Source organism: Paenibacillus sp. Negev47 (assembly GCF_058313655.1).
The window spans coordinates 1-57,671 of the sequence record NZ_CM177754.1; the positions used below are offsets into that span (position 1 = coordinate 1).

53 protein-coding genes, 3 rRNA genes and 1 riboswitch (1 of these 57 running past the window's edge) are annotated in these 57,671 nt (G+C 47.2%); of the genes, 52 read left to right on the forward strand and 4 right to left on the reverse strand.

Annotation, left to right across the window (positions count from 1 at the left end; all coding sequences use genetic code 11):
• The 6 genes from dnaA (at nucleotide 1) to gyrB (ending at nucleotide 6,429) form a co-directional block, all read left to right on the forward strand.
• Entirely contained in the window at nucleotides 1-1,347 is a 1,347-nt protein-coding gene (dnaA, locus tag AC4G47_RS00005; RefSeq protein WP_100526825.1) for a chromosomal replication initiator protein DnaA, read from the forward strand.
• Nucleotides 1,348-1,567: 220 nt separating this feature from the next.
• Complete coding sequence (gene dnaN, locus AC4G47_RS00010) at nucleotides 1,568-2,710, forward strand: DNA polymerase III subunit beta (protein ID WP_017691408.1); 1,143 nt, start codon at nucleotides 1,568-1,570, stop codon at nucleotides 2,708-2,710.
• Nucleotides 2,711-2,726: 16 nt separating this feature from the next.
• Nucleotides 2,727-2,942: a S4 domain-containing protein YaaA gene (yaaA, locus tag AC4G47_RS00015; protein ID WP_036611994.1), complete on the forward strand. Its 216-nt coding sequence runs from the start codon at nucleotides 2,727-2,729 to the stop codon at nucleotides 2,940-2,942.
• Nucleotides 2,943-2,999: 57 nt separating this feature from the next.
• Nucleotides 3,000-4,112, forward strand: a complete 1,113-nt coding sequence (gene recF, locus AC4G47_RS00020) for a DNA replication/repair protein RecF (protein ID WP_017691406.1) — start codon at nucleotides 3,000-3,002, stop codon at nucleotides 4,110-4,112.
• Between the two features lie 13 nt (nucleotides 4,113-4,125).
• Nucleotides 4,126-4,374 carry an extracellular matrix regulator RemB gene (gene remB / locus AC4G47_RS00025; RefSeq protein WP_017691405.1) on the forward strand — a complete coding sequence of 83 codons (249 nt, stop codon included), beginning with the start codon at nucleotides 4,126-4,128 and terminating at the stop codon, nucleotides 4,372-4,374.
• Nucleotides 4,375-4,518: 144 nt separating this feature from the next.
• Nucleotides 4,519-6,429 (forward strand): DNA topoisomerase (ATP-hydrolyzing) subunit B, encoded by a 1,911-nt coding sequence (gene gyrB, locus AC4G47_RS00030; RefSeq protein WP_458124787.1) that lies wholly within the window; start codon nucleotides 4,519-4,521, stop codon nucleotides 6,427-6,429.
• 88 nt (nucleotides 6,430-6,517) lie between these two features.
• Here the strand turns inward: gyrB and AC4G47_RS00035 are convergent, their stop codons facing one another.
• The gene (locus tag AC4G47_RS00035) at nucleotides 6,518-7,465 is read right to left on the reverse strand and encodes a YheC/YheD family protein (RefSeq protein ID WP_491104257.1); all 948 of its coding nucleotides are present in this window, start codon (nucleotides 7,463-7,465) and stop codon (nucleotides 6,518-6,520) included.
• 425 nt (nucleotides 7,466-7,890) lie between these two features.
• Here AC4G47_RS00035 and gyrA point away from each other — a divergent pair, with 425 nt between their 5' ends.
• From gyrA to AC4G47_RS00065, 6 genes are all read left to right on the forward strand, one after another.
• A complete protein-coding gene (gene gyrA / locus AC4G47_RS00040; RefSeq protein ID WP_491104258.1) occupies nucleotides 7,891-10,443 on the forward strand; it encodes a DNA gyrase subunit A in 2,553 nt (850 codons plus the stop codon).
• A 225-nt stretch (nucleotides 10,444-10,668) separates the two neighbouring features.
• The gene (locus AC4G47_RS00045) at nucleotides 10,669-11,778 is read left to right on the forward strand and encodes an HD-GYP domain-containing protein (protein WP_491104259.1); all 1,110 of its coding nucleotides are present in this window, start codon (nucleotides 10,669-10,671) and stop codon (nucleotides 11,776-11,778) included.
• Nucleotides 11,779-12,292: 514 nt separating this feature from the next.
• Nucleotides 12,293-13,845: ribosomal RNA gene (locus tag AC4G47_RS00050) — 16S ribosomal RNA — on the forward strand.
• 366 nt (nucleotides 13,846-14,211) lie between these two features.
• A 23S ribosomal RNA gene (locus AC4G47_RS00055) occupies nucleotides 14,212-17,139 on the forward strand.
• Nucleotides 17,140-17,218: 79 nt separating this feature from the next.
• A 5S ribosomal RNA gene (gene rrf, locus AC4G47_RS00060) occupies nucleotides 17,219-17,335 on the forward strand.
• The 16S, 23S and 5S rRNA genes sit together here, the layout of an rRNA operon.
• Before the next feature lie 219 nt (nucleotides 17,336-17,554).
• Nucleotides 17,555-17,995: a hypothetical protein gene (locus AC4G47_RS00065; protein WP_458124791.1), complete on the forward strand. Its 441-nt coding sequence runs from the start codon at nucleotides 17,555-17,557 to the stop codon at nucleotides 17,993-17,995.
• A gap of 657 nt (nucleotides 17,996-18,652) precedes the next feature.
• Here AC4G47_RS00065 and AC4G47_RS00070 read toward each other — a convergent pair.
• Nucleotides 18,653-19,177, reverse strand: coding sequence for a hypothetical protein (locus AC4G47_RS00070; RefSeq protein ID WP_076216777.1), 525 nt, complete (start codon nucleotides 19,175-19,177; stop codon nucleotides 18,653-18,655).
• A gap of 497 nt (nucleotides 19,178-19,674) precedes the next feature.
• Here AC4G47_RS00070 and AC4G47_RS00075 point away from each other — a divergent pair, with 497 nt between their 5' ends.
• From AC4G47_RS00075 to rsmI, 12 genes are all read left to right on the forward strand, one after another.
• The gene (locus AC4G47_RS00075) at nucleotides 19,675-19,860 is read left to right on the forward strand and encodes a sigma factor G inhibitor Gin (RefSeq protein ID WP_145326511.1); all 186 of its coding nucleotides are present in this window, start codon (nucleotides 19,675-19,677) and stop codon (nucleotides 19,858-19,860) included.
• Nucleotides 19,861-20,114: 254 nt separating this feature from the next.
• The gene (locus tag AC4G47_RS00080; RefSeq protein WP_491104260.1) at nucleotides 20,115-21,947 is read left to right on the forward strand and encodes an aminotransferase class I/II-fold pyridoxal phosphate-dependent enzyme; all 1,833 of its coding nucleotides are present in this window, start codon (nucleotides 20,115-20,117) and stop codon (nucleotides 21,945-21,947) included.
• Nucleotides 21,948-22,226: 279 nt separating this feature from the next.
• The gene (locus tag AC4G47_RS00085; RefSeq protein WP_491104261.1) at nucleotides 22,227-22,577 is read left to right on the forward strand and encodes a CidA/LrgA family protein; all 351 of its coding nucleotides are present in this window, start codon (nucleotides 22,227-22,229) and stop codon (nucleotides 22,575-22,577) included.
• Nucleotides 22,547-23,239, forward strand: a complete 693-nt coding sequence (locus AC4G47_RS00090; RefSeq protein ID WP_491104262.1) for an LrgB family protein — start codon at nucleotides 22,547-22,549, stop codon at nucleotides 23,237-23,239. The genes AC4G47_RS00085 and AC4G47_RS00090 overlap by 31 nt, the downstream gene beginning before the upstream one ends.
• 218 nt (nucleotides 23,240-23,457) lie before the next feature.
• Nucleotides 23,458-24,105, forward strand: coding sequence for a dTMP kinase (gene tmk, locus AC4G47_RS00095; RefSeq protein WP_458124796.1), 648 nt, complete (start codon nucleotides 23,458-23,460; stop codon nucleotides 24,103-24,105).
• Between the two features lie 61 nt (nucleotides 24,106-24,166).
• The gene (darA, locus tag AC4G47_RS00100) at nucleotides 24,167-24,496 is read left to right on the forward strand and encodes a cyclic di-AMP receptor DarA (protein ID WP_017691391.1); all 330 of its coding nucleotides are present in this window, start codon (nucleotides 24,167-24,169) and stop codon (nucleotides 24,494-24,496) included.
• Between the two features lie 342 nt (nucleotides 24,497-24,838).
• Complete coding sequence (locus AC4G47_RS00105; protein WP_017691389.1) at nucleotides 24,839-25,282, forward strand: YaaR family protein; 444 nt, start codon at nucleotides 24,839-24,841, stop codon at nucleotides 25,280-25,282.
• A 9-nt stretch (nucleotides 25,283-25,291) separates the two neighbouring features.
• Complete coding sequence (gene holB, locus AC4G47_RS00110; RefSeq protein ID WP_253428866.1) at nucleotides 25,292-26,263, forward strand: DNA polymerase III subunit delta'; 972 nt, start codon at nucleotides 25,292-25,294, stop codon at nucleotides 26,261-26,263.
• 117 nt (nucleotides 26,264-26,380) lie between these two features.
• On the forward strand, nucleotides 26,381-27,181 hold the full coding sequence (locus AC4G47_RS00115) for a PSP1 domain-containing protein (RefSeq protein ID WP_053778939.1): 801 nt from the start codon (nucleotides 26,381-26,383) through the stop codon (nucleotides 27,179-27,181).
• Between the two features lie 28 nt (nucleotides 27,182-27,209).
• Nucleotides 27,210-27,578, forward strand: coding sequence for a DNA replication initiation control protein YabA (gene yabA / locus AC4G47_RS00120; protein WP_491104265.1), 369 nt, complete (start codon nucleotides 27,210-27,212; stop codon nucleotides 27,576-27,578).
• A 94-nt stretch (nucleotides 27,579-27,672) separates the two neighbouring features.
• On the forward strand, nucleotides 27,673-28,452 hold the full coding sequence (locus AC4G47_RS00125; protein WP_458124797.1) for a tRNA1(Val) (adenine(37)-N6)-methyltransferase: 780 nt from the start codon (nucleotides 27,673-27,675) through the stop codon (nucleotides 28,450-28,452).
• Nucleotides 28,453-29,337, forward strand: a complete 885-nt coding sequence (rsmI, locus tag AC4G47_RS00130; RefSeq protein WP_491104266.1) for a 16S rRNA (cytidine(1402)-2'-O)-methyltransferase — start codon at nucleotides 28,453-28,455, stop codon at nucleotides 29,335-29,337.
• Between the two features lie 236 nt (nucleotides 29,338-29,573).
• Here the strand turns inward: rsmI and AC4G47_RS00135 are convergent, their stop codons facing one another.
• Nucleotides 29,574-29,828 (reverse strand): AbrB/MazE/SpoVT family DNA-binding domain-containing protein, encoded by a 255-nt coding sequence (locus AC4G47_RS00135; protein ID WP_017691383.1) that lies wholly within the window; start codon nucleotides 29,826-29,828, stop codon nucleotides 29,574-29,576.
• Between the two features lie 317 nt (nucleotides 29,829-30,145).
• Between AC4G47_RS00135 and AC4G47_RS00140 the strand changes: the two genes are divergently transcribed.
• The 14 genes from AC4G47_RS00140 (at nucleotide 30,146) to AC4G47_RS00205 (ending at nucleotide 43,106) form a co-directional block, all read left to right on the forward strand.
• The gene (locus tag AC4G47_RS00140) at nucleotides 30,146-31,423 is read left to right on the forward strand and encodes an HD domain-containing protein (protein ID WP_491104267.1); all 1,278 of its coding nucleotides are present in this window, start codon (nucleotides 30,146-30,148) and stop codon (nucleotides 31,421-31,423) included.
• Between the two features lie 335 nt (nucleotides 31,424-31,758).
• On the forward strand, nucleotides 31,759-32,529 hold the full coding sequence (locus AC4G47_RS00145) for a TatD family hydrolase (protein ID WP_491104268.1): 771 nt from the start codon (nucleotides 31,759-31,761) through the stop codon (nucleotides 32,527-32,529).
• Nucleotides 32,530-32,770: 241 nt separating this feature from the next.
• Nucleotides 32,771-33,024: riboswitch (cyclic di-AMP (ydaO/yuaA leader) on the forward strand.
• 271 nt (nucleotides 33,025-33,295) lie between these two features.
• Complete coding sequence (locus tag AC4G47_RS00150) at nucleotides 33,296-34,480, forward strand: resuscitation-promoting factor (protein WP_491104269.1); 1,185 nt, start codon at nucleotides 33,296-33,298, stop codon at nucleotides 34,478-34,480.
• Nucleotides 34,481-34,635: 155 nt separating this feature from the next.
• Nucleotides 34,636-35,181: a ribonuclease M5 gene (rnmV, locus tag AC4G47_RS00155; RefSeq protein ID WP_458124801.1), complete on the forward strand. Its 546-nt coding sequence runs from the start codon at nucleotides 34,636-34,638 to the stop codon at nucleotides 35,179-35,181.
• A gap of 4 nt (nucleotides 35,182-35,185) precedes the next feature.
• The gene (gene rsmA / locus AC4G47_RS00160) at nucleotides 35,186-36,088 is read left to right on the forward strand and encodes a 16S rRNA (adenine(1518)-N(6)/adenine(1519)-N(6))-dimethyltransferase RsmA (protein WP_458124802.1); all 903 of its coding nucleotides are present in this window, start codon (nucleotides 35,186-35,188) and stop codon (nucleotides 36,086-36,088) included.
• 59 nt (nucleotides 36,089-36,147) lie between these two features.
• Nucleotides 36,148-37,044 (forward strand): sporulation peptidase YabG, encoded by an 897-nt coding sequence (gene yabG, locus AC4G47_RS00165; protein WP_458124803.1) that lies wholly within the window; start codon nucleotides 36,148-36,150, stop codon nucleotides 37,042-37,044.
• Nucleotides 37,045-37,197: 153 nt separating this feature from the next.
• The gene (gene veg, locus AC4G47_RS00170; protein ID WP_017691376.1) at nucleotides 37,198-37,473 is read left to right on the forward strand and encodes a biofilm formation stimulator Veg; all 276 of its coding nucleotides are present in this window, start codon (nucleotides 37,198-37,200) and stop codon (nucleotides 37,471-37,473) included.
• 252 nt (nucleotides 37,474-37,725) lie between these two features.
• A complete protein-coding gene (locus tag AC4G47_RS00175; protein WP_017691375.1) occupies nucleotides 37,726-37,902 on the forward strand; it encodes a small, acid-soluble spore protein, alpha/beta type in 177 nt (58 codons plus the stop codon).
• A 149-nt stretch (nucleotides 37,903-38,051) separates the two neighbouring features.
• Nucleotides 38,052-38,906 (forward strand): 4-(cytidine 5'-diphospho)-2-C-methyl-D-erythritol kinase, encoded by an 855-nt coding sequence (gene ispE, locus AC4G47_RS00180; protein ID WP_458124804.1) that lies wholly within the window; start codon nucleotides 38,052-38,054, stop codon nucleotides 38,904-38,906.
• Between the two features lie 97 nt (nucleotides 38,907-39,003).
• On the forward strand, nucleotides 39,004-39,831 hold the full coding sequence (gene purR / locus AC4G47_RS00185) for a pur operon repressor (protein WP_145326525.1): 828 nt from the start codon (nucleotides 39,004-39,006) through the stop codon (nucleotides 39,829-39,831).
• 188 nt (nucleotides 39,832-40,019) lie between these two features.
• Nucleotides 40,020-40,304, forward strand: coding sequence for a septation regulator SpoVG (gene spoVG / locus AC4G47_RS00190; protein WP_017691372.1), 285 nt, complete (start codon nucleotides 40,020-40,022; stop codon nucleotides 40,302-40,304).
• An 83-nt stretch (nucleotides 40,305-40,387) separates the two neighbouring features.
• Nucleotides 40,388-40,582, forward strand: a complete 195-nt coding sequence (locus AC4G47_RS00195) for a hypothetical protein (RefSeq protein ID WP_124118801.1) — start codon at nucleotides 40,388-40,390, stop codon at nucleotides 40,580-40,582.
• Between the two features lie 78 nt (nucleotides 40,583-40,660).
• Nucleotides 40,661-42,052 (forward strand): bifunctional UDP-N-acetylglucosamine diphosphorylase/glucosamine-1-phosphate N-acetyltransferase GlmU, encoded by a 1,392-nt coding sequence (gene glmU, locus AC4G47_RS00200; protein ID WP_491106611.1) that lies wholly within the window; start codon nucleotides 40,661-40,663, stop codon nucleotides 42,050-42,052.
• A 100-nt stretch (nucleotides 42,053-42,152) separates the two neighbouring features.
• A complete protein-coding gene (locus AC4G47_RS00205) occupies nucleotides 42,153-43,106 on the forward strand; it encodes a ribose-phosphate diphosphokinase (RefSeq protein WP_017691370.1) in 954 nt (317 codons plus the stop codon).
• Between the two features lie 109 nt (nucleotides 43,107-43,215).
• On the opposite strand, the gene AC4G47_RS00210 is transcribed toward AC4G47_RS00205, so the two are convergent.
• Complete coding sequence (locus AC4G47_RS00210; RefSeq protein ID WP_076216763.1) at nucleotides 43,216-43,416, reverse strand: hypothetical protein; 201 nt, start codon at nucleotides 43,414-43,416, stop codon at nucleotides 43,216-43,218.
• A gap of 141 nt (nucleotides 43,417-43,557) precedes the next feature.
• Between AC4G47_RS00210 and pth the strand changes: the two genes are divergently transcribed.
• From pth to spoIIE, 14 genes are all read left to right on the forward strand, one after another.
• On the forward strand, nucleotides 43,558-44,118 hold the full coding sequence (gene pth / locus AC4G47_RS00215; RefSeq protein ID WP_491104271.1) for an aminoacyl-tRNA hydrolase: 561 nt from the start codon (nucleotides 43,558-43,560) through the stop codon (nucleotides 44,116-44,118).
• A gap of 98 nt (nucleotides 44,119-44,216) precedes the next feature.
• Nucleotides 44,217-44,447: an anti-sigma-F factor Fin gene (gene fin, locus AC4G47_RS00220; protein WP_017691368.1), complete on the forward strand. Its 231-nt coding sequence runs from the start codon at nucleotides 44,217-44,219 to the stop codon at nucleotides 44,445-44,447.
• A 273-nt stretch (nucleotides 44,448-44,720) separates the two neighbouring features.
• Nucleotides 44,721-48,248, forward strand: coding sequence for a transcription-repair coupling factor (mfd, locus tag AC4G47_RS00225; protein ID WP_491104272.1), 3,528 nt, complete (start codon nucleotides 44,721-44,723; stop codon nucleotides 48,246-48,248).
• Nucleotides 48,232-49,392 (forward strand): peptidylprolyl isomerase, encoded by a 1,161-nt coding sequence (locus AC4G47_RS00230; RefSeq protein ID WP_491104273.1) that lies wholly within the window; start codon nucleotides 48,232-48,234, stop codon nucleotides 49,390-49,392. Before mfd ends, AC4G47_RS00230 begins: the two co-directional genes overlap by 17 nt.
• Nucleotides 49,393-49,714: 322 nt before the next feature.
• Entirely contained in the window at nucleotides 49,715-50,257 is a 543-nt protein-coding gene (gene spoVT / locus AC4G47_RS00235; RefSeq protein WP_036606123.1) for a stage V sporulation protein T, read from the forward strand.
• Between the two features lie 254 nt (nucleotides 50,258-50,511).
• Nucleotides 50,512-52,269, forward strand: coding sequence for a putative polysaccharide biosynthesis protein (locus tag AC4G47_RS00240; RefSeq protein ID WP_491104274.1), 1,758 nt, complete (start codon nucleotides 50,512-50,514; stop codon nucleotides 52,267-52,269).
• 149 nt (nucleotides 52,270-52,418) lie between these two features.
• A complete protein-coding gene (yabN, locus tag AC4G47_RS00245; RefSeq protein WP_145326529.1) occupies nucleotides 52,419-53,912 on the forward strand; it encodes a bifunctional methyltransferase/pyrophosphohydrolase YabN in 1,494 nt (497 codons plus the stop codon).
• Nucleotides 53,913-54,221: 309 nt separating this feature from the next.
• Complete coding sequence (locus AC4G47_RS00250) at nucleotides 54,222-54,494, forward strand: HU family DNA-binding protein (RefSeq protein ID WP_017691362.1); 273 nt, start codon at nucleotides 54,222-54,224, stop codon at nucleotides 54,492-54,494.
• Nucleotides 54,494-54,772 carry an RNA-binding S4 domain-containing protein gene (locus AC4G47_RS00255; RefSeq protein WP_036606120.1) on the forward strand — a complete coding sequence of 93 codons (279 nt, stop codon included), beginning with the start codon at nucleotides 54,494-54,496 and terminating at the stop codon, nucleotides 54,770-54,772. Before AC4G47_RS00250 ends, AC4G47_RS00255 begins: the two co-directional genes overlap by 1 nt.
• Nucleotides 54,773-54,947: 175 nt before the next feature.
• Entirely contained in the window at nucleotides 54,948-55,232 is a 285-nt protein-coding gene (yabP, locus tag AC4G47_RS00260; protein WP_036606119.1) for a sporulation protein YabP, read from the forward strand.
• Nucleotides 55,229-55,798 carry a spore cortex biosynthesis protein YabQ gene (yabQ, locus tag AC4G47_RS00265; RefSeq protein WP_491104277.1) on the forward strand — a complete coding sequence of 190 codons (570 nt, stop codon included), beginning with the start codon at nucleotides 55,229-55,231 and terminating at the stop codon, nucleotides 55,796-55,798. The genes yabP and yabQ overlap by 4 nt, the downstream gene beginning before the upstream one ends.
• A 12-nt stretch (nucleotides 55,799-55,810) precedes the next feature.
• Nucleotides 55,811-56,146, forward strand: coding sequence for an FtsB family cell division protein (locus AC4G47_RS00270; protein WP_458124811.1), 336 nt, complete (start codon nucleotides 55,811-55,813; stop codon nucleotides 56,144-56,146).
• A 198-nt stretch (nucleotides 56,147-56,344) separates the two neighbouring features.
• Nucleotides 56,345-56,872, forward strand: coding sequence for a S1 domain-containing RNA-binding protein (locus tag AC4G47_RS00275; RefSeq protein WP_076292124.1), 528 nt, complete (start codon nucleotides 56,345-56,347; stop codon nucleotides 56,870-56,872).
• Nucleotides 56,873-57,345: 473 nt separating this feature from the next.
• A protein-coding gene (spoIIE, locus tag AC4G47_RS00280; RefSeq protein WP_491104279.1) for a stage II sporulation protein E crosses the window boundary here: on the forward strand, nucleotides 57,346-57,671 show its beginning. Its footprint extends 2,182 nt past the window's final position; the window shows 326 of its 2,508 coding nt (coding positions 1-326); it begins with the start codon at nucleotides 57,346-57,348; the stop codon falls past the right edge of the window.

Below are 57,671 nucleotides of genomic sequence, written 5' to 3' on the forward strand. Positions count from 1 at the left end.
GTGGACAGCCATACTTCTGATTTATGGCAGCAAATCTTATCAATCATACAAAACAAACTCAGCAAACCCAGCTTTGACACCTGGTTCAAGGCAACCAAAGCAACGAAGCTGAATGACCGTTCAATCGTCATTTCCGCACCAACTACGTTTGCCGTCGAATGGCTGGAGAGCCGTTACACCAAATTGGTTGGCTCGACGGTATACGAGCTGCTTGGCAAACAAGTCGATGTGAAATTTGTCATCGAAGAGAACAAACCTGCTGAACCGGACCCGCAACTGCCGGCACCAACGCCTACAGTTGTACAGGAAGAAGCGGTACTCAGCATGCTGAATCCGAAATATACGTTCGATACATTTGTCATCGGGCCGGGCAACCGTTTTGCCCATGCCGCATCGCTGGCGGTCGCTGAAGCGCCCGCCAAAGCTTACAATCCTCTCTTTCTGTATGGAGGAGTAGGTCTCGGTAAAACTCACTTGATGCATGCGATCGGACATTACGTTCTGGAGCATGATCCGGGCAGCAAAGTCGTTTATTTGTCGTCTGAGAAATTCACGAACGAATTCATTAACTCGATCCGTGACAACCGCGGGGAGAGCTTCCGTAACAAATACCGGAGCGTTGATATTCTGCTCATTGATGATATTCAGTTCTTGGCGGGAAAAGAATCGACACAAGAGGAATTTTTCCATACGTTTAATGCGCTGCATGAGGAACGGAAGCAGATCATCATCTCCAGCGACAGACCCCCGAAGGAAATTCCGACACTGGAAGAACGACTTCGTTCTCGCTTTGAATGGGGGTTAATTACGGATATCCAGCCTCCAGATTTGGAGACAAGAATCGCTATTTTGCGTAAGAAGGCACGTGCGGAAAACCTGGATATTCCGAATGAAGCGATGATGTATATCGCCAACCAGATTGACACCAACATACGTGAACTGGAAGGTGCACTGATTCGGGTCGTTGCTTATTCTTCGCTGACTAATCAAGATGTAACCACTCATCTGGCAGCTGAAGCACTGAAGGATATCATTCCTTCGAGTCGTCCCAAAATGATCACTATTCATGACATCCAACAAAAGGTCGGCGAGTACTATAGCCTTAAGCTTGAAGATTTCAAAGCACGGAAACGGACCAAGGCAGTTGCTTTCCCAAGACAGATTGCCATGTATCTCTCTCGTGAACTGACAGACTTTTCTCTGCCCAAAATTGGGGAAGCATTCGGAGGACGAGATCACACCACTGTCATACACGCTCACGAAAAAATCTCCCAAGCTATAAAAATCGATCAGGATCTCTATAAAGTTATCAACAACTTAACCGAAAAAATTAAGAATCCAACCTGAACAAGTCCCAAGCCTATGCACAACGTATACACATGTGGATAGGCTTGGGTGTACGGGTTTATACCCACTTATCCACATATTCAGTGCCCCTATTACTATTATTACTATAAAGATCTTAAAGATATCATCTCCAAAATAGCCATTTCGGAGCTTAGCCTTCGGCCTTTGAAAAACACCTTTTAACACCCCGTCACCCAAAAAATCAGCTAGGAGTGAAACCATGAAAATCAGCATAATGAAAAACTATTTAAACGATTCCATACAGCAAGTATCCAAAGCGATCTCAAGCCGTACAACGATTCCGATCCTGAGCGGTATCAAATTCGACGTTAATCATCAAGGTGTAACGTTGACAGCAAGTGACACCGATATATCCATTCAATCCTTCATCCCGCTTGAAGATGGAGATAAAAGCGTGGTTCAGGTAGATCAACCGGGCAGTGTAGTCTTGCCTGCCAAGTTCTTCGTAGAGATCATTAAGAAGTTGCCTTCGCAGGAAGTGCACATGGAAGTCAAAGAGAACTTCAACACCTTCATCTCCGCAGGTGCTACCGAGATTCAACTGGTAGGTCTTGATCCGGAAGAATTCCCGGTACTGCCAAGCATCGAAGAAAACCAAACGGTCTCCATTCCGGGAGATTTGTTGAAAAATATGATCAAACAAACCGTCTTCTCCATTTCCACACATGAGACAACTCCAATCCTTACAGGCGTACTCTGGAGTTTGGGTGACAATGAGTTGAAATTTGTGGCAACAGACCGTCACCGTCTTGCTACTCGATCAGCAATGCTGGATAATGCAGAAGGTATCCGCTTTAACAACGTGGTCATCTCCGGTAAAACGCTGAACGAACTCAGCAAAATTGTTCCGGATCAAAATACCCTTGTGGATATCGTTGTTGCAGATAACCAGGTCCTGTTTAAAATTGACCGTGTATTGTTCTACTCCCGTATTCTGGATGGAACATATCCGGATACTTCTAGAATTATTCCGACGTCATACAAAACAGAACTCGTTTTAGATACAAAAAAATTAAGTGAATCCATCGACCGGGCTTATTTGCTGTCGCGTGAAGAGAAAACAAACATCGTGCGTATGCAAACCATGGATTCGGGATCAGTCGAAATTTCCTCAAGCTCTTCCGAGTTAGGTAAAGTAAGAGAAGAAATCGAACCTGCCGAGTTTACAGGAGATCCGTTAAAAATCTCGTTCAACTCCAAATACATGCTGGATGTTTTGAAAGTGGTTGAAAGTGAGCAACTGATGATCGCTTTTACCGGTGTCATGAGTCCAATCATCTTGAAACCGCTGGATGACAGTCACAGCCTTTACGTCATACTGCCATACCGGACGACCAACTAACGAAAGGAAGATCACAGTGAACCAAGTTACGATTCGAACGGAATATATTAAGCTTGACCAGTTTTTGAAATTGGCTGATTGCATCCCAACCGGAGGTATGGCCAAAGCTTTGCTTCAGGAGGGACTTGTACGTGTGAATAAAGAGCCTGAGGAACGCCGGGGACGTAAGTTATACCCTGGGGATATCGTTGAAGTGGACGGAGAAGGCACATTCGAAGTTGCTGCAGAGTAAGAAGACCAGTTCGATCCTGCTGCCTCCTGTCGGACGGGATAAAAGGGAGGTTACCACGTGTTTGTGAACAGCATTGATCTGCAGAATTTCCGCAATTATGAACATCTGAGACTGGACTCTTTTGGTCCCGTAAACTTGTTGATCGGGCAAAATGCCCAAGGAAAGACCAATCTTGCAGAGGCTATTTTTGTACTTGCACTCACCAAGAGCCACCGTACATCCCGTGACAAGGAGCTAATCCGTTTCGGTGAAGAACGGGCCAGGCTTGCAGCAGAGGTCGACAAAAAGTACGGATCGGTCAAGCTTGAACTATCTTTGTCGCAACAAGGCAAAAAAGCAAAGATTAACGGCCTGGAGCAGCGCAAGTTAAGTGATTTTGTCGGAGCACTCAATGTCGTGATGTTTGCACCGGAAGATCTGGAGATTGTAAAAGGCACGCCGGGGGTCCGCCGCCGGTTTCTTGACATGGAGATTGGGCAGGTAGCACCAGGTTACCTGTATCATCTGCAGCAATATCAAAAAGTGCTGGTCCAGCGAAACAATCTGCTCAAGCAACTATGGGGAAAAGGGGCATCAGCCCAGACCATGCTTGAGGTGTGGAACGAACAACTGGTCGAGCATGGTGTTAAAATCGTCAAAAAAAGGAAACAATTCATAAAGAAACTGCAAAAGTGGGCAGAAACGATTCATCAAGGGATCACCGGAGGCGGAGAAGTCTTGCGGCTGGCCTACCTTCCGTCCTTCAGCGAAGCGGCTGAAGAAGATGAAGCTGTCTTAATGGACCAATTTATGATAAAATTATCACAAATGAAAGAGCAGGAGATTCGCCGAGGCACAACCCTTAGTGGGCCGCATCGGGATGACCTGTCCTTTTTCATTAACGATCGGGAAGTACAAACATATGGCTCGCAGGGGCAGCAGCGCACAACGGCGTTGTCCCTTAAACTTGCGGAAATTGAACTGATTCACGAAGAAATCGGAGAATATCCGGTCCTGCTATTGGACGATGTCCTGTCCGAGCTGGACCCTTTTCGTCAGACGCAGCTGATCGAAACGTTCCAGAGCAAGGTGCAAACCTTTATTACGGCTACGGGGATCGAGAGCCTGAACGTTGACAAGCTCAAAGATGCCAGTATTTATCACGTTCATGCCGGACAGGTTGAACGCTAAGGAGTGAGGGCTTATGTACATTCATCTGGGCGGTGAGAAGATCATCCGTTCTTCCGAATTGGTCGCTATTTTTGATATATCGATTGAAAAATCCTCAAAGATCTCCAAGCAGTATGTCACGCATGCCGAGCAGGAAAAAACAGTGGAACACATCGGCGAAGAGGAAGCCAAGTCCATTGTGGTGACCAAAAACATTGTGTACTACTCGCCTATTTCCTCAGCCACGCTGAAGAAACGGGCTCACATTTTTCCTGATCTCTAGCGTTGGTGTGGCATAAAGGTGTGTCTTTTGTTGCTTGTCTTTAATTTGGACAGCTGGCTGAAATGAAGGACGTTGCCTGTTTCAGCAAACATTCTTAGTTAACGCATATTTACGATATTGAATCTATAGAAGTAGGTGAAAGGCATGTCTATGAATCAACCGTCATATGATGCGAATGAAATTCAGGTCCTTGAAGGATTGGAAGCCGTACGGAAGCGTCCGGGGATGTATATCGGTTCCACCAGTTCCAAGGGCCTGCATCATCTGGTCTGGGAAGTAGTGGACAACAGTATCGACGAAGCGCTTGCAGGTTACTGTGACCACATTGAGGTCAGTATCCATGAAGACAATAGCGTGACTGTAGTCGATAACGGTCGGGGTATTCCTGTCGGCGAACATGCCAAAATGAAACGTCCTGCACTTGAGGTAGTCATGACTGTCCTCCATGCAGGAGGAAAATTTGGCGGCGGCGGATATAAAGTATCCGGTGGTTTGCATGGTGTCGGTGTATCCGTTGTGAATGCTCTCTCTGAAAAAGTGGTTGTAACGGTTAAACGTGAGGGACATATCTACCAACAGGAATATCGCCGTGGGGCTCCACAGTATGACCTGAAAGTAATCGGTACAACTGACGAAACGGGAACAACGGTTAGGTTCCATCCAGACCCTGAAATTTTCACGGAAACGAGAGTTTATGAATATGACATCTTGCTTGCCCGTATTCGTGAGCTGGCGTTCCTGAACAAAGGCATTGGTCTTACATTGACGGATGAGCGTACGGGTGCAACCAACTCGTTCCTGTACGAAGGCGGTATTATCGAATATGTCTCCTTCCTCAACCAGAAGCGCGAAGTACTGCATGAAAATCCAATTTACGTCGAAGGTTCCAGAGACAATATCCAGGTGGAAGTTGCGTTGCAATACAATGACAACTACACCGAGAATATCTATTCCTTCGCGAACAATATCAACACACATGAGGGCGGAACCCATGAATCAGGCTTTAAAAGTGCCCTTACACGGATCATCAATGACTACGCCCGTAAAGCAGGGGTAATCAAAGACAGTACAGGGAACCTTTCCGGGGACGATGTGCGTGAAGGTTTGACGGCTATTATTTCGGTCAAGATTCCAGAACCGCAATTTGAGGGACAGACGAAGACCAAGCTGGGAAACAGTGAAGTACGTGGTATTGTCGAATCCTTGTTTGCCGAGAAGCTGCAGGAGTTCCTGGAAGAGAACCCTTCCGTATCTCGTCGCATTTTGGAAAAAGGACTACAAGCAGCACGTGCTCGTGAAGCGGCCCGTAAAGCTCGGGAACTGACACGTCGTAAAGGTGCACTGGAAGTGAGCTCACTCCCAGGTAAACTGGCGGACTGTTCATCCAAGGATGCTTCAATCAGCGAATTGTACATCGTCGAAGGTGACTCTGCTGGCGGATCAGCGAAGCAAGGTCGGGATCGACATTTCCAAGCGATTTTGCCGCTCCGTGGTAAGATTCTGAACGTGGAAAAAGCTCGTCTGGACCGGATTTTGGGTAATGCGGAAATTAGAGCGATTATTACGGCGATGGGTACAGGTATTGGTGATGACTTCGATATTGCCAAAGCTCGCTATCACAAAATCATTTTGATGACAGATGCCGACGTCGATGGTGCTCATATCCGAACACTGCTTCTGACATTCCTGTATCGGTACATGCGCAAAATCATTGAGGCAGGCTATGTATACATTGCGCAGCCACCATTGTTCAAGATTGAACGTAACAAAGTGATTCGCTACGCTGGTTCCGAGAAAGAGCGTGATGAAATTATTGCAACGCTCGGCGAAAATGCGAAGTTCAACGTTCAGCGTTACAAAGGTCTCGGTGAGATGAATGCCGGACAATTGTGGGAAACAACGATGGATCCGGAGAGCCGGAGCATGATGCAAGTATCAATCAACGATGCCATCCTTGCCGATGCCATGTTCGACACCCTCATGGGGGATAACGTTGAACCGCGTCGTGACTTTATTCAGGAAAATGCTAAATACGTGAAAAACCTCGACATTTAACGATATTCGAAGAGGCGCCTGCGAGGGCGCCTTTTTATATTATTGGAATCATTGAAGAGGAAAGTTAATAGACTTCCGTATTTTTTTGTTACCGACGTACACGTTTTTTAGCAGACGAGGCCTGTGCTTTAGGGGATGGACGAGAGGTTTTACCCTTTTTGGAGGGTAAACGACCGTAGGCAATGGCATATCGTTTAATCTTCCGGTACGCCTCCTTGTCCGGCAGTAAGCCAAAAGCATAAATGCCTGGCAGTGTGTTAACTTCAAGAATCCAGGGGCGCCCTTCTTCGTCTAGTGCAATATCAATACCGATTTCTTTGAGCCTTGGAAATGATGTTTGCAATTGCACAGCAGTATGAATGCCTAGTCGGTACAGCTCATTACGAAGCTTCTTGAAGCGATCCTGGTGAAGATGGGGGAGTACGAGTTCTTCGAACGTGGCCAATCGTCCACCACCATGAATGTTGGTGATGATTTTGCCTGGCGCGGCGACCCGTCCGAGTATACCTGTTGTTTCCCAGTTATGTTGTAGATTTTTCTGGGTCAACACACGCAAGTCAAAAGGCAAACCCTTATGCTTCATCAGTGGGATTCCTTGTTGAATAATATAGTCACGTTTCTGTATACGATCATTCAGCGCCCGTTCAAGATCGTCCAGGGAATGAAATGACTTCTCCTCTGTTCCGTATTGGAGTTGATATGTTGTTGTGAGGTAGGTAGCTCTGGAGGTAACAGAGGTCGCCACGGTTTCGCCAGGTACGCTTCGATCATTGGTGTCTTCAGAAACCTCTGTATCTGTAGTGGAATCTTCGGAATACAACACAGGTTGGTACAGACGAGTGGTTTCCACCCGCATGACGCCATTACCGTAAGTGCCACGGTCCGGCTTGATATAGTTGGACTCAAATAATTCAGTCATTCGTTCCAGAGTTTGACGACTATATTTTCGGGTAACGGGAATATATTCATTCACACTGCGACTGCGTTGTAACACAGCTGTTTTGGCCCATTTGCTGGAGACACGCTGGATACCCAAGATTCATCAACCCTTTCATGTTTTGCTCAGTTCTCAAGAGGGGAAGACACGGAGAAATCGAAGGACAAGTTACGATTTCAGTGGTATAATAGAGAAATATGGCGTTTTGTGCGATGAGCTGCATAATTTGTAGTTTGATCGTAGAACGGGAACGGCTTTAGTCTCGGTGGGCACAGTATATATGCCGCTTTTCTAGCATTGTATGTGCAATTGGGGAGGAAGGCAGGGCGAATCCCCAGACACGTAGAAGTTCCCGGAAGAAAGGCTATTGCCCAGCGGACGTTTAATTGTGTAACTTTTGTGAAAGTAATATAATAAAGAATAGCGTTCTTGCGCGGTTTTAGCCTTGTTAGGCTTTTCACATATAATCAATTTATTGAATGACGGAATGGAACGTTTGTTGAAGGACAAGAAGGAGGTCCAGCATGGCGGAAGAAATGAACTCGCAGATTACAGATCGGGATATTGGCGTCGAGATGCGTGAATCGTTTATGGATTATGCGATGAGCATCATTGTTAGTCGTGCCTTACCTGACGTGCGTGATGGATTGAAGCCGGTTCACCGGCGTATTCTGTACGCAATGTCGGAGCTTGGTATGACACCCGATAAACCACATAAAAAATCAGCCAGAATCGTCGGCGAAGTTATCGGTAAGTATCACCCGCACGGTGACTCTGCTGTTTACGAGACGATGGTACGGATGGCACAGGATTTCTCCCTGCGTTATATGCACGTAGATGGACATGGTAACTTTGGATCAGTCGATGGCGATATGGCGGCAGCCATGCGTTATACGGAAGCTCGTTTGTCCAAGATTGCAATGGAAATGCTCAGAGATATCAACAAGGATACAATTGACTTCCAGCCAAACTATGACGGTGAAGAACATGAGCCTATCGTTTTACCTGCGCGTTTTCCTAACTTGCTTGTCAATGGGGTCGGCGGGATCGCGGTAGGTATGGCAACCAATATTCCTCCTCATAATCTGGGAGAGGTCATTGACGGCGTACAGGCCATGATTCAGAATCCGGACATTACATCCATGGAACTGATGGATTACATTCAAGGTCCAGACTTCCCTACGTCCGGTTACATTTTGGGACGCTCAGGTATTCGCCAGGCGTATCAGACTGGACGTGGTTCCGTAACGATGCGGGCTAAAACCAACATCGAAGAGAATAACAATAAGGCGAAAATTATTGTTACGGAGCTCCCTTATCAGGTGAACAAGGCAAGACTCGTTGAGAAAATTGCAGAGTTGGTACGTGATAAAAAGATTGATGGCATTACAGACCTGCGTGATGAGTCTGACCGTAACGGTATGCGTGTTGTAATTGAACTTCGCAGAGATGTGAATCCGGGGGTTGTTCTGAACAACTTGTACAAACATACATCGATGCAATCCACTTTCGGGATTAACATGCTTGCGATTGTAAATAAAGAGCCTAAAATTCTGAACCTGCGTGAAGTGTTGTATCACTATCTGCAGCATCAGATCGAGGTTATTCGCAGACGTACGCAGTTTGAACTGAAAAAGGCTGAAGCTCGTGCACATATTCTGGAAGGCTTGCGTATTGCACTGGATCATATCGATGAGATTATTACGTTGATTCGTTCATCCAGTAATGCAGATGCAGCCAGAGAAGGTTTGATTGAGCGTTTCTCACTCAGTCATGATCAGGCTCAAGCTATTCTCGATATGCGTCTGCAACGCCTTACAGGTTTGGAACGCGAACGTATTGAAAACGAATATAACGAACTGATGGTCAAAATCAGGGAGTACCGTGAAATTTTGGCCAATGAGCATCTCGTACTTGAGATTATCAGTACGGAGTTGCAAGAGATTCGCGACCGCTTTAGCGATGATCGCCGTACAGAGATTACTGTGGGTGAAGAAAGTATTCTGGATGAAGACCTGATTCCGCGTGAAGAGGTTATCATCACGATTACCCATACAGGCTACGTGAAACGTCTGCCGGTTTCCACATACCGCAGCCAGAAGCGTGGTGGGCGCGGGGTTGTGGGGATGGATACCAAAGATACCGACTTCGTTGAGCATCTTTTTGTAACCAACTCTCACAATTACCTCATGTTCTTCACGGACAAAGGTAAAGTGTATCGTCTGAAAGCTTACGAGATTCCAGAGCTTGGACGTACCGCACGTGGAACGCCTATCATCAACTTGATCCAGATCGAGCAGGGCGAATCGGTCAATGCCGTAATTCCGGTTCAGGAATTCGAAAGTGACCGATACTTGTTCTTTGCTACCCGCCAAGGGGTTGTGAAGAAGACGCCACTTGAGGATTACACGAATATTCGCAAAGGCGGCCTGATCGGTATTTCCTTGCGTGATGATGATATCCTGATTGATGTTAAGCTGACCGATGGACAGCAAGAGATCATTATGGGGACAGCTCACGGAATGTCCATCCGATTCTCGGAAGGTAACGTACGTTCCATGGGACGTAGTGCAACCGGAGTTAAAGGGATCACATTGGATGAACAGGATGCCGTCATTGGCATGGATGTAGTTGATAAAGAGCTTGATGTTCTGATCGTTACAGCCAAAGGTTACGGTAAACGTACACCTGTTAGTGATTATCGGATGCAGACTCGTGGCGGTAAAGGGATCAAGACCATTAATGTTACAGAGAAGAACGGCGCAGTAGTCAGCCTCAAAATGGTTAAAACGGAAGAGGATCTGATGATCATCACATCTAGCGGTACTTTGATCCGGATGAGCATGGAAGGCATATCCACTATGGGTCGATACACACAAGGTGTGAAGCTGATTCATATTCGTGATGACGATTCGGTAGCTACAGTCAGTCGAATTGACAAGAATGAAGAAGAACCAGACGACGAATTGCTTGAAGGCTCGGAAGGCGGGGATTCCCAAGCTCCTGCGGTAAGCCTCGAAGAAGGCATCGTTGTTGACGCTGAAGTTGAGGGCGACGATTCCGGTTCGGAAGCATAAGATAAAATTTTCTGAAGACCAATCTCTTGGTGATTGGAACAAGATCTTAAAGGGCTCCCATTGGGGGCCCTTTTGTTGTACAAAGGAATGTCCATTTTTCATTCCTCAGAATCTGGGATGTACAGCCTGATTTTTGAGTAATATAATGGGAAATATCAAGAAAAACCGGGACTATGGTCTTGTTTTAGTATTAACATAGAAGAACGATGAGCGAGGGGAATCAACATGGGATTAATCACCCTGTCAGAAGTCAAACCAGGACTCAAACTTGGGAGTGATGTGCACACGCTTCGCGGCAACGTCTTGCTTCAGAAGGGCAAAGTCATTTTACCCAAGGATATGGAAGTGCTCAGAGCCTTTATGATTCAACAGGTGGATATTGAACAAGAAAGAACGGTAGCGGGCAGTACAGGCACCAAGGGTGCAGCTGCGTCCGCAGGAAGTACAGCAAGTGAGAAGAATGGGGAATGGACAGGAAACGCCGTCACAGCTTCTGCAGCAACGTCTCTACAGGATGAGTATGAGAAGATGATTGGATTAACCAAAAATGCATTCCTGTCTTCTCTCGCAGCTGAATTGCCTGTATATGAGTTGCGTACACAGTTGGAGGCTTTATTTGTACATCTCAAACAATATAATGTGCTTACCTTTAGTCCACGAGTAATGCAAGAACATGATTATGTATATCACCATGCCGTACTGAGTGCGATCACATCGTATCAACTGGCTCAATGGATGGATCTCCCCTCCAAGGATTGGATGCAAGTTGCTTTTGCAGGCTTGTTCCATGATATTGGTAACAACAAGGTAGATCCGCAGATTCTCCATAAACCTTCCACGTTGTCGGCTACAGAGCAGGAAGAGATCCGTCAGCATACTAAATATGGTTATCAGATCCTTAAACAGGCGAAGGCCATTAATGAGGGAGCTAGACTTGCAGCTTTGCAGCATCATGAAAAAGTTGACGGATCAGGATACCCGTTGCAACTTAGCGGAACGCAAATTCATGTCTATGCCAAAATTGTAGCCATCGCTGATATATTCCACGCCATGACATTGGAGAAAATCTATCGCAAGGCACAGTCACCTTATTTGGTTCTGGAACAGATCCAGAGTGAGGCGTTTGGGAAATTGGACCCTGCAATTGTGAGTGTATTTGTTCAGCGGTCAACCCAAATCCATAATGGCATCCGAGTAAAACTCAGCAATAACCAAATTGGAGAGATCGTATTCTCTGATCGGGACCATCCTACACGTCCTATGGTGTCAGTAGAAGGAACTATCATTAATCTAATGCAGCAAAGGCAGCTTCACATTCAAGAGGTTATTGGTTAACTATAAATATTAGAGCAACTTGATCAGAGGGTCTTTCTTTTATAGAGAGGCCTTCTTATGTGAGATAAAAGTAGTAATGTAGATATACCACAAAGATTATAGAAATATTGATAAATACTTAAAAAAAGACTTGCATTGTAAATCTGTACATGGTATATTCTAATTCCGGCCAAGAAAACACGGTTTACACGGTGCGGCAAGCAAAACGGATAAGCTTCGAAAGAAACTTAAAAAAAGAGCTTGCTAAGTTGGTTCGGATATGATAAGATATAAAAGTTGCTGAAGAGAACGGCATTCGGTAACAGCACAAGTTTGATCTTTGAAAACTGAACAACGAGTGAGTAAACATTCTGCTTGCAGAATGAACGCGAAAGTTTGAGACAAGCCTTGGCTTGAATCGACTGGAGCACAAAATGAGATTTTTAATCTCGTCAGATTCAAAATGAGCTTATCGCTCTTTTCAAATACTTGAGATGATTTTCAAAGCGTTTAACCGCGCTGCTGAAATTCATCTTTATTGGAGAGTTTGATCCTGGCTCAGGACGAACGCTGGCGGCATGCCTAATACATGCAAGTCGAGCGGACTTGAAGAGAAGCTTGCTTCTCTGATGGTTAGCGGCGGACGGGTGAGTAACACGTAGGCAACCTGCCCTCAAGTTTGGGACAACTACCGGAAACGGTAGCTAATACCGAATAGTTGTTTTCTTCGCCTGAAGAGAACTGGAAAGACGGAGCAATCTGTCACTTGGGGATGGGCCTGCGGCGCATTAGCTAGTTGGTGAGGTAACAGCTCACCAAGGCGACGATGCGTAGCCGACCTGAGAGGGTGATCGGCCACACTGGGACTGAGACACGGCCCAGACTCCTACGGGAGGCAGCAGTAGGGAATCTTCCGCAATGGGCGAAAGCCTGACGGAGCAATGCCGCGTGAGTGATGAAGGTTTTCGGATCGTAAAGCTCTGTTGCCAGGGAAGAACGCTTGGGAGAGTAACTGCTCTCAAGGTGACGGTACCTGAGAAGAAAGCCCCGGCTAACTACGTGCCAGCAGCCGCGGTAATACGTAGGGGGCAAGCGTTGTCCGGAATTATTGGGCGTAAAGCGCGCGCAGGCGGTCATTTAAGTCTGGTGTTTAATCCCGGGGCTCAACCCCGGATCGCACTGGAAACTGGGTGACTTGAGTGCAGAAGAGGAGAGTGGAATTCCACGTGTAGCGGTGAAATGCGTAGATATGTGGAGGAACACCAGTGGCGAAGGCGACTCTCTGGGCTGTAACTGACGCTGAGGCGCGAAAGCGTGGGGAGCAAACAGGATTAGATACCCTGGTAGTCCACGCCGTAAACGATGAGTGCTAGGTGTTAGGGGTTTCGATACCCTTGGTGCCGAAGTTAACACATTAAGCACTCCGCCTGGGGAGTACGGTCGCAAGACTGAAACTCAAAGGAATTGACGGGGACCCGCACAAGCAGTGGAGTATGTGGTTTAATTCGAAGCAACGCGAAGAACCTTACCAGGTCTTGACATCCCTCTGACCGGTACAGAGATGTACCTTTCCTTCGGGACAGAGGAGACAGGTGGTGCATGGTTGTCGTCAGCTCGTGTCGTGAGATGTTGGGTTAAGTCCCGCAACGAGCGCAACCCTTATATTTAGTTGCCAGCACTTCGGGTGGGCACTCTAGATAGACTGCCGGTGACAAACCGGAGGAAGGTGGGGATGACGTCAAATCATCATGCCCCTTATGACCTGGGCTACACACGTACTACAATGGCCGGTACAACGGGCTGCGAAATCGCGAGATGGAGCCAATCCCAACAAAGCCGGTCTCAGTTCGGATTGCAGGCTGCAACTCGCCTGCATGAAGTCGGAATTGCTAGTAATCGCGGATCAGCATGCCGCGGTGAATACGTTCCCGGGTCTTGTACACACCGCCCGTCACACCACGAGAGTTTATAACACCCGAAGTCGGTGGGGTAACCGCAAGGAGCCAGCCGCCGAAGGTGGGATAGATGATTGGGGTGAAGTCGTAACAAGGTAGCCGTATCGGAAGGTGCGGCTGGATCACCTCCTTTCTATGGAGAATCGTTTCCCGCGTGGAAACATTCAAATAAGCAGGTTCTTAGAACCTGCGACAGCGATTCATTTCGGTCCTTCACCTTGGTGTGGATGAAATGAAGAGCAAAAACACTCACTCGTTGCTCAGTTTTGAGAGCTCAAACTCTCAAACAGCTTGCTTTTGCATGGAACTTGTTCTTTGAAAACTAGATATCGAAACGAAAGTAAATGCGAATTAGAACATTCCTTTTTAGCTGAACTTGTGCAAACAAGTTTCAATAAAAACGGTAGTTAATTGCTTTTGCGATGGTATTGAATGGGAGTGACTTTTGGCTTTGCGCAAGCAAAACAAGGGAAGCGAGCAGTCAAAACCGGAGCAATATGGTTAAGCTACTAAGAGCACACGGAGGATGCCTAGGCGCTAGGAGCCGATGAAGGACGTGGCGAACAACGAAACTGCCTCGGGGAGCTGTAAGCAAGCTTTGATCCGGGGGTGTCCGAATGGGGAAACCCAGCTGGGGTAATTTCCAGTTACTCACAACTGAATACATAGGTTGTGCAGAGGCATACCAGGGGAACTGAAACATCTAAGTACCCTGAGGAAGAGAAAACAATAGTGATTCCGTCAGTAGCGGCGAGCGAACGCGGAGAAGCCCAAACCAGAGAGCTTGCTCTTTGGGGTTGTGGGACGTCTCACATGGAGTTACAAAGGAACCGGTTAAGCGAAGAGGTCTGGAAAGGCCCGCCAAAGAAGGTAAAAGCCCTGTAATTGAAAGTCTGTTCCCTCCGAGACGGATCCCGAGTAGTGCGGGGCACGTGAAACCCCGTATGAATCCGGCAGGACCATCTGCCAAGGCTAAATACTTCCTAGCGACCGATAGTGAAGCAGTACCGTGAGGGAAAGGTGAAAAGCACCCCGGAAGGGGAGTGAAATAGAACCTGAAACCGTGTGCTTACAAAAAGTCAGAGCCCGTTTTAGGGGTGATGGCGTGCCTTTTGTAGAATGAACCGGCGAGTTACGTTCCCGTGCAAGGTTAAGGTGAAGAGCCGGAGCCGCAGCGAAAGCGAGTCTGAATAGGGCGACATAGTACGTGGACGTAGACCCGAAACCGGGTGATCTACCCCTGTCCAGGGTGAAGGTGCGGTAACACGCACTGGAGGCCCGAACCCACGCATGTTGAAAAATGCGGGGATGAGGTGGGGGTAGCGGAGAAATTCCAATCGAACTCGGAGATAGCTGGTTCTCCCCGAAATAGCTTTAGGGCTAGCCTCGGAAAACAGAGTCGTGGAGGTAGAGCACTGATTGGGTGCGGGGCCCGCAAGGGTTACCAAGCTCAGTCAAACTCCGAATGCCATAGACTTACTTCCGGGAGTCAGACAGTGAGTGCTAAGATCCATTGTCAAAAGGGAAACAGCCCAGACCATCAGCTAAGGTCCCCAAGTGTGTGTTAAGTGGGAAAGGATGTGGAGTTGCACAGACAACCAGGATGTTGGCTTAGAAGCAGCCATCATTTAAAGAGTGCGTAATAGCTCACTGGTCGAGTGACTCTGCGCCGAAAATGTAACGGGGCTAAACACACCACCGAAGCTATGGCTTGATGCTTTGCATCAGGGGTAGGGGAGCGTTGTATAAGGGTTGAAGGTGTACCGTAAGGAGCGCTGGACATTATACAAGTGAGAATGCCGGTATGAGTAACGAAAAGATCAGTGAGAATCTGATCCGCCGAAAGCCTAAGGGTTCCTGAGGAAGGCTCGTCCGCTCAGGGTAAGTCGGGACCTAAGGCGAGGCCGAAAGGCGTAGTCGAAGGACAACAGGTCGAAATTCCTGTACCACCGTAAGCCGTTATGAGCAATGGGGGGACGCAGTAGGGTAGTGACGCGGACTGATGGATGTCCGTCTAAGCAGTAAGGCTGATGTGTAGGCAAATCCGCACATTGTAAGGCTGAGCTGTGATGGGGAGTGAAAATTACAGTAGCGAAGGTCATGATCTCACACTGCCAAGAAAAGCCTCTAGCCAGGTGATGGTGCCCGTACCGCAAACCGACACAGGTAGGCGAGAAGAGTATTCTAAGGCGCGCGGAAGAACTCTCGTTAAGGAACTCGGCAAAATGACCCCGTAACTTCGGGAGAAGGGGTGCCCCGGTAGTGTGAATAGCACGAGGGGGCCGCAGTGAAAAGGCCCAAGCGACTGTTTAGCAAAAACACAGGTCTGTGCGAAGCCGTAAGGCGAAGTATACGGGCTGACGCCTGCCCGGTGCTGGAAGGTTAAGGGGAGTGGTTAGGGAGTAATCCCGAAGCTGTGAACCGAAGCCCCAGTAAACGGCGGCCGTAACTATAACGGTCCTAAGGTAGCGAAATTCCTTGTCAGGTAAATTCTGACCCGCACGAATGGCGTAACGACTTGGGCGCTGTCTCAACGAGAGATCCGGTGAAATTTTAATACCTGTGAAGATGCAGGTTACCCGCGACAAGACGGAAAGACCCCATGGAGCTTTACTGCAGCTTGATATTGAATTTGGGTACGATCTGTACAGGATAGGTGGGAGCCTTTGAAGTGTGAGCGCCAGCTTGCATGGAGGCAACGTTGGGATACCACCCTGATCGTATCTAGGTTCTAACCTGGTACCGTAATCCGGTGCGGGGACAGTGTCAGGTGGGCAGTTTGACTGGGGCGGTCGCCTCCTAAAGAGTAACGGAGGCGCCCAAAGGTTCCCTCAGAATGGTTGGAAATCATTCGAAGAGTGCAAAGGCATAAGGGAGCTTGACTGCGAGACCTACAAGTCGAGCAGGGACGAAAGTCGGGCTTAGTGATCCGGTGGTACCGCATGGAAGGGCCATCGCTCAACGGATAAAAGCTACCCTGGGGATAACAGGCTTATCTCCCCCAAGAGTCCACATCGACGGGGAGGTTTGGCACCTCGATGTCGGCTCATCGCATCCTGGGGCTGAAGTAGGTCCCAAGGGTTGGGCTGTTCGCCCATTAAAGCGGTACGCGAGCTGGGTTCAGAACGTCGTGAGACAGTTCGGTCCCTATCTGTCGTGGGCGTAGGAAATTTGAGAGGAGCTGTCCTTAGTACGAGAGGACCGGGATGGACGTACCGCTGGTGTACCAGTTGTTCCGCCAGGAGCACCGCTGGGTAGCTATGTACGGAAGGGATAAACGCTGAAAGCATCTAAGCGTGAAGCCCCCCTCAAGATGAGATTTCCCAGTATGTAAGACCCCTTGAAGACGACGAGGTAGATAGGCTGGGGGTGGAAGTGCAGCAATGCATGGAGCTGACCAGTACTAATCGGTCGAGGGCTTATCCAATTTGCAAGTTTGAATTCGCATGTTTCGTTTCGAATCTAGTTTTCAGAGAACAACTCTGAAATGTAAGCTAAGCTATGCGTTTGGTGGCGATGGCGGAGGGGTTCCACACGTACCCATCCCGAACACGACCGTTAAGCCCTCTAGCGCCGATGGTACTTGGACCGCAGGGTCCTGGGAGAGTAGGACGCCGCCAAGCAAAGAACCACTGCCGATGTTATTCGGTGGTGGTTTTTATTTGTGTATAAGGGATAGGGATAAAATTCAATGAGCGGAAGCTTTAACATGATCGTCAATTGAAAGTAACATTTTTGTTACGGATAATAGCGGTAAAACCAGTATAATAGGACTATGTTAAATATGCTAAAAGTACCTGACCACAGAGCTGGAATGTGCAGCTGTGAAAAGGAGGGTGTGTGTGTTAAGTTGGCGGAGACTTGGACTACAATCATTTCTGTTGCTTTGCCTGACCGTTGTTCTGGCAGGATGCGGTGAAGCTTCAGGAGCTGTATGGACTTCATATGAAGGTGCGGTTAACGAGAAGAGTTTCCCGGTGCCTAAAGTAGCGAATAAATCTGACCAGTCCGAAAACAATTCGGATATGGATTATGTTCGATATACGCTGTCTGGTATTAGTGAAAGCACTAGTTTGCCTGAGGTATATCTAGACGAGATCAAAAGCTGGGGTTGGACAGAGAGGCAAGCCAAGGGTACATCCAATAAATCCAGTAGCTTGCGTGTATTTGCAAAGGAAGGACATACTGTGCATTTAGCGGTACATGATGGTTCCTTTACACTAATGGTTCCTAGAAATGATGCTACTCAAACGACAGTTAAATCATTGGATGAAGATGATTGAGCTGCTCCGAGTATGGTTAGTATGAACAATTAACGCTGTGATGTTCCTTATATAGTAAGCTCCCGTGTACTTGATCGGGAGCTTTTTGTTATTTTTCGGAAGTTGGCTTTAGTAGTTATGGGAAATACCTATCGCGTAATGGGCAGGAGAAGTCATAAAAGGTACAGAGGATTTGGAGTAGACATTGTCGTACAGAAAGGCGGGTATGTGTACTTGAACTATAGGGGAGTGCTGAGCTTTAAAGGTAAGTTAGAGATATAGAGAAGTAGAGTTTTATAAGTATTCTGAGGTAATGAATGACTGGTGGAAACGGCTTAACCAGAAGGGATGGAGCTCAGACTGAGCAAGAGATCGTTTAAAGGCATAAGATATACAAGATAACTGGGTCATGAGATATGGAGCAGCGGAGAAAAAGAGGAGGAGGAATGAAGCCAGGCGTGGGGATAACTTATTTAACTATACTCATGCTGTGGATAAGGAAAGAGAGGGAGAAGATAAATAAAGGTTATCCACAGTGGATAACCTTTATTTGAGTATGTGAGGCTGAGTCAATGGAGGATCGAGTAACAGGTTTTTGTATCTGAATATCCGAAGGACTCAGCCATTATGTATTACAGGTAAGTGAGGTACAGTTACTATTGGATGAACGAAGGATAATTATTGCAGATAGTATGAGACATCTTGTTCATTCAATTTGATGAGCCCATCTTTACGCTCGCGGGAGAGTACCATTACAACATATAGGCGAGGGCCAAGTAGCCACAAATGCCAGAAGATCAGCGAGAGGGTAAAGGACAAGGGCGACCATATCAAACATACTGTAATGATACATAGTCCAATCCAGCTCATGTTTAGGTGTACCCGGACAAACATGCGGAAGCTGAAATGCTGATCAGGGATATAACCTAGCCAGGGCATACGCAGATTCCAGCGCCACCGTTTGGCATAAGAGGTACGGACTAGCAGTAATATGGTTCGGGCGATGACATAATGAATCCAGATGGTGATTGGGCCTGCCAGTACAAAAAAGAAGAGGCCAGTCCAGGAGAATGCGAGTAGATTGAATAAGAGCATGATGACCGGCAGACACAGATAGCTATAGATGACACTGCGGGCGATAGCCTTTTTTTTCAGAAGCCGGTATTGATAGAACGTTGCTTTATTCTCCGGTTCGGCGATCATACGATTATATATCCTCCTTCGGATTCACGTTTGTGTGGGTAAGTAGTCATTTTCGAGCAGGTGCATTAAGGTAATGAATCATGTATGTATATATGAACCTTGTATCTCACGCCATGACGATTGTACAAGATATTGAGATTCGACGAAGCTTATCTCAGTATACTCCCGAATGCACGGACTGTCAGGCTTTGATGTCGTTATCATGTATTATATATCGGCGGGGATTCCATGTTTTTTTAAGAAAATTTGAATATAAGTTTGGAGTCAGACCAAGGCATACGTGATATAGAGGGAAATGCGATGGAATGAAAGACACCTGTGTAGAACATAGCAGGTAAGTGCTTTTGTACGAAGCATGAATGTATTTTTCGGTACAGACACCCAAGAGGGGGTGAGCGAATATATATATTTTATAGAAAGAAAGCACTATGAAAATGTTTAAAATAATAGAAACTGTGCAATACTGATAGTAAACGTAAAACAAGGTGGGATGGTTCATGGAAGAACATGCCGAACACACATGTATTATCTGCGAGCAAAGAAAAAGAGAAGGCATTTTTATTGTATCTGAATTCATATGTGACGCTTGTGAAGCAGAAATGGTTCATACCGATGCGCAGGATGCCAAGTACAATTATTTTATCAATCAGATGAAACAGATTTGGGTACAAAAAAACGCATAATTAACGTTTCTATAGAAGTAGAAGTTAGAACATCGCATTGCAATGATGCTGATGTGTAGAGGCCCAATGGGCCTTTTTCTGTTTTTAGGAGAGAGAGTGTCTTGTCTGCCATCTAAGGAAGGCGTATGCTGATATAATGATATGGATAGTTTACAGTAGAACGTCTGCAGATGGGGAAGAAGGACGCTGCTGAGCATAGGAAGCATATTTGAATGCAGAGAACTCACATTATATATGTACAGGATGGTTACTTCATGGATCATAAAATTAAATCAAGTAGAGCCCCTTTATATGAGGCGTTGCTAACGTATCGTGATTCGAAGCAGCGTTCTTTTCATGTGCCTGGGCATAAGAATGGACAAGCTTACCGACATTTGGTGGAAGAAGCAGAATCGGAACAGCCTTCCGTTAAGGAAATCGTTGATGAGAAACACCAGCACAACGGAGAGATTCAGAACTGTGCAGAGGAGATTGTTAACCAAAGGGTAGAGCAATTCAGATTCAGTTCGGTGGAGGAACATGGAGCTGATATGGAGAGCAGGGAACATATTGGCGGAAAAGGGGCTTACTTGGAAAAAGCTCTTGTACCAGTGCGTTCATTTCTGGAGATGATGGAGATGGATGTTACGGAGATTACGGGTACTGATGATTTGCATCATCCGGAAGGTGTGATTCAGGAAGCGCAGGAGCTTGCTGCAGATTGTTTTGGGGCGGAGGAGAGTTTCTTCCTTGTGGGAGGCAGCACAGCAGGTAATCTGTCCTTATTGCTCACCGTGTGCGATGAGCCGAACAGTATTGTACTGGTGCAGCGGAATGTACACAAATCCGTTATTCACGGGTTAATGCTGGCAGGCGCAAGAGCTGTATTTCTGGAGCCGTGGGTTGATCCTGCGTCTGGACTTGCGGTCATGCCGTCGGTGGAGACGATTCAGGCTGCTGTCCAGTCCTATCCTGAGGCAAAGGGAGTACTCGTCACGTTGCCCAATTATTACGGCATGGGCGCTGATCTGATGCCCATTGCCGAGGTATGCCACGCCGCTGGCTTGCCACTGCTCGTGGATGAAGCGCATGGCGCGCATTATGGGCAGCATCCGGAGCTGCCAGTCTCTGCACTGTCATGCGGAGCAGACGGTGTCGTGCAGTCGACACATAAGATGCTGACGGCCTTCACCATGGGAGCCATGCTGCACATTCAGGGACCGCGGTTAAATCGGTCCCTGTTAAGGCAGCGCCTGGCCATGGTGCAAAGCTCAAGCCCATCATACCCGGTGATGGCTTCGCTCGATCTGGCGCGCCGCCTGCTGCATGTGCAGGGCGCGAACACATTCACGGCGGGGCTCGCCGCCGTGAATGCCTTTAAGCGCGGCCTCGCGGAGCTGCCGCGCTTCCAGTTGCTGCAGCCTGCACAGCCGCTGCAGCCAGAACGGCCAGCCGGAACAGCGAAGCCGGCTGGCATGCCCGTGTCCGCTGCGCAGCAGACACGGGAAGATCTGGCCGCGGCGGCGATACCATCTGCCGCGGCGTATACCGCTCAGGACCCATTCAAGGCCGTCATCAATGACGGCACAGGGGTGCTGAGCGGTTATGGGCTACAGCAGCAGCTGGAAGCATGCGGCTGTGTGCCTGAGATGAGCGACGAACGGTACGTCGTCTTGCTCTTCAGCCTGGGCTCAACGGTGCAAGATGCTCAGCACCTGTTGCAGGCCTTACACCATATTAGCTCTACCAATGGGCATGAGCAGATTCAATCCAATACAGAGCCCTCGCAACAGCTTGCGAAAGGTTCGGCGCATTATATTTCCACGTGGAACAATTTACAAGAAAACGCACGCTTCTCGGAACCGATCTCCTTTACACTGCAACCCATTGTGGAGACGGATACGATCAATGTTCTGATAGAAGAAAGCGCGGGCTGTCGATCAGCTGAGATGGTTGTCCCGTATCCTCCAGGGATTCCGCTTGTATATCCGGGTGAACGCCTAAGTCCATCGATGGTAGCACGTATACAACTCCTGAGGGATGAAGGAGCAAAATTTCACGGGATATCAGATGCATCTCTACAGGTATTGAAGGTCATGAAGGATTAAAAGATACACATGGAAATCTGAATTGCATTTACCACTAGGTAGTCTATATGACCATACGAATTGCGATACCGGACCCTACTTGTGAGGGTCTCTTGGTCATTAACTGGGCAGCGATTGGAAGGTTATTCTGTCATCGTAGTGTCTATGTAAATAATCTTTAGTTTAACTTAGAAAGATAGATATAAGAAAGAAGGGACCACATTGGGTATTCCGCTAAAAAAATATACAGGAATAGTCCTGCAGGTTTTGTTGATGTACGGGTTTTATTGGATAGGAAACATGATTCAAGCTCTATTACATCTGCCGTTAACAGGCAGTATTGTGGGCATGCTGGTATTGTTTATCGCCATTCAACTGGGATGGATCAAAATGAGCTGGGGAGAAGAGGGGTCAACGTGGCTTCAATCTCATCTGCAATTGTTGTTCATCCCACCTACTGTAGGCATCATTAATCACTTTGATTTTTTCCGAGCCAACACATTGTTATTAGTCCTTGGTTTGATTGTTAGCACATTAATCACATGTCTGGTATCTGCCAAAGTAAGTGAGTGGCTTATGACATGGAGATTGTCTCATTCAGGTAAAAAGGAGGCGATCCCATGTCAGCATTCATCCTCGGAATTGGAATGATTGCACTAACCATCGCTGTATATATTCCAGCCACTCGTCTATATAAAAGGTTAAAATGGCCGATACTTATGCCTGTTCTTACAACGACTGCGATACTGATCCTGATCTTGGTGATCTCCAATATAAAGCTGGATACGTATATGCTCGGTGGTAAATGGATACAAGAGCTTTTAGGCCCAGCAGTCGTATCTCTCGCTTTTCCCTTGTCCAGACATCTGCATGTGCTGAAGCAAAATATCATTCCAATTGTGGGTGGAACGATCGGGGGCAGTATTACGGGAATCGTCACAGGTGCCTTAATTGCTATCCTGCTTGGCTATCCTCAAGATATGGTCATCGCTTTATTGCCAAAATCCGTGACGACTCCTGTGGCTATTCAGCTTGCTGATCAGGTTGGAGGGAACGCTTCATTCACATCACTGTTTGTGATGATTGCAGGTTTCTCGGGAATATTACTGGGGCCAATGTTGTTGAAATGGGCTAAAGTCCAAAGTAGAAATGCCTATGGAATTGGACTGGGTTCAGCATCTCATGCCCTCGGCATGGCAAGGTCTTTCGAATATGGAGAGAATGCGGTAGCCCTCAGTTCGGTATCCATGATTGTCAGTGCCATTGCCGGATCAATTATGCTTCCATTATGGGTATGGATCATCTACGGTTGAATGCTTTACTTTGTAGTTCAGGTTGGAGTAACCGCTGACCTATAGTATTATAGAAAGAAAACAAGCTTGTATGATCTTTGTGTTATTAATACGTACCGTTATAGCTGTAGCCATACACCTCTGGGCGGGGTATATCATATCCTGTAGCAAGAGGGGTCTAAGCATATTCATTACAGCAGCAATAGATGCAATTATCGACATAGAAAGCAGGGAAGCATATGCAGGGCAGAGGTAAATTCATCACGCTGGAAGGGGGAGAGGGTTCCGGTAAAACGACGATGATCGGGAAGATAGGTTCTTATTTCGAAGAACAGGGTATACCTTACGTAGTTACGCGAGAGCCAGGCGGAATTGAGATTGCGGAGAAAATACGTTCCATTATTCTGGACCCTCTTCATACGGCAATGGATGCTCGAACCGAAGCACTATTGTATGCAGCTGCTCGCAGCCAGCATCTGGCGGAGAAGGTAGAGCCTGCACTGAGAGCTGGAAAGGCAGTCATCTGTGACCGATTTGTCGATAGTAGTCTGGTCTATCAAGGATACGCCCGTGGACTCGGGATAGAGAATGTATGGGCCATTAATCGCTTTGCAATCGGTGATCTTATGCCGGATGTGACCTTATATCTGGACATCGAGCCTGAAGTGGGGCTTGCCCGGATTGATGCTCATGATGGCCGCGAAGTGAACCGTCTGGATCTGGAAAACCTGGAGTTTCACCGTAAAGTGCGAGAGGGTTACTTCCTATTAAAAAAGCAGTTCCCGGAACGGATCAGGGTTATCGATGCTTCCATGAAGCAGGAGGACGTCTTGGCAGCAATGATTTTGTCGCTGGAGACAGGGATTTTGAAGGATTTTGACGAGTAATTGTCTAATATATAGACATGGCATTTGATAAAGGTGCTTATTCTAAAGGAGGTTATGCAGGATGAAACTGATTGTTGCGATTATACAGGATAAAGACAGCAACCGATTATCCAGCGCATTGGTCAAAGCAAACTTTCGGGCAACGAAGCTTGCCAGTACGGGCGGATTTTTGAAGGCAGGCAACACGACGTTTATGATCGGTGTCGATGATGGTCAAGTCGAATCCGTAATGAACGTCATTCGCAGCAGCTGTAAGGTTCGTGAACAGCTCGTGACTCCGGTCACACCGATGAGTGGAACAACCGACTCTTACCTGCCGCTACCTGTTGAAGTTCAAGTAGGTGGAGCTACTGTATTTGTTCTCCCGGTAGATCGCTTCGAACATTTCTAATTAAACCTATTGCATGGATCCCATGAGGGTCTTTCATTTTCGATAGCATGTTGGAAACGATGAGCGCAAGAAAATTTAAACAGAGTTTGTGCGTGCTGCTTACGGAACGCCTTTCTTGATGAGATGAATGCACACTCTTTCCGGATGAGCATCTCCCAGCCAGAAATGGTTCATTTCGGAAAGAGGTTGACTACAAACAATAAGTCCTTGATGGTGATGTGTATCTACCATTATATATAGAGTGTGAATTAGCATATATAAAAGCCTCATCCTCACGCACAGGCGCAACGCGCACTGTGCTGATGGGCGATTGGCCAACTATGATAGAAAGCAGGCGTATCCATGAAAATCAATCCTGGATTTAGACCGATTCAGAGCGGAATCAGTTCTACTGATTCAGGTTCCAAACCGGTCCAATCCAAAAATTTCTCTGATATGATGAATCACCAGGGGGAGCGAGCCTCACAAGCTGAACTGAATCGCCGGTTTAGTGAGATCCAGCTTCAGGGCGATCGGTTGGCACGTTCCATGACGATTCGTGAGCTGAAGGCGTATAAGCAACTTGTTAAGAGGTTTCTGGAAGAGACCGTTCGCCGCGGTGTATCCATGAAAGAGACAAGGGGTTGGGATCGTCGTGGCAGAGGCAAGCGTTATAAGCTGATTGATGAAATTGACTCCGCTCTGTTATCCATGGCTGATGAATTGCTGGATACAGAAGAAGGAAAAATCTCTCTATTACAACAAGTAGGCGAAATTCGGGGGATGCTTATTAATTTAAGCTTCTGAGGAGGAAGTATGTCCTTTCAACAAATTATGGGTCAACAGGCGGCCAAGCAAATGTTACAAAGCAGTTTGAGACGTCAGGCAATAAGCCATGCGTATTTATTTAGCGGTCCAGCGGGTAGCGGGCAGCGGAAGACGGCAATTACTTTCGCCAAGGCGATATTTTGTACAGAGTTGGAAGACGACGCATGTGGGCAGTGTCTTGAATGTCGTAAGGTGGATCATGGTAACCATCCGGATCTAACCATGCTTGCACCAGATGGAAACAACATCAAAATAGATCAAATCCGGGACCTGCAGCGTATCTTTTCATATCGATCTGAGGCAGGCCATCCCAAAGTATATATTATAGAACAAGCCGAGAAAATGACGGTGCAGGCAGCGAACAGTCTGCTTAAATTTCTGGAGGAACCACAAGTACCAGCAGTCGGCATCCTAATTACAGATAATGGACAGGCTATGTTACCCACCATCCGGTCTCGTTCCCAATTGGTGCCGTTCAGCGCACTGAATCCGGAGGAGATGTTACAATCTCTGATTGAGGAAGGGCACCCTGCCAATCTGGCTCGGTCTGCCGTCCATTTAGCGTCAGGATTGGAAGCATGTAGAGAAATTCTCCAGCAGAATTGGTTTGCAGAAATTAGAAACGTAATGTTACAATTAGGGAAGGAGTCCCTGGGTAGAGGAAGTACATCATTGATCTCTGCACAGCAGAAGCTTTTTAAAACCGGACTCTCTGAACACCTGGACATGCTTCTTAGTTTGTTCCATCTATGGTTTAGGGACATGCTGTATGTTCAGTACGATAGGCATGAACATATCGTTTTTATAGATCAGTTAGACATGCTATCTCAGTTGGCACATACCCGCAGCACAGAGCAGTGGGTCTCCTATATGGATATGGCCGCAGCATGCAGAAAAAAATTGCGTTTCAATGTCAATGGCCAGCTTTGTCTGGAGCAATTTTTGATCGGTTTGGCATAAGAATGGGAGAGGGCAGCTTTAGCTCCAATCATATGCAAACGGTTATAACTTCGGCCGGTTCCCTAAGAAGACGGGGCTTCAGACGAAGTGGGGTTGGCTTACAAGGGGGTTAATTTTTTGTACAGTGTAGTGGGTGTCCGTTTCAAAAAAGCGGGCAAAATTTATTACTTCGATCCCCTGGACCTTCCCATTGAGAAAGAAAACTGCGTTATCGTGGAGACAGCGCGGGGGGTAGAGTACGGTAAGGTTGTTGTTGGTAAGAAGGAAGTGGGCGAGTCCGATGTGGTGTTGCCGCTGAAGAAAGTCATCCGTGTTGCGGGCGAGACAGATGCCCGTGTGGTTGATGAGAACAAGCGTGCAGCCAAAGAAGCATTCGGTACTTGTTTAAATAAAATCAAAGACCATGGCCTCAAAATGAAGCTGGTTGATGTGGAATTTACGTTTGATCGCAATAAAATCATATTTTATTTTACAGCTGAAGGAAGAGTCGATTTCCGGGAGCTGGTTAAGGATCTGGCAAGCATTTTCCGGACACGAATCGAGCTGAGACAGATTGGTGTACGTGATGAAGCGAAGATGCTTGGCGGAATCGGACCTTGCGGCCGTGTGTTGTGTTGTTCTTCCTGGCTGGGAGACTTTGAGCCGGTATCAATCAAGATGGCTAAAGATCAGAGCCTGTCACTGAATCCGACGAAAATTTCAGGGTTGTGCGGAAGACTCATGTGCTGTCTGAAATTTGAGCATGATAACTATGAAAGTGTGAGAGAAGAACTGCCGGCTGTAGGCAAACTGGTCGTCACCTCATTGGGTGAAGGAAAAGTTGTCGGAATTAATGCCGGTAGCCGCACAGTCCATGTTCAACTGTTCGACATCAGTAAAGTCAAAGAACTTCCGCTGGATGACGTCGTTATCAAGTAAACCATAAAGGTTGCTTCGGGGTGGAAACTTGGAAAAGAAAAATCTGTTTACGCACATTCATGAAATGGAAACCCAACTGGGTCAGTTGCACGGTGATTTAGGAGAGTTAAAAATGATTGTGAAGGAGCTGCTTGAGGATAATCAGCGGCTTACCATCGAGAATGAGCAGTTACGCAAACTGCTCAAGCGTGAGGCTCCGGCAGATCTGCCAATCTCCGCAGCACTCGCTCCTGTAGTAAGACCAGCAGGTCCGGCTACAGGTGAAGATGTCGTGGGTGAAGGGTATGATAATCTGGCTCGGTTGTATCACGAAGGCTTCCATATCTGCAACGTCTATTATGGACATCTGCGGACGGAAGGCGATTGTCTGTTCTGCCTGTCTTTTTTGAATAAATGAAGTGACCGTAGGGATCCCCTACGGTTTTTTTTCAAGGTTACAAACCTAAAGATACAAACATGAGATATAGAGTACCGGAGGATGAGCGTAACATATGGAAGCAAAAGAAGTAGTGTTACATGAGTCAGAGCGGATTGATGATCTGCTCTCTCATGATCTGAGAATCATTCAAAGTGATGAAGTATTCAGTTTTTCAATGGATGCGGTATTGTTGGCTAGGTTTGCTTCCGTCCCCAAACGGGGGCGTGTACTTGATTTGTGTACAGGCAATGGAGTAGTTCCTATTCTGCTTACAACGCGCACGGAGGCTAATCTGGAAGGGATTGAGATTCAGCCACGTTTGGCTGATATGGCTCGTCGCAGTGTGCAATTAAATGCACTGGACGAATCGATTATGATTCGTGAAGGTGATTTGCGAGAACTGGTGAAAGAAACGGGCCACGCTGTCTATGATGCAATAACAGTTAATCCCCCATACATGCCTCTTAATGGCAGTGATCTCAAGATGAACACACATCAGGCTATGGCACGTCATGAGATCGGATGTACCCTGGAAGAAGTGATCCAGGCTTGCAGTCGACTTGTACGTAATGGTGGCAAAGTATCAATGGTTCATCGTCCACAGCGGCTTGCAGAGATTATCTCGCTCATGCGTGAGTATAAGCTGGAGCCAAAACGAATTCGGATGGTACATCCCCGTGCTCATCTGGAAGCCAATATGGTGTTAATTGAAGGAATGAAAGATGGTAAACCCGAAGTGAGGATGCTTCCTCCACTCATTGTCTACAATGAAGAGGGGAAATACTGCGAAGAGATTATGGATATCTATTATGGTCAGCAGCATGCTGAGCGTACAACGAAAGGAGGAATTTAGATGACTTTGCATATTCAGAAAAGCTATGCGGAGCAGCCTGAAGGCTCAGGCAAGCTATATCTGGTGGGAACACCCATTGGTAATCTGGAGGATATGACATTCCGGGCGATCAAGACGTTGCAGAGCTGCGACATCATTGCGGCAGAAGATACACGTCAGACTCGAAAGTTGCTTACCCATTTTGAAATTACACCGTCCATGTTGTTTAGTTATCATGAACATAATAAGGGAGCAAGTGGCCCTGAACTGATACGCTATATAATAGAAGGAAAAAATCTGGCACTCGTCAGCGATGCTGGTCTGCCGGCCATCTCGGACCCGGGTTCCGACCTTGTACAGCTTGCGCTTAAAGCTGGAATTACGGTCATTCCTATCCCTGGACCCAATGCTGCTTTGTCTGCTCTGATCGTGTCCGGATTACCGACGGAGCGTTTTACATTCGGCGGCTTTTTGCCGCGGGAGAAAAAGGACATGCGAAAAGTGCTGGAGGCTTTTGACGAATCCAATGGGACTTTGTTATTTTATGAATCACCTCACCGCATTCGAAAAACATTAGTCCATCTTGAAGAAATTCTGGGTGATCGCTCGATCGTCCTGGCACGTGAGCTTACCAAGCGTCATGAGGAATTCGCAAGGGGTAGTGTGAAGGAATGCATCGACTGGCTTGAAGAGCATCCGCCTCTTGGAGAGTACTGTTTGCTGGTGGAAGGCATCAAGGAAGAGGAGCGTAAGGCTGAGCGCGAAGCTTGGTGGCAGCTCATGTCGCTCGCCGATCATGTCAGCCATTATGAGGGTGAAGGACATAACCGCAAAGATGCGATGAAAAAAACGGCAACCGATCGTGGTCTGACGAAGCGCGATGTATATAATGCGTTAATCGAATAGCGAATCTGACCTTCAACATGAATGGAACATTAAAAAGAACAGAGTGGTTCAAAATAATTCCAAACGAATTTCACCACTCTCTCCTCGGTGGAGTGTGACAGGCTCATTTTGGGTAATGGAACCCATAACAGGGCAAAAAAATACCTTCCACGGTGGTATTCACCGGGAAGGCCATTAAGGAATATTAAAAAGGTTAGAACTAACAATTTAGATAAGTCCAGTATAGCTGTATTTTTTTATTTTGCTACAGGTGCAGGGATTTCGGAAATACATTCGTTACATACGATTTTACCTTTGAAGTAAGTAACGTTCTCTGCATTACCACAGAAGATACAAGCAGGCTCGTATTTTTTCAACATGATGCGCTCGCCGTCAACGTAGATTTCCAGAGCATCTTTTTCACCAATACCGAGCGTACGGCGCAATTCAATCGGAATAACTACCCGTCCCAGTTCGTCCACTTTTCTTACAATACCTGTTGATTTCATCATTATAATCAGTGCTCCTCTCAGCTAACTATCATTGTCATTATTCGACATTATTTTATGTTTTATGATACTCATCATACCAACGATTCCCAAATCAGTCAACCTTAAAATTAGCTTAAAATTAAGGCTGTTTTTCCTAAGGTTGCTGGTGGTAAGGGATTGCAAGCTGTTTTTCGTATTTAAACATCAATGTCAGGTTTGTCGATTTGGAAAACGACAAAACTACCTAATTCGACAAAATTCGTCATATCGTGTCGAATGTTTGGTGAATCGTAGAGGTCAAAGCGTTAATATAAAAGAAATTAAAGGAGTGAGTCGACATGGAACAACGTCTAACAGAAGAGAAAGTGTTTAAAGACCCGGTACATAATTATATCCACGTGCAAGATCCGATTATATGGGAGTTAATCAACACCCCTGAATTTCAGCGGTTACGCCGGATTCGTCAGTTAGGGACTTCTTACCTAACCTTTCATGGAGCAGAGCACAGTCGTTTCTCACATTCACTGGGTGTTTATGAAATTACGCGCAAGATCATCTCTCAATTTGAAAGAAGTCATTATTCAGATTGGCCAAAGGACGAAAAGATTGTAGCGCTATGCGCAGCTCTACTTCATGATCTTGGGCATGGGCCGTTCTCTCATTCCATCGAGGAAGCTTTTGACATGAATCATGAAGATTGGACTTGTCGCATCATTACAGGTGATACCGAAGTAGGGGCAATCTTAAGACGGTATGCTCCTGATTTTCCTGAGAAAGTGGCTTCTGTGATTCAAAAAACGTATGAGCAGCCCATTGTAGTCAATCTGGTGACTAGTCCTCTTGATGCGGACCGTATGGATTATTTGCTCAGGGATGCTTACTTTACGGGAGTAAATTATGGCACGATCGATCTTGATCGTATCCTTCGCATGCTGCGGCCCTATCATGGACGGATTGTAGTCAAGGAGTCAGGCATGCATGCTGTGGAGGATTACTTAATGTCTCGGTACCAGATGTATTGGCAGATTTACTTTCATCCAGTAACCCGTAGTTCCGAAATTATATTGCGGCAAATATTCAAGCGAGCAAAAACACTCATAAAAGAAGGTTTTCAATTCCGCTTCTTGATCGATCCACTTCCTCAATTATTTGAAGGAGAACTATCGGTAGATGAATATTTGCAGTTGGACGAAGCCTTGATTCAGACGGCATTTGCGCAGTGGCGCAAGGAGGACGATGCTGTTCTGAGTGAGTTATGCGAACGTTTCATGGATCGCAAGTTATATAAGTATGTAGAGCTTGAACAGACCGACTTGACAATGATGGAAGAAATTCGGGAAGCTTTTATCCAGGCAGGTCTCAATCCCGAATATGATCTTGAAATTGATTTTCCGTCGGATAATCCGTATGATGTGTTTCGTCCGGATGAATCCACGGATAAGCAGATTCTTCTGCTCGATCGACAGGACAAGTTACATGAGTTGTCAGAAGTATCCGACATTGTCCGGTCCATTAGTGGGCTGCATCGGGGGAAACATCATTTGTATTACCCGCAAAACAAGGTGGATGCGATTATTCATGAATTACCGTCCCATATACGCCCCTATTTCTTGTAATGATGGATGAGGGTACAACTTGGTGAAAACTTTGAGTTCAAAAGACTTTCTAAAAGAGCTATTTTCCATGATACAGTAATCTGCTTTAATGGGCAGTATATGTAGATCGACATAATTTTGTAAATGCAATCAGGTAAAATCATCTCGATCAGCCATATATAGATCAGAATATCTGTACATCTTCTATATATTGTAGTTGTGAAGCAATGAATGAAATGATGGCAATATACAGATTCCCCAAAATGTTTTATCTATGAAGCAATGATATATTAAATTTTACACATTGAATTTTAAACAAAGATAGTCGTTAGTTCGACATGAAGGGAGACACAAACATGATGCTGTTCGACACACATACACATCTGGATGCACCACAATTCGACGAGGACCGCGAGGAGATGATTCAGCGTGCTGTGGATGCCGGAGTTGGTCGCATGATCAACATTGGCTTTAACCGGGAGACGATACCGACCACCATGGAACTTGTTGAAACGTATGACTTTATATATGCAGCTGTAGGGTGGCACCCCGTAGATGCGATCACGATGCAGGAGGGCGATCTGGAATGGATTGCATCTTTATGCAAGCATGAAAAAGTGGTTGCGATCGGTGAGATTGGGTTGGATTATCACTGGGATACTTCACCGAAGGAAGTGCAGCATCGCGTATTACGACAACAAATTGCATTGGCTCGTGAAGTGAACATGCCCATTGTCATCCATAATCGAGATGCGCACGAGGATATCATAAGAATTTTGCGTGAAGAGAAAGCTGGCGAGGTTGGTGGTGTTATGCACTCATTCTCAGGCAGCTGGGAAACCGCAAAAAGTTGTCTCGATATGGGCTTCCATCTGTCCTTCGGAGGCCCGATCACATTCAAAAATGCAAAACAGCCCAAAGAGGTGCTGGCGAAGGTTCCGATGGACCGATTTTTCATTGAAACAGATGCTCCATATTTGACACCTCATCCGTATCGTGGGAAACGGAATGAGACAGCGCATGTACGTCTGGTTGCAGAGGCAGCAGCGGAAATTAAAGGCATTTCGGTAGAGGAAATTGCTGCAATAACAACCAAAAATGCCATGGAACGATTTGGGATTTGTTAAAAAATCGAGTAAATCAGGTGAAAAAGGCAGGTAAGCGGAGGTAATTTGCCCTTTGATCCAAATAGATCAAGAATATTACAATATTTTAACCAAATATTCAGAAAAACGTACTTGATCAACGCTTTACAACATGCATCAAAACAGGATATCATCTTTTCAGTGAATTGTTGTGCGGAAAACTGGACAGATGTTCGGGGGATGAACAAAGGGACACTTTCCGATGAAACAACATTACTTTCATGAATCAGTCTCGCTGAGTCTCCGTTAACGGAGAGCGGGGGAACCAATAGGGCTTAAACAGCAGTGTATTTAGCTGCTGCGCATCATTCGCTGACCCAAAAGCAGCGAAAGGAATTGCGAAGCCATATTTGATTTCTTCTTTGGGTCTCGGGGTGAATTCAAGGGCGTCCGCCATGAGCGGGTGACCCAAGATAGGGCGGCTCTCTTTCGCCCGAACCCGACAGCTAACCTCGCAAGCGGAAAAAGAGAGGCAACCTCGTGCATGAATTTCCGATATTCAAAATCATTCGGAAGCCACGAAAGAGTTCCTCTTACACTCTTTCTTTGGCTTTTTTGTTTTTGAATAAAAGAAATGTTGTCATCATACGGTAGGTATTCAGGAGGATGACATCATGTTGCGAAGATGGGTTCATGGTGCAGAACCGGTCATATGGTCCGACCTGTGTTCTGTAGAAAAATTGGTATAGTCACGTCAAAGACATCATGCATTACTTTAGACGACGAGGCTATGAAGGAGGACGGAGAAGTGGGCACATTCCAACCAGAAGAGACCCATGAGTCACGATCATCCAGTAAGTCTTTCGCGTTGCGGTGGAAGCATGAGAACATGCGTCAAATGGCATTGATCGCGATTTTCTCAATTGCGCTTACAATCATGATCTTGTTAGTCGTTTACGGTCAGGCCGGGAAACAAATTTCACTGGTTATTGATGGCAAAGCTCAGGTGGTAGAGACTCGTACAGGAATGCTTCAGGAAATGCTGGAGGAGCAGTCAATCACAGTCAGCCCTCACGATCAGGTATCCATTCCGCTCAATGGAGCAATTACAGATGGAGACCGAATCGTTATTGAGCGGGCCGTTCCAGTCAACATTACGGCAGACGGAGACACCAAGACTCTGTATACAACCGATTCATCGGTAGAAGATGCAATTCAAAAATCAGGTATTCAAGTTGAAAATAATGATAAAGTGTATCCGGCGCTTGGAACTGCTATCAAAGCGGATATGAAGATCCGTGTAGTGCGTGTAACAAAGCGTACAGTGGATGTAGAGCAACCAATCGCTTACAAAGTAATTAAAACGGCTGACCCTAGCTTGTACAAAGGGGATAACCGTGTCGTTGTGAACGGCAAAGAAGGCACACTTGTACAGCATATCGAAAAGGTATTTCAGGATGGAGAATTGGTCTCCAAAAAAATGGTCGGCAAATCCGTCGCGAATAATCGTGTAGATAAAGTGATTGCTGTCGGCACCAAAGCGAAACCGGTCGTGAAAGAACCTGAGATTCAGATGGTATCGGCTCAAACTTCTACAACCAAAAAGGCTACAACAACGAACTCGAAGAAAACATCTGCCTCGGGCAGCAAAGTGATTACCGTATCCGGGACTTCTTTTAAATACTCCAAAGTACTTAAGAACGTATCCATGACTGCCTACTCTTCCGAAGAGCCTGGCATTGGTACCAAAACAGCTTCCGGTACTCGTGTAACGGAAGGGCGCACCATTGCGGTTGATCCCAAAGTCATTCCAATTGGCTGGTGGGTATATATCGAGGGTCTGGGCTTCCGTCGTGCGGAAGATACAGGCGGTGCCATTAAAGGCAACAAAATTGATGTATATTATGACAGTGTGAAGCATGCCCTGAATTTTGGACGTAAGAAAGGCAAGACGGTCTACGTGATCGGTCCGGTGAAGCCGGAAGCGAACTAAAATCGTTTTACTTTGAAATGGGAATGCTATAAAATAGTTGCATGAATGATTCATGCGGAATATGCGGCGGAGGGGTCTGAATTCAGTCTCCCCCGCCGTTTGGCAGAGAAGAGGATATTCCTCTTCTTTTTGCGTTAGAAAGGAAGAAATGGAACATGATAAAAGAAGTGATTGTGGTGGAAGGCCGCGATGACACGGTAGCCATTCGCCGGGCTGTGCAAGCCGATACGATAGAAACAGGTGGATCAGCCATCAACCAACGCATTCTAAAACGGATTGCGCTTGCTCAGGAGAGACGGGGAGTCATTGTACTCACAGATCCGGATCATGCCGGCGAGCGCATTCGTAAAATTATTGCGAACAAGGTCCCTGGCTGCAAGCATGCCTTCATTCCGGAAGCCGATGCGACGCGTAAAGGAGACATCGGGGTGGAAAACGCCTCACCAGAGGCGATTCGGCACGCGCTGGAACGCGTACATACTTCATACGAAGGTGCTCCAAGCCTCATCGATTGGGAGGACCTCATTGCGGCAGGACTTATCGTACACCCGCAGGCCGCCGCACGCCGTATGGAGATGGGCAATCTGCTGGGCATTGGATATTGTAATGGTAAGCAGTTTCACAAACGTCTGAGTGTATTTCAGATTACACGGGAAGAGTTCTCCACAGCATTAGCGCAAATTGAACGCGAAGGATTGTGAGCATATGAGAGACATGGAAGAAACGATTGAAATTGCAACGCCCAAGCGAACCAAAGAGATTATTCAAAGACACGGATTCTCATTCAAGAAAAGTCTGGGTCAGAACTTTCTGATCGATCAAAATATACTGAACAAAATTGTTAATGCAGCCGATTTGGATGAGTCCAAGGGTGCGCTGGAGATCGGGCCGGGTATTGGAGCCCTTACAGAGCGATTGGCTCGGGTAGCGGGTCCTGTCACAGCCGTAGAGATTGATCAGCGCTTGATTCCAATCCTGGGAGAAGTGATGCAGCCGTATTCGAATGTACGTGTTCATCATGGGGATGTGTTGAAGCTTGATCTGGCTGAGTTGTTTAATACGGATTTTGCATCCGTGGATAAAGTCAGTGTCGTGGCTAACCTGCCTTATTATGTAACGACCCCGATTATGATGAAACTGCTGGAGGAGAAGCTGCCGGTAGACAGCATTGTCGTCATGATTCAGAAAGAAGTGGCTGAACGCATGGCTGCTGCACCGGGATCAAAAGACTACGGTAGTCTGAGCATCGCAGTTCAGTATTACAGTATGCCGGAGCTGGTTTGTATTGTGCCTCCTACGGTCTTCATTCCGCAACCTAATGTGGAGTCGGCTGTTATTAAGCTGAAGGTGCGTGAGCAACCGCCAGTTGAGATTCCTGATGAAGCACACTACTTCGAAGTGGTACAGGCTTCTTTTGCCCAGCGGAGAAAAACAATCTCGAACAACCTGAAAGCACGCTTCTTCACGAAGGAGAACCGGGAACAGGCAGATATTCTGTTGGAGCAGGCAGGTATTCAACCTTCCCGGCGTGGAGAAACGTTAAGTCTGCAGGAGTATGCTACACTCAGCACCGTGATGTGGGAAGCAGGGGTACGCGCAGCGCTGTAAAATTCGAATGAACCAAACCGGGTCTTTGCCCATACGATGGGGTAGAGGTGATTACGTTGATGAATATCGGAGACTTGGTCGTTCGGAAGTCATACGGTGGTGATGTGACTTTTCGGGTGGAAGGCCTCCAGCTGGATACTGCGGTCATTAAAGGGACTGAGTTCCGGCTGCTTGCTGATTCCCCGGTGGATGATTTGATACAGGTTCCCTACGAACCGCAAAGTGCCAAGACCAGACAGGCACATGTTAAAGCACATCAGACGCTGTCCCGCCTGCAGCAGAATCGTAAGGAACAGGCTGAGCGGAATCGTGAAGGTCTGGTGCAGGATTGGTCTGCTCAGCAGGAACCAGCTTATTTTGAAATGCCTGGAAAGGTGCTTCATCTGGATGGAGACCCCAATTATTTGAAAAAAAGCATGGATCTCTATGAACAACTACGTGTTCCCGCGGAGGGACAGTATGTTCATGAATCTGCAATGGCAGATACCTTATACCGTTTGTTACCCAAAGTACGTCCGGATATCGTCGTAATTACGGGTCATGATGGGGTGTTAAAGACGCGTCAGCCCTATGACTTATATAGTCTTGGTAGCTACAAGAACTCGCAAAATTTTGTGGCGGCTATTCAGGTGGCCAGACAATATGAACGTCATCTGGATGCACTAACCATCGTGGCAGGGGCCTGTCAGTCCCATTTTGAGGCACTGCTGCGCGCTGGAGCGAACTTTGCCAGTTCTCCGGGCAGGATTCTTATTCATGCACTTGATCCGGTCTATGTGGCAGCGAAGGCCTCCTTCACATCTGTGCGGGATACAGTTAACATGAGTGATGTTCTGCACAATACCATCAGTGGTAGCCAAGGTGTGGGTGGTGTGGAGACACGTGGGAGTTACCGGGTAGGTCTGCCGGGCTTAAATGATTTATCCACTCTAAAAGTAAACCCATCCGCGGTCTGATGTAGGCCATTTAAAGTCCCAATTTGGGGCTTTTTTTGTTTGCGAAAAAATTCATTGACAACAACTTTTTGATGCTGATATAATAATTAGTTTTGATTTGACAATGACTGTAAAATCCGGTATAATGGACAAGAAAAGAGGTGGTCGTCGACAATGGCTAAAAACACGCTGTTGGATATCAAACGCAATCTCGACGCACATATTGGTCAGAAAATTATGTTGCGGGCTAATGGTGGCCGCCGTAAGACCATTGAGCGTACGGGTGTATTGGAAGAAACGTACCCTTCTGTTTTTATTGTTAAGCTTGATGAGGAACAAGAAACTTTCAAGCGAGTATCTTATAGTTATGCGGATATACTTACGGAATCGGTGGAAGTCATGGTCTATGACCCGGGCAGCCAGACGCATAGCTCCTATATGGAGACGTAAGTATCGTTTTACAGGCGATTCGCCCCACAAGGCGGATCGCTTTTTTGTTTTTCATAAAACAACCAATTCGCCCTCTAAGGTAAACCATACATACGTAGGAATAGTTAAGAACGGTCGCGGCATACTATTTGGACAGGTGAAGGAACAGTTTCTTAAGCAAATGGTGGGAAACTGAACTTGGCCTGGGGCATGTTGTCTAAAACGTGAACGAACTCATCACATCATGATGGATACTAAGGAGGAGGATGGTTCATGAGTCGGAGAAGAAGAAGTGTCATGTCAGAGGATCTGAAGAATGAACTAGCAAAAGACCTGGGTTTCTATGACACGGTCCAACAGGAAGGCTGGGGCGGAATCAAAGCCAAAGATGCAGGAAACATGGTAAAACGTGCAATTCAACTTGCTGAACAGGCCGCGCGCAAATCCTAATCCGTTTCAATCAGATTGTAAAGCGGGGAAATCCGTCAGGAATCACCCCGCTTTTTCCCCATAGATGCGGAATAGAAATGACTTGACAGCCCCATTTTGATATAATATGTTAAGTTGTCTTAGGGAAAAGGTGAGGACGGGTGAACGCCTTGAAAATTTACGAAAAAGCGCCTGCTAAAATTAATTTGATGCTGGACGTTTTACATAAAAGAAGCGATGGATTCCATGAAGTTGAAATGATCATGACCATGGTCGATCTGGCCGATCGGCTGGAAATGTCGGAACTGCCGCGAGATACCATTTTCATCTCCAGTCAGGCAGGGTATATCCCGCTCGACGAGAAAAATTTGGCTTTCCAGGCAGCCCGGCTTATTAAGGAGCGCTATAACGTGCACACGGGAGTTCATATTCATCTGGACAAAAAGATTCCAGTTGCAGCTGGACTTGCAGGTGGTAGCAGTGATGCAGCAGCAGCTCTGCGTGGATTGAACCGCCTTTGGCGGCTCAATATACCGGATCACGAACTACAGGAGCTTGGAGCTGAACTCGGTTCGGATGTTCCATTCTGTATCACAGGAGGGACAGCGCTCGCTACAGGACGTGGTGAGAAATTGACGCCTATACCTAATCCGCCGCAATGTTGGGTTATCCTGGCCAAGCCGCCTATTAATGTGTCTACAGCCGATGTATACGGACGGTTCCGTAGTGACAAGATTGTTCGGCATCCGAGTGCGGAGAAAATGGAGCAGGCTATTCGTGACCAATCATTTACGGATGTATGTAACCAGATGGGCAATGTGCTTGAAGATGTAACGTTGAAGCTGTATCCGGAAGTTCAGCATCTGAAGGATGCCATGATTCGTCTGGGTGCAGACGGTGTGCTGATGTCAGGCAGTGGTCCAACGGTATTCGGTTTGGTGTCGAAAGAATCCAAGGTTGCCCGGATATACAATGGTCTGCGGGGCTTCTGCAAAGAAGTGTACGCTGTACGTATGTTGACGTAAAATTCGCTTTTATAATGTACAAACACGTATAAAGGTGGTATATTTTTAAATAATTATTCGGATTTAGATGTTTCCGTGATCGTGAGGATGGATCTCTGTGAAGAAGTTAAAACGAAGCGCAAGGCTGGTTGAAATGACGCAATACTTATTGTCCAGACCGCATACGGTTATTCCGCTCACCACATTTGCCGAACGCTATGGAGCCGCGAAGTCTTCGATTAGTGAAGATCTGGCGATTATCAAGGAAGTGTTCGAAGAAGGTGGGTCAGGAGAACTGAATACACTGGCTGGAGCAGCCGGGGGAGTTAGATGGATTCCGAAGGTGTCCCGAGAACTGGCATTGGCATTTGCAGAGCGACTCTCGACCCAGCTCGCGCAGCCTGACCGGATCTTGCCTGGAGAATACCTGTACATGTCCGATCTGCTGGGACAGCCCGCATTGATGAATGAAGCCGGAAAGATCTTTGCAACGGCCTTTGGCAACATGAATATTGATGTGGTTATGACGGTAGAAACCAAGGGGATTCCACTGGCTTATGCGACCGGAGCCCAGCTCAACCTGCCTGTTGTGCTCGTTCGCAGGGACCATCAGGCTACAGAAGGATCGGCCGTAAGTATCAATTATGTATCGGGGTCCCATAAAAGTCTGCATACCATGTCCCTGTCTCGCAGGGCGATGCGTGAGCACTCCAGAGTACTTATTGTGGATGACTTCATGAAGGCTGGGGGTACGGTGCAAGGAATGATCGATCTTTTGGCCGAGTTTAATGCTACGGTAGCCGGGGTAGGGGTACTGGTTGAATCTGGTTCTGTGGATTCAGAAGAACGCCTGCTAACAGATTACGTATCACTGGCTAAGCTAACAGCGGTTGATGCCAAGAGCAGACACATTTCCGTGAAGCCTGGCAACTATTTTGACCTGTAGAAAGATGACGAATTTCATGTCGGGAAAGGTTCTTTTCCATCGACCTGGCACTAACGTTGTCGAATTGTGTATTAAATAAAAAAATTCCTGAAATTAGGAAGTTTTTGTGGTTATAAAAAGAAGGAGTTCGTATAGGCTGTGTGGAATTATACACCAAGTTCTGATGGAAAAAGGTGGTGAACACACACATGCAAATTACGGATGTCAGACTCCGCCGTGTTAACTCGGAGGGGAGAATGAAGGCTATCGCATCCATTACCATCGATAACGAATTCGTCGTTCATGACATTCGTGTCATTGATGGTAACAACGGAATGTTTGTTGCTATGCCGAGCAAGCGGACTCCTGACGGAGAGTTCCGTGATATCGCCCACCCGATCTCTTCCGGTACTCGTGAGAAGATTCAGGCAGCAGTTTTGACTGAATATGATCGCGCAGCAACTGAGGAAGAAGTCATTGAAGAAGGTGCCTGAGAACATTATTGGGGTTCGAAGGAAAAGAGAGCCATGTCTTATGGCTCTCTTTTCTTTTTGACCGGAATAAGATATATTCAGTATTGAGTTTATTAGCAGAGAACAAAAAGCGCATCGTGCGCTTGGTGGCAGGGCGGCATCTTAGGAATCATTGGGATTCGGTTAAGCTCGCAGGTACACGGCGTATACATATAGGTCACGATTCGTTGGTGTCCGCGTTGTTACGTGTGATTACAGAGACAGCAGGCGATGAACAAGACCGGCTTGAAGCCGGCTGAACGATACTCATTGGATATGAGGTAAGAAATGCACTTCAATGGGATTTTCAGAACAGGAGGTCGTTAATTTTGAAACGAATGGCAATCGTTCTTGCCGCAGGGCAAGGGAAACGAATGAAATCAAAATTGTACAAAGTACTGCATCCCGTATGCGGTAAACCTATGGTTGGACATGTGCTGGATGCAGCACTCAGCGCAGGCGTTGAACGCAGTGTAGTTGTAGTCGGTCATGGTGCCGAAGCGGTGCAGTCATTTTTAGGTTCCAGAGCGGAGTACGCTCTTCAGGCGGAACAACTGGGAACAGGTCATGCAGTGAAGCAGGTTAAATCGTTGCTTGGTGGCGAAACAGGCTCTACCATTGTGGTATGTGGAGATACACCACTTGTGACCAGTGAGACGCTGGAAGGTCTGATGAAGCTCCATGAGAGTAGCGGAGCAGCAGCGACAGTTCTTACGGCTCAGTTGGACAATCCCAAAGGCTATGGCCGAGTGATTCGCGGAGAAGATGGGTCTGTACAACGGATTGTGGAACAAAAAGATTGCACGGAGCAGGAAGATGCCGTGAATGAGATTAACACAGGCACATACTGTTTCGATAATGCCAAATTGTTCGCTGCCTTGGAAAAAGTGACGAACCAGAATGCTCAGGGAGAGTATTATCTCACAGACGTAGTTGGCATTTTCCGCAATGATGGAGAAGTCGTTGAGGCTTACATGTCAGATGACATCGCAGAATCCATCGGGGTTAATGACCGACTCGCACTTTCACAAGCCGAAGCCTTCATGCGTGAACGTCTCGCCGTACGCCATATGTTGAACGGTGTTACGATCATTGATCCGTCATCGACATATATCGGAGCGGATGTTACGATTGGATCAGATACAGTATTGTATCCGGGGACGATCCTCAAAGGCACAACTTCCATTGGGGAAGCATGTCATATTGGTCCTCAGGCAGATGTGGAAGACAGCGTTATTCAGGATGGAGTTACGATTAAACATTCGGTATTGTCCAATGCCGAGGTTGGTTCTGATGCAACGGTTGGTCCATTTGCTAATTTGCGTCCAGGGACTAAACTTGGTCGCAACGTAAAAATTGGTGACTTTGTTGAAGTGAAAAATGCTACAATTGATGAAGGCTCCAAAGTATCTCATCTCAGTTATATTGGGGATGCCAAAGTAGGGAAAAACGTAAATGTTGGATGCGGGGCAATAACTGTCAATTATGATGGTTATAATAAAGCTGTGACAACGATTGAAGATGATGCTTTTGTAGGCAGCAACGTCAATCTAATCGCACCGATTACGGTAGGAAAAGGCGCTTATGTGGTTGCTGGCTCAACCGTTACCCATTCCGTTCCCGAGAATGATCTGGCCATTGCTCGTCCACGTCAGGAGAATAAACCTGGTTATGCGGAGAAGATTCGCGGACGTGCCAAAGCCAAGAAACAAAATGCCAAACCCCAATAAGGGGTTTTGATAACAAGATTGCCTCCCGAAGACCGGGAGGTGCCGACATGTCGCAGACGCTTATAGATTCCAATGAACCAGCACGGAGGGTTTTTATTTTATGACTTATTTTGATTCGAAATTAAAAATATTTACTTGCAATTCTAACCCCAAGCTCGCCCATCAAATTGCTGATTATATCGGGATTCCTATGGGTGAATCTCATACAACCAGCTTTAGTGATGGTGAGATTCAAGTGAAACTCTCCGAGAGTGTTCGGGGTTGTCACGTCTACATCGTGCAGTCCACTTGCTTGCCGGTTAATGACAACCTGATGGAAATGCTCGTTATGATCGATGCACTTAAACGGGCATCTGCCAAGACGATTAACGTCGTTATTCCTTATTATGGCTATGCAAGACAGGATCGCAAGGCGCGTTCGCGTGACCCGATTACAGCGAAACTGGTTGCCAACCTGATTGAAAAAGCGGGTGCAACCCGTGTCATCGCGATGGACTTGCATGCAATGCAGATTCAGGGATTCTTCGACATTCCGGTCGATCATTTGCTCGGTGTGCCAATTCTGGCTCAATATTTCCGGTCGAAACAGATCGAAAATCCAGTTGTTGTGTCGCCTGACCACGGTGGCGTAGTACGTGCACGTAAACTGGCTGATTTCCTGAATGCACCTCTTGCGATTATCGACAAGCGTCGTCCTGAGCCGAATGTCAGCGAAGTGATGAACATTATCGGTAATATCGAGGGTAAAACAGCCATTCTGATCGATGACATTATTGACACGGCAGGAACGATTGTACTGGGAGCGAATGCTCTGATGGAAGGCGGCGTAAAAGAAGTATACGCGTGCTGTACTCACCCTGTATTGTCCGGACCTGCGATGGAACGTTTGGAGAATGCACCATTGAAGGAAGTCATCGTAACGGATACCATTCCAATTACGCATGCTAATCCGACAAGCAAACTCAAAGTGTTGTCTGTAGCGCCTTTGCTCGGAGAAGCAATTATCCGGGTTCATGAGGAATTGTCAATCAGCAAGCTGTTTGAAATTGAATAAGGATGTCTGCATAAAGTAGTAGAGGGGTTACGTTTTCCGGTTCAATGGAAAATGTAACCCCTGTCGGCGTGCCGTTTTATTATAAGTGAAACAGACGCTGATCAGTTCATTAATACCCTGGGCGGGAGATAAACCGGAAACGACGCCGATGAAAAAGCGTGTTGGCAATTTCGACGAATTGATTATCGAAACGTGTGATGAGACCGATCTCAATATGGGTGTCGCGGTCGTATACCTGTACAGGTACGTGATATTCGAGATGATAGATAAAATCGCTATGTTGAGTCAGTTGTCCGTTGTCTTCGCGCAAAACCCGCTCACCTTCCTGGGTTGATAAAATATGAACTGTGAATACTACAGTAAATTCGGAACGTTACTTTCCTGATATTATATGAAATATAACTTTCGAAGTCTATGCCTCACCTCAGGCTAATCCGAAGGAGGGAACAAGATGAAGTGGATTGTCGGACTTGGAAATCCAGGCTCGAACTATGCCAAAACCCGTCATAATATCGGTTTTATGGCGCTGGATCGGTTGGCAGATCGTCATAGTATCTCCATTACACAGAGTAAATGTAAGGCGCTGATTGGAGAGGGCAATATCGGCGGTGTGAAAACCGTGCTAATCAAACCAATGACCTATATGAATTTGTCTGGTGAATCGGTTCGGGCATATATGGATTTTTATAAAGTTAGTCTTGAAGATCTGATTGTTGTGTACGACGACATGGATACAGAGATTGGCAAAGTCAGATTACGTTATCAAGGCAGTGCAGGTGGACATAATGGGATCAATTCCATTATTCAGCATACCGGTACACAGCAGTTTAACCGGGTACGCATGGGAATATCCCGGCCTGAACCAGGACATGCCATAGTCGATTATGTACTGTCGACATTTATGAAGAAAGAAAAGGAAGCCCTTGATCAGACTATTGAACAAACGTGTGATGCCCTGGAGCATAGCTTGACCCATACGTTTGAACAAACAATGGCGAAGTTTAACGGTTAATTGTGTAAGACATATTGGTAAAATGATCAAAAAAGACGGGTTCGATTCAGCCATATTGGACATACTGGACGTATAAACCATGTTCAGGAGGCATAAACATGTCAGTGAATTACGTATGTCGGCATTGCCGCACCTTTATTGGACGAATCGATTCTGCCCGGATAACGGAAGTAGAGCTCGGCTTTCATTTCTTGACCCCCGACGAGCGGAGGGATATAATAGCGTATAATTCCGGTGGTGACATTACCGTTCGGATTACATGTGATTATTGCAAGGAAGCCCTGGAGCACAATCCGGAGCTTAGCCTGCTCGCGAGTCCGCTTCAGTAGACATCGCCTGTAACAGGATCGAATGACAGTTGAGGGCGGTTGCGTAATAACGCTCCACCTTTTATAGCCTTGGCAGCCTGCTGAGGCTTCTTTTCAGTTGGAATGAAAACCAGCGCTATCTCCAAATCAGGCTCAGCCACATCAACAGATGTGGCAATGTTGCGAGTAATCCTTTATGATGAAACAGGACAAAAAGGAATTTGTATCCATTTTAATAGTGATGCTACGCGTATGCGTGAGATAATCAAGTAAGTTATAAGAGAGGTGCCCCTTTTGTTACAAGCACTTATACAGGCTTTTTCCAAAGATCCGGACTTCGGGTCCATTACAGCCGGAATCAAGTCCGGCATGAAAGAGCAATTGGTCTCCGGTTTGTCCGGATCAGCGCGTCAGATTATGCTGGCTGCTCTGCATCAGGAAATGAATCGACCATTGCTCGTAGTAACGCATAATATGTTTTCAGCCCAAAAAATTGCAGAAGATTTACAGGAAGCGCTTTCAACTGATCAGGTGTTGATCTATCCTGCCAACGAACTTGTCGCTGCTGAAGCTGCTGTTTCCAGCCCGGAAACATTGGGTCAGCGCATTGATGTGTTGGTCCGCTGCGCCCAGGGATTCAGGGGCGTTGTTGTTATTCCCTTTTCCGGGGTAAGACGCTATGTCCCGCTTCCGGAAGTAATGGCCAATGCTCGAATTTTGATTAAACAAGGCAACACACTTCAACTGGATTCCTTCCTGCTGGAGATGGTAAAGCTCGGATACGAGCGTGTGGAACGCGTGGAATCTCGCGGTGAGATGAGTGTACGTGGTGGCATCATCGATTTCTATCCGGTTACTTCATCGATCGCGTATCGAGTGGAGTTATTTGATGACGAAATCGACTCCATTCGGACATTTGACCCAGCGGATCAACGTTCGATTGAACGGATTGGGGAAGTTACGGTTCTGCCATGCAAGGAGTTAATCGCAGACCGTGAACGGATGGAAAAGGCTGCGGATGCGGCTGTCCTTTTGCTGGAGCAACAGCTGGAGAAAATGACGGACCGGCAGGCGAAGCTGCGTCTTCGTGAAGAAATTCACCGGGAGATTGAGCTTTTACGAGAGCACGTGTATTTCTCCGAAATGTATAAATATATATCTCCGCTCTATCCGGAGAACAAAACGATCTACGACTATATGCCAGAAGATACGCTGCTGGTTCTTGATGAGCCTGCCAGACTCTCGGAGACATCAAAACAGCTGGACCGTGATGAATCGGAGTGGAATTTGCACTTGATGCAAAACGGAAAAACACTTCCAGATCTTCCATTATCCGCAGACGGTGATGAACTCTTGTATGAGCGTCCATTCCAGACGCTGTTTATGTCGATCTTTTTGCGTCAGGTTCCACACACCCAACCACAAAACATTCTGAACTTCATCAGTCGTGGCATGCAGGATTTCCATGGACAGATGAATGTGCTGAAGGCAGAGATGGAGCGTTGGCAGAAGGCTGGCGTTCAAGTGCTCATGCTGGCGAATGGTGAGGAACGACTGGATCGGATGCGCCGGGTACTGATGGACTATGATATTCCAGAGCCGGAGATGCTGATTGGTAACTTGCAAACCGGGTTTGAAATGCCATCCATTCATTTGGCTGTCGTGACTGAGGGCGAGATGTTCTCGCAAAAACAGCGTAAAGTACGGAAACCGATTCGGAATGTAGACAATGCGGAACGGATCAAATCCTATAGCGAGCTAAAAGTGGGCGATTATGTCGTTCACCAGAACCACGGGATTGGTAAGTACCTGGGGATCGGCACACTTGAGGTTGGCGGCATTCATAAAGACTACATGCATATTCTCTATGCGGGTGGAGACAAACTGTCTGTACCTATTGAACAGATTGATCTGATTCAGAAATATGTTGGTTCCGAAGAGAAAGAACCGAAAATATACAAGCTGGGCGGTAACGAGTGGACACGGGTTAAAAATAAAGTCCGCACATCCGTACAGGATATTGCTGATGATCTGATCAAGCTGTATGCGGAGCGTCAGACCTCCAAAGGGTTTGGATTCGACAAGGATTCTGCGGAACAGCAGGAGTTTGAGGACATGTTCCCTTACGATGAGACACGTGATCAGGTGCGTGCGATCGAGGAAATCAAGAAGGATATGGAACAAAACCGTCCAATGGACCGTTTATTGTGTGGGGATGTCGGTTACGGCAAAACCGAGGTGGCTATTCGTGCTGCGTTCAAAGCAGCAATTGAAGGGAAACAGGTGGCTGTACTCGTGCCGACAACGATTTTGGCACAGCAGCATTTTGAGACATTCCGTGAGCGTTTCTCCGGTTATCCGTTCAACATTCATGTGCTGAGCCGTTTCCGCTCCCGTAAAGAGCAGAATGAAACAGCAAAAGGCATCAAGGCAGGTACAGTGGATATTGTGATTGGAACGCATCGATTGCTGTCACAGGATCTGGTGTTCAAGGACCTGGGACTGCTCATTGTCGACGAAGAACAGCGTTTCGGAGTAACCCACAAGGAAAAACTGAAGAAGCTGAAAACGAATGTAGACGTACTGACGCTGACGGCAACGCCGATTCCGCGGACCCTTCACATGTCCATGCTGGGTGTGCGTGATCTGTCCGTTATCGAGACTCCCCCAGAGAATCGTTTCCCGGTACAGACTTATGTGGTTGAACATAGCCAGGCGCTTGTACGCGAGGCTATTGAGCGTGAGATGGCACGTGGTGGTCAGGTATATTACCTCTACAACCGTGTTCAGGGAATTCAGGAGATGGCTGCCGAAATTTCTGAACTGGTGCCTGAAGCCAAGGTTGGTGTAGGACATGGCCAGATGTCGGAAACAGAGCTAGAGAAGACGATTCTGGACTTCCTGGATGGTGAATATGACGTGCTTGTGAGCACAAGTATCATCGAGACTGGGGTAGATATTCCGAACGTAAATACCCTGATTGTACATGATGCGGATAAAATGGGGCTTTCCCAGCTGTATCAGCTGCGTGGGCGAGTGGGTCGTTCCAACCGTATTGCCTATGCCTATTTCACGTACCAACGGGACAAAGTTCTTACTGAAGTTGCCGAGAAACGTCTGCAATCGATTAAGGAATTCACTGAACTGGGTTCGGGATTCAAAATCGCCATGCGTGACTTGTCGATCCGTGGTGCGGGCAATCTGTTAGGAGCAGAGCAGCATGGCTTTATTGCTTCCGTCGGGTTCGATCTGTATTCCCAGATGCTCGCAGAGGAGATCAACAAACGCAAAGTTACGATGCTTGGCGAAGAGCCGGTACCTTCCGACCAGTGGAACACAACCCTGGATCTCAGTATCGATGCTTACTTGCCGTCCGATTATATTTATGACAGTATTCAGAAGATTGAGATCTATAAAAAAGTGGCGGTCATTGCCTCCTTCGACGATGCGATGGAATTGGAAGACGAATTGGTGGACCGGTTCGGTGATCTTCCGGAGGCCGTCATTAACTTGCTGGCTGTTGCGCGGATGAAAGTATACGGCAAAATCTATGGTATTGAGTCCATTTCCCAACGCGGTGAGGACATCACCGTGAAGTTCTACGAAGGGCGCGAACATGCCTTTGAACTCTCGAAAATCGCGCACATTGGAAATCAGTTCGAAAGACGTGTACAATTTGAACAAGGACCCCATATGCTGATTCACGCTAAAGGCAAGGGGCTTGGGGATAAGCAACTGATGGAGCTGGTAGAGAAAATTCTGGAGTCCATGAAGACTGCTTTTAAATCAAAGGGGGAACTAAAGGATGTTACCAAAGTATAAAAAGGTAGGAAAAGTACTGTCTGTGAGCATGGTCGCAGTACTGTCCTTATCATTGCTTGCTGCTTGCGGCAAGAAGGAAGAAGCAAAAGCACCAGAATCGACAGATACAAGTGCTGTAGTCGCTACGTATGATGGTGGTACCATCACAGCCAATGAATTTGACATGGAACAACGTGTTATGAAATTCCTGTATCCGGAATATGCACAAATGATGGATATGGACGATTTCAAGGAGTACCTGGTGAAACAGGAAGTTGCTTATGAATATCTGAGTGGCAAAGCAAGTGAAGAAGCCAAAACAGCAGGTGCCAAAACAGCAACCGAACAATTCGATAAAATGAAAGCTTCTGTTCAGGCAGATCAATGGACTGAGATGCTGAAAGCTCAGAACCTGACTGACCAGAACATTAAAGATTATATGACTCGGATCATGACGGTAATCAAAGACAAGGAAACAGGCGTTACGGAAGATGCCATCAAGGCTGAGTTTGAGAAAAACAAAGATCAGTTCACTACGGCTTCCGTTCGTCACGTGCTGATTAACTTCACAGATCCAAAAACGCAAAAAGAGCGTAAAAAAGAAGATGCACTGAAGATTGCAAAAGAAGTAAAAACCAAGCTGGATGGTGGAGCTGATTTTGCTAAAATTGCAAAAGAATATTCCGAAGATCCAGGTTCTGCTGAAAAAGGTGGATTGTATGAAGAAACACCTGTAGGCAGCTGGGTAGAGGCATTTAAGGAAGCTGCAAAAACGTTGCCACTGAACAAAATCAGTGATCCAGTAGAGACAGAGTACGGTTACCACGTCATGAAAGTGGAAGCTCGTACAGAAGCTGACTTTGCCAAATTGACGGCTGAACAAAAAGAAAGCCTGAAGAGCCAATTGGCTGCAGCTGAAATCGATACGTTCATGCAAAATGAATTGGACAAAATCGTAAAAGAAGTCAAACTGCCAAAAACAGAAAAAGCTGAAGAAGGTACGACTGAAGGCACAACTGAAGGTACTACGGGTACAGGAACTGAAGGAGAGAAAACAACCGAACCAAAAACGGATGACTCCACAGGTACGGATACCAAGACTGACCAAGGTACGACTGGAACAGATAAAGATGCAACAACAGATGAAGGTACAAGCAGTAAGTAATATTGCTGTGTTAGCATATTTTAAGGGTTAAATCCGCCCTAATGAATGCTATGTACTACGTATATATGGACAACCATACAGAGAAGCAAGGGGAGGACTTAGGACCTCCTTCTTGCTTCTTCTTGTATATATTCAAGCCGTATGGGTACATGGTCACCTTCTTCGAAAGTTACACAACTATATTATCCGAAGCATGTATAAGGAAATGGGAACAGATGAATACTATGGTCAAGATATCACACTAAACGTTCTGGGACTTTCCTCTACCCATTAAGGAACAGTAGTTGAAAAATCTTCTCGAGAAAGTGGGGCAACATGTGAAATGAAAGCTACTGGTATTGTCCGCCGTATAGATGACCTCGGTCGTGTGGTCATTCCAAAAGAAATCCGCCGTACGTTACGTATTCGTGAAGGTGATCCACTGGAAATTTTCGTGGACCGTGATGGAGAAGTTATCCTTAAAAAATATTCGCCAATTGGCGAGCTTGGCGATTTTGCCAAAGAATATGCAGAATCCCTGTATGAGAGTACAGGCCATGTAACGATGATCTCTGACCGGGATACCATTATCACGGTGGCAGGCGGCTCCAAGAAAGAATATTTGGACAAGCAGGTGGGTCAACTGTTGGAAGGTTGTATGGAAAACAGAAAGACCATTTTGGAAACAAACAATGGTTCTTATGAGCTTAGCAAAGATCATGACGAGACGTTATCCTCTTTTGTTATTGCACCGATTATCTCGGGTGGTGACCCCATCGGAACGGTTATCCTTTTCAATAAGGATGAATCGGTTAAGATGTCTCAGATGGAAGTGAAGATGTCTGAGACGGCTGCTGGTTTCCTTGGCAAGCAAATGGAACAATAGACCGCAGATCAACTCCTGGTGCCCTGTTATGGGCATACGGGAGTTTTTGCATTTTAAGGGATAAAGAAGTTGATCCAGATGATTGTGTTGGGGGAGGGTTAGTCTGTGGGCCTTCAGGCAGGTATAATAGCAAGGTATGCTTAAAATATGTGTTCAAAAAGAACGGTTTTCAGTACCGAAGAGATGGGATGAAGCGGACTTTTTGAACAACCTCTTAATGGAGTAGAACACAGGGACATACGCGGGAGGGACTTATGAAACAGCCGTCTACAGGCTCAAGGCTGCTGCAGGGTGCATTTGTACTTGGGCTTGCCGCCATTATCTCTAAAATTATTGGTGCTTTTCAGAAGATTCCGCTGCAGAATCTGGGGGGAGACGGTGTATTTGGTATTTACAATACGGTGTATCCGTTATACATGCTCATTATCACGCTTGCTGCTGCAGGACTGCCTCTTGCCGTATCCAAATTCGTAGCAGAACAGAACGCACTCGGAAGACCAGACGAGAGCAGAAGAATTATTCGACTATCTTCCCTGCTGCTCGGGGGAATTGGAATTATAATGGCGCTCTTGATGTATGCAGGGGCGCCGCTGATCGCTGATCTGATTGGCAATCAACATGTAGTGCCATCGATTCGTGCGGCTTCATGGGCTTTATTGTTTGTCCCGGTGATGACAGGGCTGCGTGGATATTTTCAGGGTTTGCAACAGATGGTACCGACAGCCGTATCGCAAGTGGTGGAGCAGACGATTCGTGTCACGGTCATGATTGTTCTGCTTTTGTGGTTGATGCGGCGAGATGCTTCGCTCGAAACCATTGCTGCTGGCGCCATGATGGGCTCCGTTGCCGGTGGAATGATTGGACTGCTAACCATGTTAGGGTATGTGGTCCGACATCGGCGGAAAGACAGGGAAGTGGTCACCGGGCAATTGAATTTAGAATGGAGCGGGAAAGGCCAAGAGGTTGGAGCAGACGGGCATGAGCGTCAGGAGCATAGGCCGGTTACGCCGCAGAAGAAAACTGTGAGTACTGTTAATCCTGTTAATCCCGCCCTGGGAGAACGGTCACGATCCAACAGCGAATGGATCAGGACGTTGCTTATGTATGCCATTCCGGTCTGTCTCGGATCGCTGGCCGTACCGCTGATGAATCTGGTGGATACCTTCACCGTGCCGCGGCTGTTGCGAGGAGAAGGACTGGATGAGATTCAGTCGATGGTTTCCTTCGGCATCTACAACCGTGGATTGCCGTTGGTTCAACTGGTGACGATGCTAGCCACGTCACTATCCGTGTTGTTTATTCCGGCGATGGCGGAAGCCCGGTTAAAGGGCGGGCCAGAAGCCGTCCGGCAGCAAGCAGGCCTCGCGCTGCGCTGGTTCTGGTTGATCGGCCTGGCGGCCTCCGCGGGTCTAGCGGTGCTGGCGGAGCCGATTAACCGCATGCTCTACGGAGATGCCGCAGGCACCGAAGCACTGCGGTACATGGCGCTGACGGCTGCGGGCAGCACCATCAGCATTATTGCGGCGGCGCTGCTGCAAGGCCTCGGCGCCGTGCGCGCACCCGCGTTCAGCATGCTGGCCGCCGCAGGCGTCAAGGCGCTGCTGAACGTCATGCTTGTGCCGGCGCTGGGCATCAGCGGCGCGGCCCTGGCAGGCGCAGTCGCCTACATGCTGGCGGCTGGCCTGAATGTGGCGCTGCTGGCGCGACTTGTCGCCCTGCGCCCTGCCCCTGGCGCCGTCCTGGCGAAGCCGGCGCTGGTGATCGCCGCCATGAGTCTGGCGGCGGTAGGCACGGCCTGGGCCACCGAAGCGGTGCTCGGCGGCATGGGTATCGCGGCCGACCGCCGGCTGGCCGCGATGGGCGTGAGCCTGCTGGGCATTGCCGCAGGCTCGGCCGTGTTTTTGCTGGCGGCGGCCCGGACAGGGCTATTGACCGCCGCGGAGCTAGCGGCCGTGCCCAAGTTGGGGCCTCGCCTTGCCAAGCTGCTGCGCAGACTGCGTGTGCTGCGCTAGCTCCATGCTCTCGGTGCTACTGCATGCAGCGCCGAGAATATGCAATTATAGGATATCGAATGATTCTGGTATAATACGTGTAATTAGTCCTGTTCAGGCACGATGAATCAGTGAGTCTGGACAGGATAGTCCGGATGGAGGTTTACGTAATGAGTGCAGCTTTAACCGTAGTGGGTCTTGGATCTGGAGATGCAGACCAACTGACCGTAGGTATTATCAAGAAAATGAAACATGCAGCTACGCTGTATGTACGTACCCTGGATCATCCCGTATTGAATGATCTGCAACAAGAGGGGCTGGAGATGACATCATTTGATGCCATCTATGAGGCGAAGTCCTCCTTTCCGGAAGTATACGATGAGATCGCGAACCAACTGATAGAAGCCGCTCGCAAGGGTGAGGCCGGAACGGAGATTGTGTACGCTGTACCCGGTCATCCGATGGTAGCAGAAGCAAGTGTACGCCTGCTCAAAGAACGTTGTCCGCAGATGGGTATTTCATTGCGTGTCATGGGTGGAGAGAGCTTCCTGGACGAAGCCTTTATCCGGCTTGGATTCGACCCGATTGAAGGTTTTCAACTCCTGGACGCCAGCAGCCTGAACACAGAACTGGTACAACCACAACTACATACGTTGATCGGACAAGTCTACGATGTGTTCACTGCTTCGGATGTGAAGCTGTGCCTGATGGAGGTCTACCCGGATGATTATCCGGTATTTGTTGGTCACGCGCTGGGTGTACAGGGCCAGGAGGTCATTCACAAGATTCCATTGCACGAACTGGACCGGATCGAAGGGTACGGCAATCTTTCACTGATCTATGTACCGAAGAACACCGATGATGCCCTGCGTCGCCGTTCCTTTGCGCGTTTGCATGAGATCGTCAATATTCTTCGCAGTCCGGGTGGCTGTCCATGGGATCAGGAACAGACGCATCAATCCATTCGCAAAAACCTGATTGAAGAGACCTATGAAGTCATTGAGACAATCGACGAAGATGACCCCGACCATATGAAAGAAGAGCTGGGTGATCTGCTGCTGCAGATTTTATTGCATTCCCAGATGGAAGAAGAGGTTGGCACATTCAATGTGTATGATGTCATCGAAGGCTTGAACGATAAGCTGATTTTCCGTCATCCACACGTTTTTGGTGATCATCAGGCAGAAGATGCGAATGAAGCTCTTCAGAACTGGGAACAGATGAAGGCAGAGGAGAAGAAGCGCAAGGGCCAGGATCAGGAGAAGGTTTCCGTGCTGGACGGCATACCGCGTGACTTGCCTGCATTGATGAAGGGATACAAGCTGCAGAAGAAAGCAGCCAAAGTGGGCTTTGACTGGGATGATGTTGAAGGTGTGTTTGCCAAGATCGAGGAAGAACTGGCGGAGTTGAAAGAAGCGGTGCAACAAGGTCAGTCTGCGGAAGAACGGAAGCTCGAACTGGGCGATTTATTATTCGCAGCCGCGAACGTCGCTAGATTCATCGATACAGACCCGGAAGAGGCACTCGCTGCGACAAACCGCAAGTTCGTTGGACGGTTTCAGTACATCGAGGAGCGTCTGCGCGAACAGGGGAGAACGCCAGCAGATAGTAATGTAGAAGAGATGGAGCAATTCTGGCAGGATGCGAAGAAGGCAGGATTATAACAGGTTCAATTTTCTGGGAAATGCCGGATAACCGTATTCCATTCATGCTATGCAGTGTGTTATGATATACGAACATGTGTTCATCTGTGTAAACTGGGGTTGGTGTTTAGCGACGAATGGTTTCGGGTACTGGTCTTAGACTGTTGCTTGCGGACCATCGACAAAAAGCTAAAAAAAAGTCGCGGACCAAGGCAGGATTTCAGATACCAAGCCAGAATACATGTGTAGTAACCTAACGCGAAACCAGGGGCAATAACCTATTGCTCAGGCTAGCAGATACTTTTTTTTCAATTTGGGAGGCTTTTAAAAATGAACAAAACAGATCTGATTAACAACATTTCAACCAAAAGTGGTTTGACTAAAAAAGACGTTGAGTCCGTATTGAACGGCTTTTTGGGAGAAATTACAGATGCACTTGCCAGCGGAGACAAAGTACAATTGATTGGCTTTGGCACTTTTGAGACCCGCAAACGTTCCGGTCGTACCGGACGTAACCCACAAACAGGGAATGAAATCGTGATTCCTGAGTCCACTGTTCCTGCATTCAAAGCAGGTAACAAACTTAAAGAAGCCGTAAAATAATGCGTCTTGATAAATTCCTGAAGGTCTCCCGGTTAATCAAACGCCGTACTGTGGCCAAGGACGTCTCTGAACAGGGACGTGTTCTGGTGAACGGACGTGAAGCGAAGCCCAGTGCCGCTGTTAAAGTAGGCGATGAGCTGACGGTTCAGTTCGGTCAGAAACTGGTCACCGTGAAGGTGGAACGAATTGCCGAGAGCACCAAGAAGGATGAGGCGAGCAGCCTCTATACCTTGGTTAAGGAAGAGCCGATCGCCAAGGATAACGGGATGAACTGGTAACAGTACACCTGATATGATTGTATATTCATTCAATGCAAGTTGAATCGAAACGTCCTCCTGTAACCGGGAAGGGCGTTTTTGTTTTCGCGAGATAGCGGGTTATTTGTTCAACAACGCAGGTTCTATTCTAACCTCCACATCCATAAGCTAGGTGTAAGAAGGAGGGGTACATGCCATGGTTGAGCACGGTAAGGCCAAACAGCATCATCTGAGCATGCAGAATCGGAAACTGCTGGATCTGACGGGTGTCTCCAATGTGGAGAGCTTCGACAGTGAGGAATTTTTGCTGCAGACTGAACTTGGGCATCTGACCATCCGGGGGCACAATTTACATATCAAAAACCTGAGCCTGGAGGAAGGTCTGTTATCTATTGAAGGTACAGTAAGTTCGCTCCAATATCTGGACCCCGGTTCCCAGTCCAAAAACGGTAAAGGCCTGTTTGGCAAGATGTTCCGATGAGTCCGGATACTCAATGGATCACATTGATGTGGATGCTTACTTCGGGGGTCGTGATGGGGATGGCCTATGACAGTTACCGGGTACTGTCCGGACAGCTGCGGTTTCCGAGATGGAGCATCCACACGCTAGATCTGTTGTACTGGGTTGCTTCCGCGCTGTTCGTTTTTCGGATGCTATACGCCGGAAACCACGGACAGTTGCGGTTTTATGTCTTTTTGGGGCTGATTATAGGGGTTTGCTTCTATTTTTGGCTTTTAAGTGTTACAACCCAGCGTTTTGTGGTAATGTTAATTAAACTCGCAAGAACGCTGATTCATTGGTGTGGACATATCCTTAACATCCTGATCGTTATGCCGGCTAAGGGAATCTATAAGTTGATTCGCGTATTATTAGGTTTTGTAATTGCGATACTAATATTCCTGGGCAAGCTGGTGCTGCAATGTTTGGTACCTTTCGGCAAGTTATTCCGTTGGATGTTTAGGCCGCTCCTGAGACATTGGGTAACGCCGCATTGGATGATCCGTGTGGGTACAAGAATTGCAGCGATGTGGAAACGCTGGTTTTAAGGAGGTCCGATAATGGGTAAAACACCTGTGGGCAGATCTAAGGCTCCAACTAACCAAGGAAAATCTGCCGGCGCAAGAAGGCGCCTCATGCTTTGGATGACGTTTATGATCGTATTTGTAGTATGGGCAGGATATACATTCCTTGTGCAGAATGCACAAATTTCGGACAAGAGTTCTCATCTGGCTACTCAGCAAGCTTCAAAGGAAGATACGTTGAAGAAGCTGGAGCAGTTGAAGTACGAAGTCAGCCGGTTGAATGACCCAGAATACATAGGACAGCTGGCACGAAAAAAAGGATATTATCTTCCTGAGGAAACGCCGATCCAGGTTGAAGAGTCAGGGAACTGATGGAATTCGGTCTATTACCGAGCTAGGTTTGTTATCCGTGTGTCTGAAGCCGTTAAACCGGAAAAAATAGGCTCTCTGATAGGGTAGTGTTCAGTTGACCTTGGTTTACGGCATAAGGTATAATTACATTAGCGCAGCATTGATTTTGGCATTCAAAAAATCGGGTTGTATATTTTTAAGGGAGGATCATTTTATTCTATGGCAATTGAAGTGGGCACCAAGTTAGAGGGCAAGGTGACAGGAATCACGCATTTTGGAGCATTTGTGGATCTGTCAGGAGGTGTCACGGGTCTCGTTCACATCTCGGAAATCGCCGACAATTACGTCAAAGATGTCAACGACCACCTGAAGCTGAATGACCTCGTTACAGTGAAGGTTATCAACGTTGACAAGGATGGCAAGATCGGACTTTCCATTAAGCAAGCTGTTGACAAACCGGTTGAGCAACAAACACAATCCAGACCCCCGAGAGCTCCTAGACCGGAACGCAGTGGAGGAGATCGCGAACGATTCAGCGGCGGAGGCCCAAGTGGTGGCCAAGGTCGTGGTGGCGGCGGTGGATTTAACCGTGGTGACCGTGGAGGCCGTTCTTTCAAGCCCGCAGCAGGCAAACCTTCATTTGAGGATAAAATGTCGCGCTTCCTGAAAGATAGTGAAGAGCGGATCTCTTCGCTTAAAAAGAACACAGAAGGCAAACGCGGAGGCCGCGGAGCCAAGCGTGTGTAATCTGTCTCAACCTGATCTAAACATATAGTAAAACCGTTAGCCCATGGGCTAACGGTTTTTTTGCGTTTACTTTTGCAGATGAGCGGTGGAATAGCTTTTTTTGTAAGGTGAAGCTCCATATCCCCAGTTTTTCTGCACGGCAAAATGGAACTATAAGAACATTTGTCGTCTACCATTTTTTACCGACAGGTTTCCGTGGCATTCCACAGCTATCCTGCTCAAATGATGGCGAGGCCAAACTAACCCCGGTTCAAAATCAGACATTCCCCTTGTCGGAATCAAGTAGGAGAATGATTGAAATCACAATAAGGCCGGGGGTTTCGCACCACCGCGCCAGGCTCGTTTCTTTTGTCGTAAACTTTTTGGACCCTACCCACCTATTCTGACAAACTACGTCTTCTAATCTATCTATAATCAGAACCATCGAGAACGAAACACGAAAATTCAAATTAATCGAATGGGGTGCCTTGAGGATGATGGAAAAGTGGAATGTCATTCAATTTCCGGGAATGAAAGCAGGCAAAGGAGGTACGGAAGCTCGGGAGGAGCTGTCGGTACGTCTGAAACAGTGGCTTGGCTCCCGCAAGGCTGTCCAAATGGTTGCTTCCCGCAAATGGGTACTGTTACTTACGTTTATGGGGTTCCTGCTCGGAAAGGCCATGATTCTGAATGAATTATCGCCCTTTGCCATTGCCTACTTCGCCGTGATTGCATTCATGCGCAGGGATTACATCATACCGGTAGGAGCTGCTCTACTCGCAGGCAGTCTCTTTGCACCGTTTCCGGTACCTCTCATTGT

Bases quoted from the DNA above. Each gene is read 5' to 3' on its own strand.
- holB (WP_253428866.1), top strand. From the start codon at position 25,292: ATGTCCTTTCAACAAATTATGGGTCAACAGGCGGCCAAGCAAATGTTA.
- fin (WP_017691368.1), top strand. From the start codon at position 44,217: ATGTCAGTGAATTACGTATGTCGGCATTGCCGCACCTTTATTGGACGA.
- AC4G47_RS00090 (WP_491104262.1), top strand. From the start codon at position 22,547: ATGTCAGCATTCATCCTCGGAATTGGAATGATTGCACTAACCATCGCT.
- AC4G47_RS00075 (WP_145326511.1), top strand. From the start codon at position 19,675: ATGGAAGAACATGCCGAACACACATGTATTATCTGCGAGCAAAGAAAA.
- yabG (WP_458124803.1), top strand. From the start codon at position 36,148: ATGAATATCGGAGACTTGGTCGTTCGGAAGTCATACGGTGGTGATGTG.
- veg (WP_017691376.1), top strand. From the start codon at position 37,198: ATGGCTAAAAACACGCTGTTGGATATCAAACGCAATCTCGACGCACAT.
- spoVG (WP_017691372.1), top strand. From the start codon at position 40,020: ATGCAAATTACGGATGTCAGACTCCGCCGTGTTAACTCGGAGGGGAGA.
- rsmI (WP_491104266.1), top strand. From the start codon at position 28,453: ATGACTTTGCATATTCAGAAAAGCTATGCGGAGCAGCCTGAAGGCTCA.
- pth (WP_491104271.1), top strand. From the start codon at position 43,558: ATGAAGTGGATTGTCGGACTTGGAAATCCAGGCTCGAACTATGCCAAA.
- dnaN (WP_017691408.1), top strand. From the start codon at position 1,568: ATGAAAATCAGCATAATGAAAAACTATTTAAACGATTCCATACAGCAA.
- AC4G47_RS00045 (WP_491104259.1), top strand. From the start codon at position 10,669: ATGGGATTAATCACCCTGTCAGAAGTCAAACCAGGACTCAAACTTGGG.
- gyrB (WP_458124787.1), top strand. From the start codon at position 4,519: ATGTCTATGAATCAACCGTCATATGATGCGAATGAAATTCAGGTCCTT.
- yabQ (WP_491104277.1), top strand. From the start codon at position 55,229: ATGAGTCCGGATACTCAATGGATCACATTGATGTGGATGCTTACTTCG.
- AC4G47_RS00085 (WP_491104261.1), top strand. From the start codon at position 22,227: ATGATTCAAGCTCTATTACATCTGCCGTTAACAGGCAGTATTGTGGGC.
- yabN (WP_145326529.1), top strand. From the start codon at position 52,419: ATGAGTGCAGCTTTAACCGTAGTGGGTCTTGGATCTGGAGATGCAGAC.
- rnmV (WP_458124801.1), top strand. From the start codon at position 34,636: ATGATAAAAGAAGTGATTGTGGTGGAAGGCCGCGATGACACGGTAGCC.
- AC4G47_RS00270 (WP_458124811.1), top strand. From the start codon at position 55,811: ATGGGTAAAACACCTGTGGGCAGATCTAAGGCTCCAACTAACCAAGGA.
- rsmA (WP_458124802.1), top strand. From the start codon at position 35,186: ATGAGAGACATGGAAGAAACGATTGAAATTGCAACGCCCAAGCGAACC.
- AC4G47_RS00230 (WP_491104273.1), top strand. From the start codon at position 48,232: ATGTTACCAAAGTATAAAAAGGTAGGAAAAGTACTGTCTGTGAGCATG.
- AC4G47_RS00080 (WP_491104260.1), top strand. From the start codon at position 20,115: ATGGATCATAAAATTAAATCAAGTAGAGCCCCTTTATATGAGGCGTTG.
- spoVT (WP_036606123.1), top strand. From the start codon at position 49,715: ATGAAAGCTACTGGTATTGTCCGCCGTATAGATGACCTCGGTCGTGTG.
- glmU (WP_491106611.1), top strand. From the start codon at position 40,661: ATGGCAATCGTTCTTGCCGCAGGGCAAGGGAAACGAATGAAATCAAAA.
- yabP (WP_036606119.1), top strand. From the start codon at position 54,948: ATGGTTGAGCACGGTAAGGCCAAACAGCATCATCTGAGCATGCAGAAT.
- AC4G47_RS00105 (WP_017691389.1), top strand. From the start codon at position 24,839: ATGAAAATCAATCCTGGATTTAGACCGATTCAGAGCGGAATCAGTTCT.
- AC4G47_RS00175 (WP_017691375.1), top strand. From the start codon at position 37,726: ATGAGTCGGAGAAGAAGAAGTGTCATGTCAGAGGATCTGAAGAATGAA.
- remB (WP_017691405.1), top strand. From the start codon at position 4,126: ATGTACATTCATCTGGGCGGTGAGAAGATCATCCGTTCTTCCGAATTG.
- AC4G47_RS00070 (WP_076216777.1), bottom strand. From the start codon at position 19,177: ATGATCGCCGAACCGGAGAATAAAGCAACGTTCTATCAATACCGGCTT.
- AC4G47_RS00275 (WP_076292124.1), top strand. From the start codon at position 56,345: ATGGCAATTGAAGTGGGCACCAAGTTAGAGGGCAAGGTGACAGGAATC.
- AC4G47_RS00255 (WP_036606120.1), top strand. From the start codon at position 54,494: ATGCGTCTTGATAAATTCCTGAAGGTCTCCCGGTTAATCAAACGCCGT.
- darA (WP_017691391.1), top strand. From the start codon at position 24,167: ATGAAACTGATTGTTGCGATTATACAGGATAAAGACAGCAACCGATTA.
- tmk (WP_458124796.1), top strand. From the start codon at position 23,458: ATGCAGGGCAGAGGTAAATTCATCACGCTGGAAGGGGGAGAGGGTTCC.
- AC4G47_RS00250 (WP_017691362.1), top strand. From the start codon at position 54,222: ATGAACAAAACAGATCTGATTAACAACATTTCAACCAAAAGTGGTTTG.
- gyrA (WP_491104258.1), top strand. From the start codon at position 7,891: ATGGCGGAAGAAATGAACTCGCAGATTACAGATCGGGATATTGGCGTC.
- AC4G47_RS00240 (WP_491104274.1), top strand. From the start codon at position 50,512: ATGAAACAGCCGTCTACAGGCTCAAGGCTGCTGCAGGGTGCATTTGTA.
- AC4G47_RS00125 (WP_458124797.1), top strand. From the start codon at position 27,673: ATGGAAGCAAAAGAAGTAGTGTTACATGAGTCAGAGCGGATTGATGAT.
- AC4G47_RS00140 (WP_491104267.1), top strand. From the start codon at position 30,146: ATGGAACAACGTCTAACAGAAGAGAAAGTGTTTAAAGACCCGGTACAT.
- AC4G47_RS00135 (WP_017691383.1), bottom strand. From the start codon at position 29,828: ATGATGAAATCAACAGGTATTGTAAGAAAAGTGGACGAACTGGGACGG.
- AC4G47_RS00205 (WP_017691370.1), top strand. From the start codon at position 42,153: ATGACTTATTTTGATTCGAAATTAAAAATATTTACTTGCAATTCTAAC.
- AC4G47_RS00145 (WP_491104268.1), top strand. From the start codon at position 31,759: ATGATGCTGTTCGACACACATACACATCTGGATGCACCACAATTCGAC.